General features: G+C 67.0%; 56 protein-coding genes (2 of these 56 cut by a window edge). 37 read left to right on the forward strand and 19 right to left on the reverse strand.

The features are described from left to right. Positions 1-710, forward strand: the 3' portion of a protein-coding gene (locus tag ACTJJM_RS02905) for an enolase (protein WP_099560428.1). Its footprint begins 16 nt before the window's first position; only the last 710 of its 726 coding nucleotides appear in the window; the start codon falls outside the window, past its left edge; it ends in the stop codon at positions 708-710. 72 nt (positions 711-782) lie between these two features. Here the strand turns inward: ACTJJM_RS02905 and ACTJJM_RS02910 are convergent, their stop codons facing one another. Beyond that, the gene (locus ACTJJM_RS02910; RefSeq protein ID WP_010483333.1) at positions 783-1,229 is read right to left on the reverse strand and encodes a copper chaperone PCu(A)C; all 447 of its coding nucleotides are present in this window, start codon (positions 1,227-1,229) and stop codon (positions 783-785) included. A 34-nt stretch (positions 1,230-1,263) separates the two neighbouring features. Here ACTJJM_RS02910 and ACTJJM_RS02915 point away from each other — a divergent pair, with 34 nt between their 5' ends. The 4 genes from ACTJJM_RS02915 to ACTJJM_RS02930 all read left to right on the forward strand — a co-directional run bounded on the left by ACTJJM_RS02915 (position 1,264) and on the right by ACTJJM_RS02930 (position 5,004). Next, entirely contained in the window at positions 1,264-2,040 is a 777-nt protein-coding gene (locus ACTJJM_RS02915; protein ID WP_010483336.1) for an enoyl-CoA hydratase/isomerase family protein, read from the forward strand. An 87-nt stretch (positions 2,041-2,127) separates the two neighbouring features. Further along, a complete protein-coding gene (gene tesB, locus ACTJJM_RS02920) occupies positions 2,128-3,048 on the forward strand; it encodes an acyl-CoA thioesterase II (protein WP_005408551.1) in 921 nt (306 codons plus the stop codon). 4 nt (positions 3,049-3,052) lie between these two features. Further along, positions 3,053-3,562, forward strand: a complete 510-nt coding sequence (locus ACTJJM_RS02925; RefSeq protein ID WP_043396735.1) for a pathogenicity-like protein — start codon at positions 3,053-3,055, stop codon at positions 3,560-3,562. A 224-nt stretch (positions 3,563-3,786) separates the two neighbouring features. After that, complete coding sequence (locus tag ACTJJM_RS02930) at positions 3,787-5,004, forward strand: RNA polymerase sigma factor (RefSeq protein WP_043396739.1); 1,218 nt, start codon at positions 3,787-3,789, stop codon at positions 5,002-5,004. 51 nt (positions 5,005-5,055) lie between these two features. Here the strand turns inward: ACTJJM_RS02930 and ACTJJM_RS02935 are convergent, their stop codons facing one another. Further along, positions 5,056-5,616 carry an EF-hand domain-containing protein gene (locus ACTJJM_RS02935; protein ID WP_440865133.1) on the reverse strand — a complete coding sequence of 187 codons (561 nt, stop codon included), beginning with the start codon at positions 5,614-5,616 and terminating at the stop codon, positions 5,056-5,058. Positions 5,617-5,772: 156 nt separating this feature from the next. Between ACTJJM_RS02935 and ACTJJM_RS02940 the strand changes: the two genes are divergently transcribed. Together ACTJJM_RS02940 and ACTJJM_RS02945 are read left to right on the forward strand one after the other, a co-directional pair. Further along, complete coding sequence (locus tag ACTJJM_RS02940; RefSeq protein WP_049434612.1) at positions 5,773-6,528, forward strand: arginyltransferase; 756 nt, start codon at positions 5,773-5,775, stop codon at positions 6,526-6,528. Positions 6,529-6,566: 38 nt separating this feature from the next. Continuing rightward, complete coding sequence (locus ACTJJM_RS02945) at positions 6,567-7,781, forward strand: endonuclease/exonuclease/phosphatase family protein (RefSeq protein WP_313123425.1); 1,215 nt, start codon at positions 6,567-6,569, stop codon at positions 7,779-7,781. Positions 7,782-7,886: 105 nt separating this feature from the next. On the opposite strand, the gene purT is transcribed toward ACTJJM_RS02945, so the two are convergent. Then, complete coding sequence (purT, locus tag ACTJJM_RS02950) at positions 7,887-9,074, reverse strand: formate-dependent phosphoribosylglycinamide formyltransferase (protein WP_143994855.1); 1,188 nt, start codon at positions 9,072-9,074, stop codon at positions 7,887-7,889. A 137-nt stretch (positions 9,075-9,211) separates the two neighbouring features. On the opposite strand from purT, the gene ACTJJM_RS02955 reads away from it, so the two are divergent. From ACTJJM_RS02955 to ACTJJM_RS02975, 5 genes are read left to right on the forward strand one after another with little or no spacing between them, the layout of a single operon-like run. Then, positions 9,212-10,093 (forward strand): SPFH domain-containing protein, encoded by an 882-nt coding sequence (locus ACTJJM_RS02955; RefSeq protein WP_043396748.1) that lies wholly within the window; start codon positions 9,212-9,214, stop codon positions 10,091-10,093. Positions 10,094-10,138: 45 nt separating this feature from the next. After that, entirely contained in the window at positions 10,139-10,318 is a 180-nt protein-coding gene (locus ACTJJM_RS02960; protein ID WP_010483358.1) for a hypothetical protein, read from the forward strand. Continuing rightward, positions 10,315-10,494, forward strand: a complete 180-nt coding sequence (locus tag ACTJJM_RS02965; RefSeq protein ID WP_010483360.1) for a DUF4177 domain-containing protein — start codon at positions 10,315-10,317, stop codon at positions 10,492-10,494. Before ACTJJM_RS02960 ends, ACTJJM_RS02965 begins: the two co-directional genes overlap by 4 nt. Positions 10,495-10,497: 3 nt before the next feature. Beyond that, a complete protein-coding gene (locus ACTJJM_RS02970) occupies positions 10,498-11,091 on the forward strand; it encodes a PH domain-containing protein (RefSeq protein WP_043396750.1) in 594 nt (197 codons plus the stop codon). Between the two features lie 9 nt (positions 11,092-11,100). Beyond that, entirely contained in the window at positions 11,101-11,910 is an 810-nt protein-coding gene (locus ACTJJM_RS02975) for a M15 family metallopeptidase (protein ID WP_010483364.1), read from the forward strand. A 159-nt stretch (positions 11,911-12,069) separates the two neighbouring features. Here ACTJJM_RS02975 and ACTJJM_RS02980 read toward each other — a convergent pair whose 3' ends face one another. The 4 genes from ACTJJM_RS02980 to ACTJJM_RS02995 all read right to left on the reverse strand — a co-directional run bounded on the left by ACTJJM_RS02980 (position 12,070) and on the right by ACTJJM_RS02995 (position 15,697). Beyond that, entirely contained in the window at positions 12,070-12,441 is a 372-nt protein-coding gene (locus ACTJJM_RS02980; protein ID WP_043396757.1) for a DUF423 domain-containing protein, read from the reverse strand. 104 nt (positions 12,442-12,545) lie between these two features. Beyond that, positions 12,546-13,619: an SRPBCC family protein gene (locus tag ACTJJM_RS02985; protein WP_021203110.1), complete on the reverse strand. Its 1,074-nt coding sequence runs from the start codon at positions 13,617-13,619 to the stop codon at positions 12,546-12,548. Between the two features lie 234 nt (positions 13,620-13,853). Next, the gene (locus ACTJJM_RS02990; protein WP_005408537.1) at positions 13,854-14,495 is read right to left on the reverse strand and encodes a response regulator; all 642 of its coding nucleotides are present in this window, start codon (positions 14,493-14,495) and stop codon (positions 13,854-13,856) included. Continuing rightward, positions 14,495-15,697, reverse strand: a complete 1,203-nt coding sequence (locus ACTJJM_RS02995) for a sensor histidine kinase (RefSeq protein ID WP_010483369.1) — start codon at positions 15,695-15,697, stop codon at positions 14,495-14,497. Before ACTJJM_RS02995 ends, ACTJJM_RS02990 begins: the two co-directional genes overlap by 1 nt. 153 nt (positions 15,698-15,850) lie before the next feature. Between ACTJJM_RS02995 and ACTJJM_RS03000 the strand changes: the two genes are divergently transcribed. The 5 genes from ACTJJM_RS03000 to ACTJJM_RS03020 are packed head-to-tail and all read left to right on the forward strand — an operon-like array spanning position 15,851 to position 18,877. Next, entirely contained in the window at positions 15,851-16,447 is a 597-nt protein-coding gene (locus ACTJJM_RS03000) for a GNAT family N-acetyltransferase (protein WP_010483371.1), read from the forward strand. Then, positions 16,393-17,238, forward strand: a complete 846-nt coding sequence (gene minC / locus ACTJJM_RS03005; protein WP_049455603.1) for a septum site-determining protein MinC — start codon at positions 16,393-16,395, stop codon at positions 17,236-17,238. The genes ACTJJM_RS03000 and minC overlap by 55 nt, the downstream gene beginning before the upstream one ends. A 37-nt stretch (positions 17,239-17,275) precedes the next feature. Continuing rightward, positions 17,276-18,085, forward strand: coding sequence for a septum site-determining protein MinD (gene minD / locus ACTJJM_RS03010; RefSeq protein WP_010483375.1), 810 nt, complete (start codon positions 17,276-17,278; stop codon positions 18,083-18,085). Positions 18,086-18,087: 2 nt separating this feature from the next. Continuing rightward, positions 18,088-18,348 (forward strand): cell division topological specificity factor MinE, encoded by a 261-nt coding sequence (gene minE, locus ACTJJM_RS03015; protein ID WP_004148073.1) that lies wholly within the window; start codon positions 18,088-18,090, stop codon positions 18,346-18,348. 46 nt (positions 18,349-18,394) lie between these two features. Further along, positions 18,395-18,877 carry a hypothetical protein gene (locus tag ACTJJM_RS03020; RefSeq protein ID WP_057502711.1) on the forward strand — a complete coding sequence of 161 codons (483 nt, stop codon included), beginning with the start codon at positions 18,395-18,397 and terminating at the stop codon, positions 18,875-18,877. 120 nt (positions 18,878-18,997) lie between these two features. On the opposite strand, the gene ACTJJM_RS03025 is transcribed toward ACTJJM_RS03020, so the two are convergent. From ACTJJM_RS03025 to ACTJJM_RS03035, 3 genes are all read right to left on the reverse strand, one after another. Next, complete coding sequence (locus ACTJJM_RS03025; RefSeq protein WP_029550672.1) at positions 18,998-20,227, reverse strand: DUF819 family protein; 1,230 nt, start codon at positions 20,225-20,227, stop codon at positions 18,998-19,000. 142 nt (positions 20,228-20,369) lie between these two features. Then, positions 20,370-22,448 carry an alpha/beta hydrolase family protein gene (locus ACTJJM_RS03030; RefSeq protein ID WP_010483385.1) on the reverse strand — a complete coding sequence of 693 codons (2,079 nt, stop codon included), beginning with the start codon at positions 22,446-22,448 and terminating at the stop codon, positions 20,370-20,372. Between the two features lie 233 nt (positions 22,449-22,681). Further along, entirely contained in the window at positions 22,682-24,646 is a 1,965-nt protein-coding gene (locus ACTJJM_RS03035; RefSeq protein ID WP_010483387.1) for an OPT family oligopeptide transporter, read from the reverse strand. A 200-nt stretch (positions 24,647-24,846) separates the two neighbouring features. Here ACTJJM_RS03035 and ACTJJM_RS03040 point away from each other — a divergent pair, with 200 nt between their 5' ends. Then, a complete protein-coding gene (locus ACTJJM_RS03040) occupies positions 24,847-26,019 on the forward strand; it encodes a heparan-alpha-glucosaminide N-acetyltransferase domain-containing protein (protein ID WP_099560420.1) in 1,173 nt (390 codons plus the stop codon). Between the two features lie 7 nt (positions 26,020-26,026). Continuing rightward, the gene (locus ACTJJM_RS03045) at positions 26,027-27,781 is read left to right on the forward strand and encodes a peptide MFS transporter (RefSeq protein WP_019336990.1); all 1,755 of its coding nucleotides are present in this window, start codon (positions 26,027-26,029) and stop codon (positions 27,779-27,781) included. A gap of 57 nt (positions 27,782-27,838) precedes the next feature. Here the strand turns inward: ACTJJM_RS03045 and ACTJJM_RS03050 are convergent, their stop codons facing one another. Then, on the reverse strand, positions 27,839-29,821 hold the full coding sequence (locus ACTJJM_RS03050) for an alpha/beta hydrolase family protein (protein ID WP_191850865.1): 1,983 nt from the start codon (positions 29,819-29,821) through the stop codon (positions 27,839-27,841). A gap of 167 nt (positions 29,822-29,988) precedes the next feature. Then, positions 29,989-30,624 (reverse strand): LysE/ArgO family amino acid transporter, encoded by a 636-nt coding sequence (locus tag ACTJJM_RS03055; RefSeq protein WP_005408523.1) that lies wholly within the window; start codon positions 30,622-30,624, stop codon positions 29,989-29,991. A gap of 138 nt (positions 30,625-30,762) precedes the next feature. Here ACTJJM_RS03055 and ACTJJM_RS03060 point away from each other — a divergent pair, with 138 nt between their 5' ends. The 13 genes from ACTJJM_RS03060 (at position 30,763) to ACTJJM_RS03120 (ending at position 45,016) form a co-directional block, all read left to right on the forward strand. Beyond that, entirely contained in the window at positions 30,763-31,668 is a 906-nt protein-coding gene (locus tag ACTJJM_RS03060) for a LysR family transcriptional regulator ArgP (protein WP_006424060.1), read from the forward strand. 169 nt (positions 31,669-31,837) lie between these two features. Continuing rightward, positions 31,838-32,284: a GNAT family N-acetyltransferase gene (locus ACTJJM_RS03065; RefSeq protein WP_010483402.1), complete on the forward strand. Its 447-nt coding sequence runs from the start codon at positions 31,838-31,840 to the stop codon at positions 32,282-32,284. 193 nt (positions 32,285-32,477) lie between these two features. Further along, on the forward strand, positions 32,478-34,172 hold the full coding sequence (mqo, locus tag ACTJJM_RS03070; RefSeq protein ID WP_019336986.1) for a malate dehydrogenase (quinone): 1,695 nt from the start codon (positions 32,478-32,480) through the stop codon (positions 34,170-34,172). A gap of 262 nt (positions 34,173-34,434) precedes the next feature. Further along, on the forward strand, positions 34,435-36,627 hold the full coding sequence (locus tag ACTJJM_RS03075; protein ID WP_440865134.1) for a TonB-dependent siderophore receptor: 2,193 nt from the start codon (positions 34,435-34,437) through the stop codon (positions 36,625-36,627). A gap of 156 nt (positions 36,628-36,783) precedes the next feature. Further along, the gene (gene mdcA / locus ACTJJM_RS03080; protein WP_440865135.1) at positions 36,784-38,427 is read left to right on the forward strand and encodes a malonate decarboxylase subunit alpha; all 1,644 of its coding nucleotides are present in this window, start codon (positions 36,784-36,786) and stop codon (positions 38,425-38,427) included. Positions 38,428-38,437: 10 nt separating this feature from the next. Continuing rightward, positions 38,438-38,758: a malonate decarboxylase acyl carrier protein gene (gene mdcC, locus ACTJJM_RS03085; RefSeq protein ID WP_440865136.1), complete on the forward strand. Its 321-nt coding sequence runs from the start codon at positions 38,438-38,440 to the stop codon at positions 38,756-38,758. Next, positions 38,755-39,663 (forward strand): biotin-independent malonate decarboxylase subunit beta, encoded by a 909-nt coding sequence (locus ACTJJM_RS03090; RefSeq protein ID WP_440865137.1) that lies wholly within the window; start codon positions 38,755-38,757, stop codon positions 39,661-39,663. The genes mdcC and ACTJJM_RS03090 overlap by 4 nt, the downstream gene beginning before the upstream one ends. A gap of 2 nt (positions 39,664-39,665) precedes the next feature. Further along, positions 39,666-40,370, forward strand: coding sequence for a biotin-independent malonate decarboxylase subunit gamma (gene mdcE, locus ACTJJM_RS03095; protein ID WP_049413545.1), 705 nt, complete (start codon positions 39,666-39,668; stop codon positions 40,368-40,370). Further along, on the forward strand, positions 40,363-41,004 hold the full coding sequence (gene mdcG / locus ACTJJM_RS03100) for a malonate decarboxylase holo-[acyl-carrier-protein] synthase (RefSeq protein WP_053442662.1): 642 nt from the start codon (positions 40,363-40,365) through the stop codon (positions 41,002-41,004). The genes mdcE and mdcG overlap by 8 nt, the downstream gene beginning before the upstream one ends. Next, positions 41,001-41,858: a triphosphoribosyl-dephospho-CoA synthase MdcB gene (gene mdcB, locus ACTJJM_RS03105; RefSeq protein ID WP_164190757.1), complete on the forward strand. Its 858-nt coding sequence runs from the start codon at positions 41,001-41,003 to the stop codon at positions 41,856-41,858. Before mdcG ends, mdcB begins: the two co-directional genes overlap by 4 nt. Then, a complete protein-coding gene (gene mdcH / locus ACTJJM_RS03110; protein ID WP_100448004.1) occupies positions 41,855-42,775 on the forward strand; it encodes a malonate decarboxylase subunit epsilon in 921 nt (306 codons plus the stop codon). Before mdcB ends, mdcH begins: the two co-directional genes overlap by 4 nt. Positions 42,776-42,872: 97 nt before the next feature. Beyond that, entirely contained in the window at positions 42,873-44,240 is a 1,368-nt protein-coding gene (locus ACTJJM_RS03115; RefSeq protein WP_313269222.1) for an SLC13 family permease, read from the forward strand. A 56-nt stretch (positions 44,241-44,296) separates the two neighbouring features. Further along, entirely contained in the window at positions 44,297-45,016 is a 720-nt protein-coding gene (locus ACTJJM_RS03120; RefSeq protein WP_019336976.1) for a GntR family transcriptional regulator, read from the forward strand. Positions 45,017-45,126: 110 nt separating this feature from the next. On the opposite strand, the gene ACTJJM_RS03125 is transcribed toward ACTJJM_RS03120, so the two are convergent. Beyond that, entirely contained in the window at positions 45,127-45,459 is a 333-nt protein-coding gene (locus tag ACTJJM_RS03125) for a hypothetical protein (protein ID WP_049413512.1), read from the reverse strand. A 151-nt stretch (positions 45,460-45,610) separates the two neighbouring features. Here ACTJJM_RS03125 and ACTJJM_RS03130 point away from each other — a divergent pair, with 151 nt between their 5' ends. Continuing rightward, on the forward strand, positions 45,611-46,558 hold the full coding sequence (locus tag ACTJJM_RS03130; RefSeq protein ID WP_440865138.1) for a nucleoside hydrolase: 948 nt from the start codon (positions 45,611-45,613) through the stop codon (positions 46,556-46,558). Positions 46,559-46,562: 4 nt separating this feature from the next. Here the strand turns inward: ACTJJM_RS03130 and ACTJJM_RS03135 are convergent, their stop codons facing one another. From ACTJJM_RS03135 to ACTJJM_RS03160, 6 genes are all read right to left on the reverse strand, one after another. Further along, positions 46,563-47,822, reverse strand: coding sequence for an MFS transporter (locus ACTJJM_RS03135; RefSeq protein WP_440865139.1), 1,260 nt, complete (start codon positions 47,820-47,822; stop codon positions 46,563-46,565). Positions 47,823-47,900: 78 nt separating this feature from the next. Further along, complete coding sequence (locus ACTJJM_RS03140; protein ID WP_019336972.1) at positions 47,901-48,914, reverse strand: hypothetical protein; 1,014 nt, start codon at positions 48,912-48,914, stop codon at positions 47,901-47,903. An 83-nt stretch (positions 48,915-48,997) separates the two neighbouring features. Then, positions 48,998-50,311, reverse strand: a complete 1,314-nt coding sequence (locus ACTJJM_RS03145; protein WP_440865140.1) for a sensor histidine kinase — start codon at positions 50,309-50,311, stop codon at positions 48,998-49,000. Then, entirely contained in the window at positions 50,308-51,048 is a 741-nt protein-coding gene (locus tag ACTJJM_RS03150; RefSeq protein WP_010483437.1) for a response regulator, read from the reverse strand. The genes ACTJJM_RS03145 and ACTJJM_RS03150 overlap by 4 nt, the downstream gene beginning before the upstream one ends. Positions 51,049-51,105: 57 nt before the next feature. Continuing rightward, positions 51,106-51,651, reverse strand: a complete 546-nt coding sequence (locus ACTJJM_RS03155) for a redoxin family protein (RefSeq protein WP_019336971.1) — start codon at positions 51,649-51,651, stop codon at positions 51,106-51,108. 3 nt (positions 51,652-51,654) lie between these two features. Continuing rightward, positions 51,655-52,449: an alpha/beta fold hydrolase gene (locus tag ACTJJM_RS03160; RefSeq protein ID WP_010483441.1), complete on the reverse strand. Its 795-nt coding sequence runs from the start codon at positions 52,447-52,449 to the stop codon at positions 51,655-51,657. A gap of 294 nt (positions 52,450-52,743) precedes the next feature. Between ACTJJM_RS03160 and ACTJJM_RS03165 the strand changes: the two genes are divergently transcribed. From ACTJJM_RS03165 to ACTJJM_RS03180, 4 genes are all read left to right on the forward strand, one after another. After that, a complete protein-coding gene (locus tag ACTJJM_RS03165; RefSeq protein ID WP_010483443.1) occupies positions 52,744-53,388 on the forward strand; it encodes an HvfX family Cu-binding RiPP maturation protein in 645 nt (214 codons plus the stop codon). A gap of 99 nt (positions 53,389-53,487) precedes the next feature. Then, positions 53,488-53,964: an HvfA family oxazolone/thioamide-modified RiPP metallophore gene (locus tag ACTJJM_RS03170; RefSeq protein WP_010483445.1), complete on the forward strand. Its 477-nt coding sequence runs from the start codon at positions 53,488-53,490 to the stop codon at positions 53,962-53,964. 55 nt (positions 53,965-54,019) lie between these two features. Next, entirely contained in the window at positions 54,020-54,865 is an 846-nt protein-coding gene (locus ACTJJM_RS03175; RefSeq protein WP_010483448.1) for an HvfB family MNIO-type RiPP peptide maturase, read from the forward strand. Further along, positions 54,858-55,384, forward strand: partial view of an HvfC family RiPP maturation protein gene (locus ACTJJM_RS03180; protein ID WP_329766766.1) — the 5' portion only. Its footprint extends 208 nt past the window's final position; only the first 527 of its 735 coding nucleotides appear in the window; the start codon lies at positions 54,858-54,860; the stop codon falls past the right edge of the window. Before ACTJJM_RS03175 ends, ACTJJM_RS03180 begins: the two co-directional genes overlap by 8 nt.

The following is a 55,384-nucleotide window of genomic DNA, read 5'->3' on the forward strand; positions in this document are numbered from 1 at the left end:
AACTGAGCGACCTGCTGCCCGGCATGGTCCCCTTCCCCACCGACGTCTTCCCCGCTGACCAGGCGTGGCTCGCCCAGCATCTGCTGCCGCTGCTGAAGATCGACCTGGGCGTGCTGCGCCCGGAACTGGCCGGCCAGGTGGCAACGATGCTGTGCCCGATCGAGCCGTATGACGGCTGCATCGGCGAGACCACCGAAGAACACCACAACGATTTCACCGGCACCAACTGGATCGCCTTCGAACTGACCGCCGGCAACGAGATGCGCTTTCTCGGCAACGAGGGCTATTTCATCGGCGACGCGGTGCAGGACAAGCACGCGCAGGAACACATCGCACAGATGCGCGAGAGCTACGCCAAGGCCCGCGACTACCATGCCGCGCACGGCCGTCTCGCCTGCTACTCGCGCTACGGCAACGGTGAGGCCAGCGAGCGCGATTACCTGGATACGCTGGGGGGACCGATAGGCTTCGGCAACTGGACCGAGACCGCGGAGATTCCCGCGGCATTCGAACTGGGCTTCACCGACGCTGCCGATGACCCCAACGCTGCGGACGATGCTGAAACGGTGATCATCACCCGCAATGGCAACACGTTCTTCGCCGTGGCCGACGTGGCCGGCTACAACTGGTGCGCCACCGGTGCCGATGCGATCGTGATGCTGTACGAGCCGGAAAGCCGCACGGTGCTGTTCTCGTACGACTGGACGTAAGCCCCCGCAGTAGTGCCGGCTGCTGGCCGGCATTTCCTGTGCTGCCGGCCAGCGCCCGGCACTACCATCCCGCTACGGCGCAGCCTTGCGCACGGTCAGCGCCGCACTCGCTTCGCCACCGCCTTCCAGCTGCAGCCGCAGCGGCAGCGCCTGGCCTTCCTTCAACGGGCCCTTGCCCTGCATCAGCATCAGGTGCAGGCCACCGGGCTTGAGCTCGGCACGCGCGCCCGGTGCCAGTGGCAGGCGCTCGATCGCGCGCATCCGGCTGACCCCATCGACGATGGTGGTTTCGTGCAGCGACACATCGCCAAACACCGCACTGCTTGCGCCGGTGATCACCACCGCCTTGCTGCAGCCGTTGTGGATCACGCCGTAGCCGGCGGTCATCGGCATCGCCGGATTCGGTGGCAACCGCGCCCAGCCCTGCTCCACCGTGACGCAGGCCGGTTCCGCCGCCGAAACCGATGCTGCGGCCGCACACAGAACCAACAGTACGCCAACGAATGGTTTGGTTATCATCGTCCAGCTTCCTTCTTCGCAACGAGACCGCAGCATGACGACGCTCATCGAGGTGATCAACCATGGCCCAATTCGCGAACTGCGCCTGGCGCGGCCGCCGGTCAACGCACTGGACACCGAACTGTGCCGGCAGTTGATCCATGCCATCGAGCTGGCCATGGCCGAAGACGCGCACGGCATCGTGCTGTCGGGCAGCGAGCGCATCTTCACCGGCGGCATGGACGTGCCGCACCTGCTCTCGCATGGAGATGACAAGCACAAGTTGCTGGACACCTGGAACGCCTTCTTTGGCGCCGTGCGCACGCTGGCCGAGAGCCGCATTCCGGTGGTCGCGGCGATCACCGGCCACGCCCCGGCGGGTGGCTGCGTGCTGGCCCTGTGCTGCGACTACCGCGTCATGGCGCGCAGCGCCGATCCGTCGCGACCGTATGCCATCGGCCTGAACGAAGTGCAGGTCGGCCTGATCGCACCGGAGGGCATCCAGCGCCTGCTGCGCCGTGCGGTGGGCGTGCACCGCGCCGGTGTCCTGCTGACCACCGGTTCGCTGGTGCCGGCCGAACAGGCGCTGCAGATCGGCCTGGTCGACGAACTGGCCGAAGGTGACCTGGTGGTCGCGCGTGCCGTGGCCTGGCTGCAGAACCTGCTCAAGCAGCCGCGCCAGCCGATGCTGCTGACCCGCGCCATCGCCCGCGCGGATCTGCACGTGGCGCTGCAGCCGGACCTGATCCAGCTCGACCGCTTCGTCGAGGCCTGGTTTGCGCCGGACGCACAGAACGCCCTGCAGGCGCTCGTGGCCCGCCTCGGCAAATAGCGGTTGCCTCGCCCGGGGTCAGATCCCTTTCGCCGGGCGAAAGGGAACTGACCCCTGACCGGTATAATCAGGCCCTCTTTCACTGCCGTGGCCGCCCCCTTGAACGACACGCCCGAACCCGTCGTCTCCGAGCTGATCGACCTGCTCACCCTGGAGCGGCTGGAGGACAACCTGTTCCGCGGGCAGAGCCGCGACATCGGCACCAAGTACGTGTTCGGCGGGCAGGTGCTGGGCCAGGCGCTGGCCGCGGCCCAGGCCACGGTCGACAACGGCCGCCACGTGCACTCACTGCACGCCTACTTCCTGCGCGCCGGCAACATCGACCACCCGATCGTCTACGACGTGGACCGCACCCGCGACGGCGGCAGCTTCTCGGTACGCCGGGTCACTGCGATCCAGCACGGCAAGGTGATCTTCTTCTGCGCGGCCTCGTTCCAGCAGGCCGAGACCGGCGCCGAGCACCAGCACAAGATGCCCGAAGTGCCGCAGCCGGAAGACATCGAACCGAACCGTCCGCTACCGGCCGAAGTGCTGGAGCGGCTGCCGATCAAGGTGCAGCGCTGGCTGTCGCGCGGCGGCCCGTTCGAGTTCCGCCATGTCTACCCGCGTGACGAACTGAACCCGCCCAAGCGTCCGCCCTACCACCAGGTGTGGCTGCGCCTGAGCGAGCCGGTCGGCGACGCCCCGGAACTGCACCAGGCGCTGCTGGCCTATGCCTCCGATTTCCACCTGCTGGGAACGGCAACCTTCCCGCACGGCATCAGCTATTACCACCCGCACGTGCAGATGGCCTCGCTCGACCACGCGATCTGGTTCCATCGCCCGTTCCGCGCCGACGACTGGCTGCTGTACTCCCTGGACAGCCCCAGCGCGCAGGATTCGCGCGGCCTGGCCCGCGGCCAGTTCTTCACCCGCAACGGCGTGCTGGTGGCCAGTACCGCGCAGGAGGGCCTGATCCGCGTGGTTCCCGACCAGGCCGCGGCCGCCGCCGTGCCGGCCAAGGAGTAAACCGATGCGCCAGATCTTCAGCAGCCAGCGCGTGGAAACCGTCGAAGGCGTAGCCGACCTGCTGCGCGAGCACGGCATCGACGTCAAGGTGACCAACGGGCGCTCGTACAAGACCCGCCGCCGCGGTCAGTTCAGCTATACCGACCTTGGCAACGCCAACGCCTACCCGGCAGTCTGGATCGTGCGCGCCGACGATCAGCCGCGCGCACGCGAAATCCTGCGCGAGGCCCGCCTGCTCGACACCACCCGCCGCGACCACCCAACCGCCGAGTTCGCCTTCCGCGACACCGCCGAAACGAGCGGCAGCGGCCGCGGCTGGGCCTGGCGCATCCGCATCGCCCTGCTGGTGGTGATCGCCGGCGTGGCGCTGGTGATCGGCCTGCGCCATCGCGGCGCCCCGGCACCTGCCGCACCGGCTCCTGCCGCGCAGGCCCAGCCGCAGCAGGCGCAACCGGCCCCTCAGGCCGCGCCGGAAGAGGAAGAAATCCGGGTCCGTATCCAGCCCTCCAAGTAAGAGGTGGTAGCGCCGGGCCATGCCCGGCGAGCACAGCGGCCTGGCAGCAGGGCCGCGACTTCACCGTAACCCGTCAGGATTGGAGCCCCCTTGTTGTTCAAGGGGGTGCGCCAACGGCGCGGGGATGAGGTGGAATGCGCGGACCGCAGATGCATCAGCATCTGCGGTCACATTGGGCGCGCAGCTCCGTCATGGGACACAATCCCAGCAGGAGAGCCGCCGCCATGACGACGTTCGCCGCATCGATCGACCAGACCCTGGAACGCGAACTGCCCGCTGCCGCCAGCGGTTGCCAGCACGCCTACGGCCGCATCGTGCTGGCCTGCCAGAACACGGTCACCGCCATCGCGCTGGCCATCACCCGCGACCGCCAGGCCAGCGAGGACATTGCCCAGGAAGCCTTTGTGAAGGGCTGGCAGCAGCTGCACCAGCTGCGCAGCGCGACCAGCTTCCTGCCGTGGCTGCGGCAGATCACCCGCAACCTGGCCCGCGACTGGCTGCGCGCCCAGCGTGGCCGTCCACTGACCGGCGAGGCGGCCGAGGTGGCGATGGGGATGGCCGCAGATCCGTCGCCGGGCGCCGCCGATCGCCTGCAGCGGGTGGAGGAAGAAATCGCCGCCGAGGACATCATCTCCACCCTACCCGCCGACAGCCGCGAAGTGCTGTTGCTGTACTACCGCGAAGGCCAGCGCTCGCAGCAGGTGGCCGACCTGCTCGGTCTCAGCGACGCGGCGGTGCGCAAGCGCCTGTCGCGCGCCCGCACCCTGGTGCGCGACGGCCTGCTGCAGCGCTTCGGTGAGTTCGCACGCAGCAGCGCGCCGAGCGCTGCATTCGCCACCGCCGTGGTGTCGATGGTCCTGGTGGCCGCACCCGGCACCGCCAGTGCCGCGATCCTGCTCAGCACCGGCGTCGGCGTGGGCGGCAGCAAGCTGGGCCTGGGCGGCGTCAGTGCCGCAGGCGGCGCAGCCATGGGTTCACTGACGGCCGCCGCCAGCCAGCTGCACCTGATACCCGCCAGCAACTGGGCCGCCGTTGCCGGGGGCGTCGTCGGTGGCATCATCGGCAGCTATCTGGGGGGCCGCTTCCTGCTGCGCTTCGCAGACACCCCGCAGGAACGGGCGGCCGTGCGACGGTTCGTGCACCTCAATACGTTCACTGCGATGGTCGTCTGCACCAGCCTGTTGGTTTCGCTGATGCTGCAGGTGCCGCTGTGGCTGCAACTTGCCATTCTCGTCATCGGCCTGGGTACGGTGAACTACCAGTGCCTGGTGCCGCTGCAGCGCGTGATGGCCCCCATGATCGCGCGTGATTCGGCGCGGCGCGGCCGCAGCGGAACCAACTGGCAATACGAATCCGTCTACGGGCGCACCGGCATCATCGGCGCGAACGTCTTCGTGATCGCCCTGGTGGTGTATGCATTGATGCGCAGCGGAAACGTATAACGGACAACGCCGGCAGTCTGCCGGCGTTGTCGTCATTCACTGCGTCGACCCTCAGCGCTGCGGCGCCGGTGCGCCACCGTCGCGCGGACCGCCATGGCGCGGGCCACCGTGCATCGGGCCCTTGGCGGCGTCGAACTCGGCCTTGCTCAGCTGGCCGTCCTTGTTGGTGTCGGCGGCAGCGAACCAGGTATCACGATGCTGCTTCATGCGCAGCTCGCGGTCGGCCTTGTCCAGATAGCCGTCCTTGTTCAGATCAATCTGGTCGAAGCGCGCGGCCAGGCGCGGATCGGCCTTGGCTTCCTCGCGGCTGATGCGGCCGTCCTTGTTGACGTCCAGCTTGGCCCAGCGCTCACCGCCGTGGCCACGGCGGCCATGCTTCCAGCGCGGCAGCTCATCGCGCGAGAGCTTGCCGTCCTTGTTCTTGTCCAGCTCGTCGAACTTCGCGGCCAGGCGCGGGTTGGCAGCGGCTTCGCCGCGGTCGATGACGCCGTCGCCGTTGGTGTCCAGCTTGGCCGGACGCTGCGCGGGCGTGGCCGGGGTGTCGGCAGCGAGCGCGATACCGGAAGCGGAGGTGCCGAGCAGCAGGGCCAGTAGCAGGGGGGTACGGATCATGAGGTCACTCCTGGGGATGGGAACAGCGTCGGGGTGATCACTTCACCCTCGGGGGACAACAACGCCCGGGCGCGACATCGGTTGACGCCGCTGCCGGTGCCATTCATCCGGCGGACAGTCGCCGCCACTGCGACAACCTGGGGCTATGCTGTGCCCATGGCGATGCATGGCGACAGAGACGACGAACTGCGACTTTTCCAGACCGGCGAGCACCCCTGCGGGTACTGGTCGGACCGGGTGGCACGCGACCTGGTGCTGGACCCGAACGACCGCCGCCTCGGTGCGCTCTATCCGCTGGCACTGAGCTGGGGCTTCCGCCGCAGCGGCGATCTGGTCTACCGGCCCCATTGCGCGCACTGCCAGGCCTGCGTGGCGGTGCGGATCCCGGTGGCGCGCTTCGCTCCGGACCGCAGCCAGCGCCGTTGTGCCGCCCGCAATGACGACCTGGAGGTGCGGATCACCGCCGCCACCGCCCGCGACGACCTGTTCGCGCTGTATCACCGCTACCTCACCCACCGCCACGCCAACGGCGGCATGGACGACCACGGCCCGCACGAATTCGAGCAGTTCCTGATCGGCAGCTGGTCGCACACCCGTTTCATGGAAATGCGCCTGCCCGGCCACGACGGCCAGCCCAGCCAACTGCTGGGGGTGGCGGTGACCGACGTCACCGAGCACGGCCTGTCGGCGGTCTACACGTTCTTCGACCCGGACCACGCCGCGCGCGGGCTGGGCACCTTCGCGATCCTGCAGCAGATTGAATGGGCGCGCCGCGAGGGCCTGCCACACGTGTACCTGGGCTACTGGATCCGCGGCCACCAGAAGATGGACTACAAGCGCCGCTTCCATCCGCTGGAGGCGTACGACGGCCGCCGCTGGCACGATTTCGACAACGAACTGGACGGGCGCTGACAAACCGCTGACACCAGGCCAGGTGCACAATACGGCCCATGAACATGACCCGCCGCCATCCCCTGATCCTCGCCCTGGCCCTGCTCTGCGGCGCCACCGCCCCTGCCTTCGCCACGTCCCCCGCGATGACCGAAAAGCCGTCCACTGCGCTGCGCCTGGCTACCTACAACACCTCGCTGTACTCCGACGACGCCGGTGGCCTGATCAAGGAACTGGAAGGGGACAGCGAGCACGCACGCAAGATCGCCGCGGTACTGCAGCAGGTGCGCCCGGATCTGGTGCTGCTGAACGAATTCGATTTCGACGACGCCCATCGCGCCGCCGACCTGTTCCAGAAGCGCTACCTGGAAGTCGCCCAGCCCGGCGGCGGCAAGCCGCTGCACTTCGCCTACCGCTATCTGGCCCCGGTCAATACCGGCGTGCCCAGTGGCCTGGACCTGGACAACAACGGCGTGGTCGGCGGCGAAGGCCGCAGCCGCGGCAACGATGCGTGGGGCTACGGCCTGCACCCGGGCCAGTACGGCATGCTGGTGCTGTCGCGTTACCCGATCGATGAAGCCAAGGTACGCAGCTTCCAGCTGCTGAAATGGAGTGCGATGCCGGGTGCCATCCGCCCGGTCGATCCGCGTACCGGCCAGAGCTTCTACAACGACCAGGTGTGGTCGCAGCTGCGCCTGTCGTCGAAGTCGCATTGGGACGTGCCGGTGAAGACCCCGGCCGGCGTGGTGCATGCGCTGGTCTCGCACCCGACCCCGCCGGTGTTCGACGGCCCGGAGAAGCGCAACGCGGCGCGCAACCACGACGAGCTGCGCCTGTGGCAGGAGTACCTTTCCAAGGGTGACAAGCCGTGGCTGTGTGACGACAAGGGCCAGTGCGGTGGCCTGGCGCAGGACGCACGCTTCGTGATCCTCGGCGACCTGAACAACGACCCGGTCGATGGCGATGGCCGCCATGAGGCGATCGTCGAGCTGATCGAGAACGCCCGCGTGCTGCGCTACCCCACCCCGCGCAGCGTCGGCGGTGAGCAGACCAGCCTGGCCTATGCGGCCAAGGGCATCGAGCGCAAGGGCGCACCGTTCCACGCCACCGGCGACTTCGGCCCGAAGTCCGGCACCATGCGCCTGGACTACGTACTGCCCTCGACCGGTTTCGAGTACATCGGCAGCGGCATCTTCTGGCCGGCCAATGAAAGCCCGGAGGCGAAGATCGCCGACGGCAGCGACCACCACCTGGTGTGGGTGGACGTGAAATAACCCGGTAGCGCCGGGCCATGCCCGGCGGCCTTTCAAAAAGGGGACGGAGGGGATTAAGTCGTTTGTGGCACAAACGACTTAATCCCCTCCGTCCCCTTTTTTGCTTTACGGGCGCAGTTCGACGCCGATGGCGTCGGCGGCATCACGCGCGATGGCGCGTGCTTCGTCAATGGTTTCCGCGCGCGCCAGGGTCACGCCCACGCGGCGATGGCCGTGCACGCTCGGCTTGCCGAACAGGCGCACGGCGGTGTCCGGCATCTGCAGGGCGGCGGCGACGTTGTTGAAGTACGGCACGCCCTCGCCGTGCGCCAGCAGCGCGCACGAGGCCGACGGGCCGCTCTGGCGGATCACCGGAATCGGCAGGCCGAGGATGGCGCGCGCGTGCAGCGCGAACTCGCTCAGCTCCTGCGATACCAGCGTCACCAGGCCGGTGTCGTGCGGGCGCGGCGACACTTCGCTGAACCACACTTCGTCGCCCTTCACGAACAGCTCCACGCCGAACAGGCCCCAGCCGCCGAGGTCGTCGGTGATCGCGCGCGAAATCTCTTCGGCACGCGCCAGTGCCGCGCTCGACATCGGCTGCGGCTGCCAGCTTTCGCGATAGTCGCCGTCCTTCTGCAGGTGGCCGATCGGTGCGCAGAACGAGGTGCCGCCGGCGTGGCGCACGGTCAGCAGGGTGATCTCGTAATCAAAATCGATGAAACCTTCGACGATGCAGCGGCCAGCACCGGCACGGCCACCGGTCTGCGCATACTCCCAGGCGGGTGCGATATCTGCCTCGCTGCGCAAGGTGCTCTGGCCCTTGCCCGAGGACGACATCACCGGCTTGACCACGCACGGCAGGCCGATGGCGGCCACGGCAGCACGGTACTCGGCCTCGGTATCGACGAAGCGGTACGGCGAGGTCGGCAGGCCCAGGGTTTCGGCGGCCAGGCGGCGGATGCCTTCGCGGTCCATGGTCAGGCGTGCAGCACGCGCGGTCGGGATCACCCGCAGGCCCTGCTCCTGTTCCAGCTGGACCAGGGTCTCGGTGTGGATGGCCTCGATCTCCGGCACTACCAGGTGCGGCTGCTCCTGGGCGATCAGCGCGCGCAGGGCCATCGCGTCCAGCATGTCGATCACGTGCGAGCGGTGTGCGACCTGCATCGCCGGCGCGTCGGCGTAACGGTCGGCGGCGATCACCTCCACACCCAGCCGCTGCAGCTCGATGGCCACCTCCTTGCCGAGTTCGCCCGAGCCCAGCAGCAGCACGCGGGTGGCGGAGGGGGACAACGGAGTTCCAAGCTTGGCCATGGCAGTTCCAGCAGCGATGTGAAGGCGGGTGGGCATTCTAGCTGGCCGGGCACCCGGGCCATGGCATCCGACGAACGGTAGTCGACAAGTGATATCACTTTGATATCTTCACTTCGAACCCTCAAGGACGTACCGCCATGAAAGAGAAGTCGCTTGCCTCCCTCAACGGCCTCGGCACCCTGGCCGGATCCCTGCTGGCTGCGCTGGCCGGCGGCGCGCTGTTCGTGCTGGGGGTGGCGGCCAAGGCCAGCACCGGCTCGCCCAACCTGCTGCTGATGCTGGCCGGCGTGCTGGTGGTCGCTGCCGCGGTCTTCATCCTGGCCGGCCTGTACACCATCCAGCCCAATCAGGCGGCCGTGCTGAGCCTGTTCGGCAAGTACGTCGGCACCGTCAAGGACAACGGCCTGCGCTGGAACAACCCCTTCTACGCCAAGCGCCGGGTCAGCCAGCGCGTGCGCAACTTCGAGAGCGGCAAGCTGAAGGTCAACGAGCTGGACGGCAGCCCGATCGAGATCGCCGCAGTGATCGTCTGGCAGGTGGTCGACGCCTCCGAAGCGGTCTACAACGTGGACGACTACGAGAGCTTCGTGCACATCCAGTCCGAATCCGCGCTGCGCGCGATGGCCACCAGCTATCCCTACGACCAGCACGAGGACGGCCAGCTGGCCCTGCGAAGCCATGCCAACGAGATCTCCCAGCACCTGAAGAACGAGCTGGCCGAGCGCCTGGCCGATGCGGGTGTGCAGGTGATCGACGCGCGCATCAGCCACCTGGCCTACGCCGCTGAAATCGCCCAGGCGATGCTGCAGCGGCAGCAGGCCAACGCGGTGATCGCCGCGCGCACGCGCATCGTGGCCGGTGCGGTCGGCATGGTCGAGATGGCCCTGGCCGAACTGCAGAAGAACGGGGTGGTTGAGCTGGACGAGGAGCGCAAGGCGCACATGGTCAGCAACCTGCTGACCGTGCTGTGCTCTGACCGCGGCACCCAGCCGATCGTCAATGCCGGTTCGCTGTATTGAGCCACACTCGCAACGGGGCGCCCCACCGCCCCGCCAGGAGCCCCCATGAGTGAGAAGAAAGCCTATCCGCTGCGCATCAACGCCGAGGTCCTGGCCGCGGCGCAGCGCTGGGCCGACGACGAGCTGCGCAGCCTCAACGCGCAGATCGAATACGTGCTGCGCGACGCCCTGCGCAGGGCAGGACGCCTGCCGAAACCCACGCCATCGCCGGAGGACAAGGAATGAGCACGCGCTGGAGTTACCAGACCATCGAAGTGAAGACCACGATGATGGGCACCCTGAAGGCCGAGGACATCCAGAGTGAACTGACCCGCCAGGGCCAGCTTGGCTGGGAACTGGTCAACGTCATCATCCCGGCCCCGATGCGCCCGGCGATGCTGGTGTTCAAGAAGGAGGCCTGAACCATGGGCGGCAGCGACCCCAAACCCTTTGACGTGGCCGAGAGCTCGCCGCTGCGCGTGCTCTGGATCGTGCTGCCGCTGCTGGCTGCCTTCGTGGCCTGCCTGTACGCACAGCTGTACAAGGCACCGGCAGGCGCCCCCTGGATCGAAGTGACGCTGTCGCCGCCCTGGTTCCGGATGGGCGGCAGTGCGGCATGGAGCCTGATCGTCATCGCTGTACTCGCTGTCGGGCTGGGAGCCGCATTCTTCCGCCGCCGCGTGGCGCTGGCCGGCAACGTGCTGGACGTGCACTCGACGATGTATCGGCGGCGCGTGCCGGTGGCGCAGCTGCGGCTGGACCAGGCCGAGGTGGTCGACCTGCAGCGTGACCGCCGCTACGGCATCCGTGTCAAAACCAATGGCTATTCAATGCCAGGCTTCTACTCGGGCCACTTCCGCCTGCAGGGCGGCGGCAAGGGCTTCGCCCTGGTCACCGACCGTGCGCGCGTCCTCGCCCTGCCGGTCAGTGATGGCAGCACGCTGCTGCTCAGCGTGGACCGGCCGCAGGCTCTACTCGATGCACTGCGCAAGGTGGCCGCGTCGGCGCCACGGCAGTAAGCTGCGGCGATGCAACGACGCGCCCCCCTGCTGATCAATACCGAGGCCATCGAGCTGTGGCCCGCCCACCTGCTGCGTGCACGCAGCAACCTGGATGCACGCCTGCTGTCGCAGGCGCACTGGGTGCTGCGGCGCAAGCGCGATGGCCGCTACCTGGCGGCGGTACTGGCGCAGGGTGTGCACGCCATGGTGCCGCGCCTGCCACGCGAGCCCGGGGTCGAGGAAGCACTGGCGCTGCTGGATGCCGCGGCAGCGCGGCCCTTCGCCGCCGGGCTGGAAGAACAATGGCTGCCGCTGGCCGGGTTGCAGCAGCGCCTGCAGCAGCTTGGCCTGGATGCACAGCGCTACGCAGACGGCAGCGGCTTGCCGCTGGAATCCGAACCGTGCCTGCTGCACTTCGCCGGTCGCGACCGCTTCGCCCGCCCATTGTGGCTGCGCCGTGGCGCCGCGCAGGGCTGGCGGCGGATGCAACTGCACGCGGCACAGGACGGAATTGCGCTGGACGCGATCTCCGGCTTCCGCAGCCATGCCTACCAGCTGGGCATCTTCGAACGGAAGCTGGCGCGCGGCTTGAGCGTGGCAGAGATCCTGAAGGTGAATGCCGCACCGGGGTTCAGCGAACACCACAGCGGCCACGCGCTGGACATCGGCACGCCGGGCGACGCGCCGGCCGAAGAATCGTTCGAAGCCACCGACGCGTTCGCGTGGCTGCAGGCCCATGCCGGTGAACACGGCTTCCATCTGAGCTACCCCCGCGACAACCCGCACGGAATCGTCTACGAACCGTGGCACTGGTGCTGGAAGCCGGCCAACGGCTGAGCCCCTCGTGGCGAAAGCCTGGGGCAATCAGTGCATGGCCGCAGGATGGAACAAGAGAGCAAAGACAAAAGCGGGTCGCTTCGCTCGAAGCCGAGCATGGCTCGGCTCTACAGAAGCTGACGGCGCAGCGGTGTCGTGCTTGGCCGATCTCCGCTGCCGTCACCGCCTCAACGCATTGATCCCCAGCAACACCCATCCGGCCATCATGCTGGTGCCGCCAATCGGTGCCATCCGCGTCGGCCACTGCCACAACGCGCCGCCCACCAGGCTGCCGGAAAACAGCAGCACTCCCAGCAGCAGCACGTACAGCGCCAGGTGCGCGATCGCTCCCTGCGCGCGCGGTCCGAGCGCCACCAGTACCGCACCATGCGCGAACGCATACAGCGCCGCCATGTTCAGATGCTGCTGCGCCAGCGGGTCGGCCACACCGTGCGAGGCGTAGGCCGACAGGCCGATCGAGACGGCGGCCAGCAGCGCACCCAGGCAGGCCAGCAGCGAAGGCTTACGTGCGCGACGTTCGAGATTGAACATGTGGGCTCCTTGCGCAGCGCCCTTGCCGGGCGCCAGATGAAAAAAAAACGCGCCGCAATGAGCGGCGCGTTTTCGTGTCCAACACTACATGGGTCAGCCGAAGCTTACTTGACGGCCCAGTAGATGTCGTAGGTACCTTCCGGGGTGAACGACTTGTCGATGCCGTCCTTCCAGGTTTCGTACGGACGGTCGATCACTTCGTTGCCGGAAGTCACAGCCCAGGCACGCAGACCGTTGCGGGCCACGTCCAGACCCGCCATGTGGCCGGTGTAGGCGGCATGCGCCGAACGGTGCGGAGCCACATGCACGTACTTGACCGGAGCGCCACCGTCGATCTTGACGGTCAGCTCTTCAGCGGTGGCACCTTCAGCACCCTTCTTCTTCACCGGCTGGGCGATGTCGAAGGCGTACTTTTCCTGACCGAAGTCGGTGGTGATGATGCGGAACGGACCGGCGGCTTCAAGGCCATTGGCCTCCATCACGCGCTTGATCCACTCCTGGTTGTCCTTGATGGACTTGGTGATCGTGTCCTGACCACGGTCCACGTTACCGGCGTTGACGACCAGCAGGTCTTCAGCCGGCACGTCGACGATGCCCAGATCGGTCAGCGGGGCTTCCGGGGTGCGGTAGTCCACGTTCGGGACGGTGGCCAGCATGTTGGCCATGCGCGACAGACCCATCTTGATGTCGTCGCCGATCTGGCGGCTGACATACAGGCCTGCATAACGGCCGAACAGGTCAAAGCCGTACTTCACCGAGTAGTCCTGGGTGATCTTGACGTTGCGGCCACCCTTGCCGGTCGGCTCCAGCGTGAAGGTGGTGATCTTGTCGTGACCCTTGGTGGCGTCATCGATGGCGATCGCAACACGCTTGTTCTCTTCGGCTTCGGTGATCTTCCAGGAACCGGTGCCCAGGTCCTTGGAGGTGAAGTCGAGAGTGGCACCGACGCCGGAGGCCGGGCCGGACAGCTTCAGTTCAACGGCGGGATCGCGCAGTACCAGCGGGTTCCAGTCCTTGAAGCGGCGCAGGCTGCTGACCGTGTCGTACACGATCGTCATCTTGCGGTTGGTCTCGATGCTTTCGGTGATGTGACGCTCGCCCGGCAGACATACGCCAATGATGACGAACAGGCCAGCCACGATCCCCAAGGCGATCAGGAACTCGATAATACGGGTCATTCAGAGAGTCTCCGGGGCCGATCCCACGGCCGGGTTGATTGAAGCGAAGCGCCAATCCTAGCAGGCTTCGCGGGCATTGTTTATCGGGATTGGCGCACCGGTTTCCCTGCCGGCTGCGTATTTGTATGGACAAAGAATTCGAAGCGTACCGCATACCGATACCCGTGAAGTAGGGGGCAACCCCACCCGAGGGCCATGCCTGGACCTCAAGTCATTGTCCTGAAAAGGTTTTCCTCAGACCAGCTGAAGCTCGAACGCCTTCAGTACGGCACGCGTACGGTCGCGCACGCCCAGCTTGGACAGGATGTTGGACACGTGGTTCTTGATGGTGCCTTCGGCCACACCCAGCGAATTGGCGATCTCCTTGTTGGAGAAGCCACTGGCCATCAGGCGCAGGATCTCGGTCTCGCGGTCGGTCAACGGGTCCGGCCGGTCCAGGCTGACGAACTCGTTGCGCATGTGCTCCAGGCCGGACAGCAGGCGCTGGGTCACGGCCGGCTGCACCAGCGAACCGCCTTCGGCCACGGTGCGGATGGCACCGACCAGCTGCGCCAGGGTCACGTCCTTGAGCAGGTAGCCCTTGGCACCGGCCTTGAGCCCGGCCAGCACCAGCTGGTCGTCGTCGAAGGTGGTGAGGATGATGGTCGGCGGCAGCTGCTCCTGGCGCGACAGCACCTGCAGCGCCTCCAGCCCGGACATCACCGGCATGCGCATGTCCATCAGCACCACGTCGGGACGCACCTGCGGTATCAGCTCGACCGCCTGCCGGCCATCGCCGGCCTCGGCCACCACCTCGATACCGTCGTCGAGCGCCAGCAGGGAGCGGATTCCCTGCCGCACCAGGGTTTGGTCGTCGACCAGGCAGACGCGAATCATCAACGCACTCCTTCAGGAACCTTGGTAAGGGTGGCCACCAGCACCGTTGCCGGCACCGTCGCCCGCAACCGGAAGCCTTCACCGGGGCGGGTTTCGACCTGCAGCTGGCCACCACATTGTTGCAGGCGCTCGCGCATGCCGCGCAAGCCATTGCCCACATTGACCATATCCGCGCCGACACCGTCGTCGCGGGCCTCCACCACCACCCGGTCGGGGGCTTCACGGTACACCTTGATCCACAGGTGGCGGGCGCCGGCGTGGCGCACCGCGTTGGTGATGATCTCCTGGGTGCAGCGCAGCAGCACGTGGGCCCTCTGCGGGTCCTCCACGTTCAGCGGATCCTCGATGTCCAGCTGGATGTCCAGCGAAGGCACATTCTCGGTCAGCGGGCGCAGTGCCGCGGCCAGATCGATGGCGCCGGTCTCACGCAGCTGGCTGACCACCTCGCGCACGTTGCCCAGCAACAGCTTGGCCAGGGCGTGCGAGCGCTTCACATGGTCCAGCGCCTGGCCCTCGGCCAGGTGGCCGGCCACTTCCAGGTTCAGGGTCAGCGCAGTCAGCTGATGCCCCAGAAGATCGTGCAGCTCACGCGAAATGCGGGTTCGCTCATTGACCCGGGCGCTTTCGGCCAGCAGGGCGCGGGTGGCGCGCAGCTCCGAATTGAGCCTTCGCTGCTCGTCGCGGGCCTGGGTCTGCTGTCGCGCGACAAGGCTGGTCACGAAGATGAACATGGAAAAGCCGCCATACAGCAGCGATTGCATCACGGCTTCGAACAGCGGGAAGTGCAGCAGCATGTAATAGACCGGGGCCACCGCCAGCTGGCTGACCAGCAGCCACAGCACGCACAGGCGCGCCGACAGCATCCACGGAATGACGCCGGCAGCCACCATCATCAGGATGCTGCCAAGGCCGGAACCACTGAGGTAGCTGACGCCCAGCGCCGAAACCGTCAGCAGCAGCAGCAGGCCGCGGTCCAGCCAGGTGGTGTGACTGTCGCTGTCGCTGCGCAGGAGGCGGGTCAGCCAGTAGTACGCGGCGCCGAAGGACAGGTAGGCGACGAACAGCAGGATCGCCCAGCTGCCCATATCGCTGCGGCTGTGCAGGTTCTCGAACTGCGAGTACGCCAGTGGCAGGCCGACCATGACCCAGGTAAACAGGCCGGCCAGACGGAGGACGCGGGTATGGCTGAGGACTCCCAACATGCCAGCACTCTACGGGCCCGGCCTGCGTCGCGCACTCCCACGGAAGTCATGCATCTGCGGCCCCCTGTTCATGCCGCAGCCCACCCCGGGCATGCAATAATCGTGCGCAGGGTCCAATTTGACGGACCAACCGCGTTACCCCACGGAGTCACAATGTCGATTGTCATCCGCGACGTGCGCGAGCACGAGCTCGATTCCGTCCTGGCTTTGAACAACAACGCTGGCCTGGCCATCCTTCCCCTGGATGCGGCCCGCCTGCGCCTGTTCTACGAAACCGCTGAGTATTTCCGCGTCGCCGAGCGCGACGGCAACCTGGCCGGTTTCCTGATCGGCTTCGGCAGCGACAGCCAGCACGACAGCAGCAACTTCGCCTGGTTCAAGCAGCAGCTGGACACCCCGTTCTTCTATATCGACCGCATCGTGGTCGCCAGCCGCCGTCGTGGCGGTGGCGTCGGCCGTGCGTTCTATGCCGACGCGCAGAGCTTCGCCGAGCTGCGCTACCCGCAGATGACCTGCGAAGTCTTCCTCGACCATGGCGCCGATGCCGCCCTGCTCTTCCACGGCAGCTTCGGCTTCCGCGAGCTGGGCCAGAACACCATGCCGCAGGTCGATGTGCGCGCCAGCATGCTGGCCAAGGAACTGTGCAGCTACCCGTGGGTCCAGGAGACCTACGGCGGCAAGCTGCCGGATGTGGCATGGACACGTGCCCGGCAGCTGCCGGCACAGGCACAGCGGCCGACGGGGACCTGAGCGTGGCGGTGAATTTCGATTACGAACAGGCCGGTGAACTGAAGATCGGCCAGGTGGGCGTCGCCAACCTGCGCATCCGCACCCTTGATGTCGAGCGCCTTGTGCAGGAAATGCGTGAACGCGTCACCCGTGCGCCGAAACTGTTCGGCCGCGCGGCGGTGATCCTCGACTTCGGCGGCCTGAGCCAGGTGCCGGACGTGGCTACCGCGCAGGCGCTGGTCGATGGCCTGCGCAGTGCCGGCGTGCTGCCGGTGGCGTTGGCCTATGGCACCAGCGCGGTCGACCTGCTCTCGCAGCAGCTCGGGCTGCCCCTGCTGGCCAAATTCCGCGCCCAGTACGAGCGTGCCGAGGCCGAGCCGGCTCCGCCGCCGTCCGCGCCTGAACCGCGTCGCGCGGCCCGTGCCGAACCGAAGCCGGCGCCGGCCACGCCGGTGGCCAAGGTCGCCGACGCAGCCGCACCGCAACCCGGCCGCATGCAGCTGGGCAACGTGCGTTCGGGCCAGCAGCTGTACGCTGAGAACTGCGACCTGACCGTGATGGCCACCGTCGGTGCCGGCGCCGAAGTCATCGCCGACGGCAGCATCCATATCTACGGCACCCTGCGCGGCCGCGCGCTGGCAGGGGCCCAGGGCAACACCGCGGCACGCATTTTCTGCCGTGATTTCCATGCGGAACTGGTGGCCATTGCAGGCCACTACAAGGTACTGGACGATGTCCCGGACAACCTGCGCGGCAAAGCCGTGCAGGTGTGGCTGGAACAGGACCAGATCAAGATCGCTGCGCTGGACTGACGCAGCTCCAAACTCATGCAGAACCAGGAGAAGTCCTTTGGCTGAAATCATCGTAGTCACCTCCGGCAAGGGCGGCGTCGGCAAGACCACTTCCAGCGCGAGCCTGGCCTGCGGCCTGGCACGGCGCGGCAAGAAGGTGGCGGTGATCGACTTCGACGTCGGCCTGCGCAACCTCGACCTGATCATGGGCTGCGAACGCCGCGTGGTGTACGACTTCGTCAACGTCGTGCACGGCGAAGCGACCCTCAAGCAGGCCCTGATCAAGGACAAGCGCTTCGAGAACCTGTACGTGCTGGCCGCCTCGCAGACCCGCGACAAAGACGCACTGACCCAGGAAGGCGTGGGCAAGGTCCTGAAGGACCTGGCCGCCGACGGTTTCGATTACATCATCTGCGATTCCCCGGCCGGCATCGAGAAGGGCGCCTTCCTGGCGATGTACTTCGCCGACCGCGCCGTGGTGGTGGTAAACCCGGAAGTGTCGTCGGTGCGCGACTCGGACCGCATCATCGGCCTGCTCGATTCGAAGACCCACAAGGCCGAGTCCGGCCAGGACGTGCCGGCCTTCCTGCTGCTGACCCGCTACACCCCGCTGCGCGTGGAAAGTGGCGAGATGCTCAGCATCGCCGACGTCGAGGAAGTGCTCGGCCTGAAGGCGATTGGCGTGATCCCCGAGTCGGGTGACGTGCTCAACGCCTCCAACAAGGGCGAGCCGGTCATCCTGGATGTCGAGTCCGCTGCCGGCCAGGCCTACGACGACGCCGTCGCGCGCATCCTCGGCGAAGAACGCCCGATGCGCTTCACCAACGTCGAGAAGAAGGGCTTCTTCAGCAAGCTGTTCGGAGGGTAAGCATGGGCCTGTTTGATTTCCTCAAAGCGAAGAAGACCACCGCCGAAACCGCCAAGAACCGCCTGCAGATCATCATCGCGCAGGAACGCAGCAACCGTGGCGGCCCCGATTACCTGCCGCTGCTGCAGCGTGAGCTGCTGGAAGTGATCAAGAAGTACGTGAACATCGACGTCGATGCGGTGAAGGTCGACCTGGTGAAGGATGGCCAGCACGACGTGCTGGACATCTCCGTGGCGCTGCCTGAAGGCCCGGACAAACCCTGATCTCCTGCCCCGCCCGTGCCTGCATGGGCGGGGCTGCCCGAACCGCATGACCGATACGACAACCGCCGTGGACATCACCTGCGTGGGCGACATCGCCTTCGCCGATGCGCAGCGCCTGCTCGCCGCGCATGGCCTGCGGCTGCACCACGTCGCGGCCGGTGAAGCGATTCCCGGCAGCTACTGGGGCGAGCCCGAGGCCGGCATCATCGCCAGCAACGTATACGTGCGCGACGACACTCCCGTGCATTCGATGCTGCACGAAGCCTGCCACCTGATCGTGCTGCCGCCGGAGCGGCGTGCGCGGGTGCATACCGACGCCACCGACTCGGTGGCCGAGGAAGATGCCACCTGCTACCTGCAGATCGTGCTGGCCGGGCAGCTGCCGGGTGTTGGCACTGCGCGGCTGATGGCCGACATGGATGCCTGGGGGTATACGTATCGGCTGGGATCCACCAAGGCGTGGTTTGAACAGGACGCCGAGGATGCGCGGGCGTGGTTGATCGAACGCGGGTTGCTGCAGGCGGCGTAACCGCCATCCACGCATGGCGTGGATCTACTGTAGAGCCGAGCCCATGCTCGGCTGCTCTTCGCTGTCACGAGCGCGAATGCAAAGCCAGAAGCAGCCGAGCATGGGCTCGGCTCTACAGGATCACCCCTGCCCGGCCAGCGCGCGCAGGGTAATGCCGACGATGTAGGCCAGGTACGTGCCGGTCGCATAGCCCATCGTGCCCAGCAGCACGCCCACCGGCGCCAGCGCCGGATGGAACGCGGCCGCCACTACCGGCGCCGAGGCCGGGCCACCGATGTTCGATTGCGAACCGATCGCGAAATAGAAGAACGGCACCTTCAGCAGCTTGCCCAGGCACCACAGCAGCACGATGTGCACGGCAATCCAGATCAGGCCGAGCAGGAACAGCCACGGGCGATCCAGCAGCGCCAGCAGATCCATCTGCATGCCTATGCAGGCGATCAGGAAATACAGCAGCAGCGAGCCCAGCCGCGAGGCGCCCGCCCCTTCCAGGGTACGTGCACGGGTGAAGCTCAGGCTCAGGCCCAGCGAGGTCGACAGCACCACCACCCACACGAACGGCGCATCCAGGCTGAACTGCGAAGCCCAGCTGACGTTGGCCTTGAACCACGCCGCCAGCGGCGCGCCGATGGCGTGCGACAGGCCCACGCCACCGAAGGCCACCGCCACGATCAGCATCAGGTCGGTAAGGCTGGGAATGCGCTCGTGCTCGGCCTGGAAGCGCGCGATGCGCTCCTTCAGTTCATCGATGGCCGAAGTATCGGCGCCGCTGCGTGCATCAATCTTCGCTGCGCGCCCGGCCAGGAAGATCAGTGCCGCCATCCATACATAGCCCACGCCGACATCGACCACCGCGAACTGGCCGAAGGTGGTTGCATTGACGTCGAACACTTCGCGCATCGCCAGCATGTTGGCACCGCCGCCGATCCAGCTGCCCGCCAGGGCGGCCATGCCGGCCCAGGTGTCACCGGCCACGGTTTCCGGATGCACCGCGCGCATCAACAGGAACGCCACCACCGCGCCGAGCATGATGCTGGCCGACGCGCCCAGGTACATCAGCACCAGCTTCGGGCCCAGCCGCAGGATGCCCTTGATGTCCACCGCCAGCGTCAGCAGGATCAGCGCCGCCGGCAGCAGGATGTCGCGTGCGATCGGGTTGTAGAGCTTGGTGTTCTGGCCATCGATGAGGCCGACGGTATTGTAGATGCCGGGAATCAGGTAGCACAGCAGCAGCGCCGGCACGAACGTGTAGAAGCGCTTCCACAGGCCCTGCTCGCGCGAGGCGGTCCAGAACACGGCGCCGAGGGTGGCGGCGATCAAGCCGAAGACGACGATGTCGTTCTGGATCATACGGGTGCTCTTGTAGAGCCGAGCCATGCTCGGCTGCTGTTGGCGAAGGTGTGCCGACCAACGGTCGGCACCCACCGGCGGGAACATCGGCACCCACCGTCGAAAACAAAAAGCGCCGCCCCGAAGGGCGGCGCTGCAACCATCAGTTGCCGATGTGCTGCTTCAGCCAGGCATTGACGGTGTCATGCCACAGGATGCTGTTGTTCGGCTTCAACACCCAGTGGTTCTCGTCCGGGAAGTACAGGAACTTCGATTCGATGCCCTGGCGCTGTGCAGCGGTGAACGCAGCCAGGCCCTGCTCGACCGGAATGCGGAAGTCCTGCTGGCCGTGGATGACCAGGATCGGCTTCTTCCAGTCCGCCACGTGGTTGACCGGGTTGAACTTCTCGTAGTTCGCGGCCTTCTGGTACGGGGTACCGCCCTGCTCCCACTCGGTGAACCACAGCTCTTCGGTGGCGTAGCCCATCATGCGCTGGTCGAACACGCCGTCATGGTTGACCAGGCACTTGAACGGGCTGTTCCAGTTGCCGGCGATCCAGTTGACCATGAAGCCACCGTAGCTCGCGCCCAGCGCACAGGCCTTGTCACCGTTGAGGAAGGAATACTTCTTCAGCGCCGCGTCCCAGCCCTTCTGCAGGTCTTCCAGCGGGCGGTCGCCCCAGTGCTGGCTGATCGCATCGGTGAAGGCCTGGCCATAGCCGGTGGAACCGTGGAAATCGATCATCACCACCGCGTAGCCCTGGCCCGCGTAGGTCTGCGGGTTCCAGCGGTAGCTCCAGCCGTTGCCGAAGCTGCCCTGCGGACCGCCGTGGATCAGGAACGCGACCGGGTACGACTTGCCTTCCTGGTAGTTGTGCGGCTTGACCACGTAGCCGTGCACGGTGTCGTTGTTCCAGCCCTTGAACTCGAACTGTTCGTAGTCACCGAAGGTCACGTCCTTCAGTACGTCGCCAGCAGCCGGGGTCAGCGCGCGCAGTTCGCCGATGGCTTCGCCCGCGGCCGGCAGCAGGCCGACCAGTACCTGGTCGTTGCTCTTCAGGCTGTTGCGGGTGATGGCCACGCTGTTGCCGGCCACGTCGACAGCAGTAACGCTGCCATCGCCAATCAGCTTGGTGGCCTTGCCGCTGGCCACGTCGATCTGGAACAGCGGGTGTTCGCCGAGGTCATCGGCAGTGGTGTAGATGCTGGCACCGTCGGCGGACAGGGCGATGCCGCCAGCCGAACGATCCCACTGCGGGGCGATCTCGCGCGTCTTGCCGCTGGCAACGTCCATCGCCATCAGGCCAAAGCGATCGGCTTCGAAGCCCGGGCGCTTCATCGCACGGTAGAACAGGGTTTTGCCGTCGGCGCTGAACACCGGGCCGGCATCCCAGGCCGGGTTGGACGCGGTCAGGTTGACCGGTGCCTGCTTGCCCGCGGCGTCGAAGCGGTACAGGTCGAAGTTGGTCGACCACGGCTCCTGCTTGCCGGCCACACGGATGCTGGCCACCACGCTGGCACCATCCGGCGACCACGCGAAATCATCGTTGCCACCGAACGGCTTGGACGGCGCGTCGCCATCGATGGTCGCGCTCAGTGCAGAAGCGCCCTTGACCGCGCCGGCCTTGGCCGACGGCAGCGGCGCCACGAACAGGGTATTGCGGCGGCCGTCGTTCCAGGTATCCCAGTGGCGCACGAACAGCGAATCGAAGACCTTGCCGCTGGCCTTGGCGCCGGCCACGTCCTTCAGCTTCTTCTCGGTGCACGCCAGATCCGAGGCGCAAGCCTGGAACACGCCAGCGCTGAACAACACGCGGTCGTCCTGCGGCGACACGTGGTAGCTGTCCACGTCCACCGGGAAGTCGGTCAACTGGCGCGGAGCACCGCCGCTGATCGGCTGCGCGTACAGCTGCTGGCTGCCGTTCTTGGCGCTGAGGAAGTACACGGTCTGGCCATCGGCCGACAGTGAAGCGGAATTGACACTCCAGCCAGCCGGGGTGATCTGCTTCGGCGGCGCCGCATCGCGGGTGCGCAGGTTGCGTGCGAACAGCGCGGTGGAGGCCTTCAGGTTGGCGTCGACGCTGCGCTTGGCGAACACCACGGTGCCGCCGTCAGCGGTCAGTACCGGCGCGGAGACGCGGTCCATGGCCACCATGTCGCGGACTTCCAGGCCACGGGCAGCGGCAACGCTGGGCAGGGCGGCCAGCAGGCTCAGTGGCAGCAGGGCATGACGCAGTTTCATCGGGGTCTCCGCAGGACGGCAAAAAACCGATGTTAGGCCCGTGCGGCCGGGGCTGCCAAGGCCATCGGTCATGACTGCGGGCGGGCAATCGCCAGAAACAGCAAACCGCGCCGTAGCGCGGTTTGTGGGGACACGGGGGTCGGATCCGATTCCGGCGGAATCGGCTCTGACCCCAGACGCTGTCAGCGTGGGGTCAGAGCCCTTCCCTCCGGGAAGGGATCCGCCCCCCTGCATTACGCCTTGGCGTACTTGCCAGTGCGGTAGATCAGCCAGCCGACCAGGAACAGCACGGCCAGGCCGATCCACTGTGCGCCCGGCAGGTGGAACGGCACGGCCAGCACGTCTGCGCGGCTGCTGACCACGATCGGAATCGCGATGGCGATGCCCATCAGTGCCTCGCCGGTGATCAGGCCGGCAGCGAACAGCACGCCCGGCTTGTGCACGCGGTCGCGGCCTTCTTCGTCATCGGCGCGCACCTTGTGGAAGCGCTCCACCAGGTGGGCAATCAGGCCACCGAGGAAGATCGGCACCATCAGTTCCAGCGGCAGGTAGATACCGATGGCGGCGGCCAGCACCGGCACGCGGAAGCGTGCGTTGCGCGACTTCAGCCAGCTGTCGAAGGCGATGATGGCGGCGCCGACCACGGCACCGATGCCGATGAAGGTCCACGGCAGTTCGCCACCGAACAGGCCCTTGGCCACCGAGGCCATCAGGTTGGCCTGCGGTGCAGCCAGCGCGTTCGGGTGCAGCTCGGACTTCACGCCGATGCCGTAGGCGGTAGCCAGCAGGTTCAGCACCGGGGCCATGATCAGTGCGCACGAGAACGCACCGATGCCCAGCATCAACTGCTGCTTCCACGGGGTGGCGCCGACGATGTAGCCGGCCTTGAGGTCCTGCAGGTTGTCACCGCCGACCGCCGCAGCGCAGCACACCACCGCGCCGATCATGATCGCAGCCACCGCACCCAGCGGCGCACCGCCGGCACCGACCGGCTTGAGGCCATCGGCGCCCAGCAGCACCACCAGCACGGCCGAGGCGAACAGGATGGTGGAGATGGTGATGCCCGAGACCGGGTTGTTGGACGAACCGATCAGGCCGGCCAGGTAGGCCGAGACCGACACGAACAGGAAGCCGGCGACGATCATGATGAGGGTCATCGGGATCGACACGTGCCACTGGCCGACGATGGCCTGGTACAGGGCCAGCAGCGGCAGCACGAAGACCACCAGGGCCACCAGCATCCACTTCATCGGCAGGTCGCGCTCGGTGTGCGCCAGCACCGGGCCGCCGCTCTTGCGGGCGGCTGCAAAGCCGCTCTTGACGCCGTTGAGCAGCGACTTGCGCAGCGAGATCAGGGTCCAGATGCCACCGATCAGCATCGCGCCGACGCCCAGGTAGCGCATCTTCGCGCCCCAGATGGCGAACGCGGCTTCGGTGGACGAAGCGGTGGCGACCGACGCGGCCAGTGCCGGATCGGTGTTCATGAAGAACGCCTGGTAGATCGGAATGGCGATGTGCCAGGTCAGGATCGAGCCGGACACCACCACGATGCCGACGTTGAGGCCGACGATGTAGCCCACGCCCAGCAGTGCCGGCGACAGGTTGGTGCCGATGAAGGCGGTGACCTTGGAGCTGCCGACGTAGGCCGAAGTGGCCCAGGCATCGGGAATCAGGCGCATGCCGCTTTCCGCGGCCAGCTTGACGAAGGCACCGATCACCGCCGACAGGCCGAGGATCTTCAGGCCCGGGCCCGGATTCTCACCGGCCTTGAGCACTTCGGCCGCAGCCTTGCCCTCCGGGAACGGAAGCGGGTCTTCGACGATCATCGAACGGCGCAGCGGCACCGAGAACAGCACGCCCAGCAGGCCACCCAGGCCGGCGATGCCCAGCACCCACCAGTACTTGAAGTCCGGCCAGTAGCCCATGATCACCAACGCCGGGATGGTGAAGATCACACCGGCGGCGATAGACGAACCGGCCGAGGCGCCGGTCTGCACGATGTTGTTCTCGAGGATGGAGCCACCACCCAGCAGGCGCAGCACGCCCATGGAAATCACCGCGGCGGGAATGGCGGTGGCGATGGTCAGGCCTGCGAACAGACCGAGGTAGGCGTTTGCGGCCGACAGCACCACCGCCAGCACGATGGCCAGGGCCACTGCGCGGAAGGTGAGCTGCTTGGGCGCAGCGTCGTGGTTCATGGAAGCCCCTGCTGGCAAAAAATCCCTGCCACGCTAGCGTTCAGGACAGATCAAGTCCAGCGTGCCAAAGGATGGGGGCGTGTGCTGCAGCGCAATGGGCCAGTACGTGGACCGGCAATCGACCGACCCGGCAAAGTCCGGTTGGGCACACAGCAAATGATATGTTATATCTTAATGCTACCTTGTTGTTACTGCATCGCATGCCCCCTTCCCCCTCCCCTCGCCTGGCCTCCATCGACCAGCTGCGCGGCACCGTGATGCTGTTGATGTTGCTGGACCACGTGCGCGAGACCTTCTTCCTGCAGCACCAGGTGAGCGACCCGATGGACGCGGCGACGGTCTCCCCTGCGCTGTTCGCCTGCCGTCTGCTGGCCCACCTGTGCGCGCCCGTGTTCGTCCTGTTGACCGGTCTTTCGGCCTGGCTGTACGGCCAGCGCCAGGCGGATCCGCGCCGGGCCACGTCCGCCTTCCTGCTCAAGCGCGGCCTGTTCCTGGTCGTGCTGGAACTGACCCTGGTGAACTTCGCCTGGACCTTCCAGCTGCCACCGGACACGCTGTACCTGCAGGTGATCTGGGCCATCGGCCTGAGCATGATCGCGCTGGGCGGCCTGTTGTGGCTGCCCCGTCCCGTCCTGCTGGTGGCCGCGGTCGCGGTGGTGGCCGGGCACAACCTGTTCGACAGCGTACGGCTGCAGGGCAATGGCCTGCTGCCGGTGCTGTGGAAAGTGCTGCATCAGCGCGACTGGATCGAGGCCGGTGCGCTGCGCCTGCGCACGTCCTATCCGCTGCTGCCCTGGATCGGGGTGATTGCGCTGGGCTACCTGATGGGGCCGTGGTTCGGTCGCGAGCGCGCGCCAGAGCAGCGCCAGCGATGGCTGCTGTGGGCAGGCATCGGCGCACTGGCCCTGTTCGCACTGCTGCGATTCGCCAACCAGTACGGGGATGCACCGTGGCAGTACCAAAGCAGCACGCTGCGCACATGGATGAGCGTGTTCAACATCACCAAGTACCCGCCGTCGCTGCAGTTCCTGCTGTTGACCCTGGGCGTGGGGCTGTTGCTGCTGCGCCTGTACGAATGGCCGCCACTGGCGCGCGCACTGCGCCCGCTGGCCGATATCGGCGCCGCGCCGATGTTCTTCTACCTGCTGCACCTGTATGTGCTGAAGGGGCTGTACCTGGCCGCGCTGGCGATCGGGGGACCGACGCACGGTGACCTGTACGCCCTGGATTCGGTGGCCGGCCTGCTGCTGGTGGCCTGTGCGCTGGCGGTGGTGCTGTACCCGCCGACGCGGGCCTTCGCGCGGTTCAAGGCGCGAAGGCGTGACCTGGCTTGGCTGCGCTACCCGGTGCGTGCCTGCGGCACGCGCCTATAATTCCGCGATGAATTCCACCGCTATCGCTTCCGACGATTTCCTGGGCCACCCCAAGGGCGTCTACGTCTGCTTCTTCACCGAAATGTGGGAGCGCTTCTCCTTCTACGGCATGAAGGCGCTGCTGCTGCTGTACCTGACCAAATACCACCTGTTCGGCGACAAGGCCGGCCTGGACCTGCTCGGTGCCTACGGCGGCCTGGTGTACTGCATCCCGGTATTCGGCGGCATGCTGGCCGACCGCTGGCTGGGCATGCGCCGGGCGGTGCTGTTCGGCGGTATCCTGCTGGTGCTCGGCCACCTTGGCATGGCCTTCGAAGGCCACGCCGCGTACCGGGTGAACGGCGAAGTGGTGCGCGACACCTCGGCACTGGCGGTGACCTACCTGTCGCTGGCACTGATCATCATGGGCGTCGGCTTCCTCAAGCCGAACATCTCCACCATCGTCGGCAAGCTGTACGCCAAGGACGATCCGCGCCGCGATTCGGGCTTCTCGCTGTTCTACGCCGGCATCAACCTCGGCGCGCTGTTCTCCTCGCTGGTGTGCGGCTTCCTCGGCGAGGCCTATGGCTGGAAGTACGGTTTCGGAGCAGCCGGTATCGGCATGCTGGCCGGCCTGGCGATGTTCCTGTGGGGCCAGAAGTACCTGCAGGGCCATGCCGAACCGCCGCAACCGGCGGCACTGAAGCAGAAGGTGCTGGGCCTGCCGCGCGAATGGCTCATCTATCTGTGCGCGGTGCTCGGTGTGCTGCCGGTGGCGTGGCTGATGTGGGCCGCCGGCAATGGCGCATTCGCGCTGGGCGGTGAAATCAGCCTGGCGCTGATGCTGATGCTGGTGGTGCTGGGCGGCGTGCTGGTCTGGTTCGCCTGGTTCACCGGCAGCAAGTGCACGCCGGTGCAGCGCCAGCAGATGATCGCGCTGATGGTGCTGATCTTCATGGCGCTGGTGTTCTTCACGATGTACGAGCAGTCCTACGGCTCGTGGGTGACCTTCACCGACCGCCTGCTGACCAAGGACATCGTGCCCTCGCTGGTGATCACCGGCGGTACCCCGCTGCCATGGTCGATCATCTCGCTGCTGCTGGCACCGCTGGGCTTCGTGGTCAGCGCGCGCCTGTCCGAGCGGCGCCCCGGTTCGGCTGCGCCGCGCACGTTCTTCGCCGCCATCGTCGTGCTGATGCTGGTGCTGCTGGTGCGCGACTGCCTGGTGATCCCGCAGACCGCCGGCTCGCTGACCTATCTGGGCGGCCTGTTCCTGGTGCTGCTGGCACCGGCCTTCGCCGCACTGTGGACGTGGATGGACCGCCGCGGCTGGGAACCGGGCAAGCCGGTCAAATCGGCCTGGGGTCTGGTGATCGGCGCGCTGTCGTTCGTGCCGCTGGCACTGGCCGCACAGCAGGTCGGCGCTACCGGCGAGATGGCCAGTGTGTGGTGGCTGGTGCTGGCCTACTTCCTGCTGGCCAGTGGCGAGATGTGCTTGTCGCCGGTCGGCCTGTCGGCGGTCACCCAGTTGGCCGTGCCGCGGGTGATGAGCCTGATGATGGGCACCTGGTTCCTGGCCACCGCCTTCTCGGAAACGCTGGCCGCGCTGTTCGGCAAGCTGGCCGCGATCGAGGTGCCAGAAGGCGAATCGCTGGACATGGTGGCCGCCGCCGGCGCCTATGCGCACCTGTTCTGGCTGCTGATGTGGATCGGCCTGGGCTGTGCGCTGGCCGCCTTCATTGCCGCGCCGCTGCTGAAGAAGATGATGCACGGGGTCAAGTAAGCCCGCTGCAGGCAAAATCCGGGGCGGCGGATCGATCATCCGCCGCCCCCGGCTTGTTCAGGGCGCGCTGCTCTTTTCCGCAGGCGCGGCCTGCGCGGCCACCTGTCCCCCCAGGCTGCGCGAGAGGAAGGCCAGCAACCTGCTGTAGTACGTGCGTTGATTGGCAGGAGAATAGAAACCATGCCCTTCGTTCTTGACGAACAGGGTTTCCACCGGCGAGCCGGCCTTCTTCAACGCAGCTTCCATGCGTTCACTGTGCACGATCGGCGCACGCTGGTCCTGGCCCCCCGCGGCCAGGAATACCGGCACCCGCACCTGCGCGGCCAGATTCACCGGGGAACGCTCTGCCAGATCCTTGGGCGACCCCAGCCAGTTGCGCAGATAGGCCAGGCCTGACTCATCACTCTGGATGTCTCCACGGGCGTACATCAACGGCAGGTCGTAGATGCCGACGTAGCCTGCCGCGCACTGGTAGAGGCCCGGTTCGCGCACCGCCCCCATCATTGCCGCATAGGCACCGTAACTGGCCCCGTAGATGCAGATGCGGTTCTTGTCGGCCACGCCCTGTTCGATCGCCCAGCGCGTGGCATCGGTGACGTCATCCTGCATCGACAGTCCCCATTGCTTGCGCGCGGCCTGCATGTGGGCCCGGCCATAACCGGAAGAGCCGCGGAAATTCACCTGCAATACCGCGTAACCTGCCGCCGCCAGCATCTGCGCCTCGGCGTCATAGGCGCCGTCGTCGGCAACACCGATCGGACCTCCGTGCGGCACCACCACCATCGGCAGCGCACGGGCCTCGCGGCCGTGCGGGACGGTAAGGAAGCCATGCAGCGGACGCCCATCGCGCGCCTTCAGGCTGATCGGACGCACCTCCGCCGCCAGCGCGGGGTCGATCCAGTCGCTGCGGCTTATCAGGTGCCGTGCACTCTTGCCAACCGTGTCATAGAGATAGAAATCGCCCGGATTGCTGCCTGACCAGGTTTCCACCAGCACCGTCCTGCCATCGCGCGTGCTGGAGGTGATGTAGGCCGCTCCGCCCAGGCCCGCTTCGAGGCTGCGGTAAAGGCGGGCTTCGTTCGAGGCGTCATCGAAGAATGCCGTTCGCGGCGCACTGCCAAGGAACAGTGCCCCGACCGGCACGCGGCTGCCGGGGCGCCGGATGATGCGCGCCGGGTCGGCGCTCTCATCGCGCAGCACGGTGCGTCGTTCATTGCTCTGGGGGTCCCAGCTGACAATGGCATCGGGTCCGTCTGCCTGCTCGACCTGCAGGTACGCCAGGCGACCGTCGGCCGAGAAGCCGAGGGGCAGCTCGATGCGCTTGCTCAGGGATTCATCGTTGAGCAGGATCCAGTCGCTGTTGCTGCCTGTGCGGTAGTAGAGCTTCTGCGTGCCATCGGTAACGACAGCGCGCGCGAAACGCACCTCACCCTGCTCATCGATCGTGAAGTCCGCATCGGGGATGGGAGCCCGTGCCACCGCGTTGCGGCGACCGGTGATCACATCCATGCGCTCGACCTGGGCATGCGAACTGCCGACCAGCGGGATCACCGTCACCAGTGCGTTGCGATCGTCATCCTTGAGTTCGTCGCTGAGGTACGCGGCCACCAGGCCTGCCGGTTTGACCTTGATGTTGGTGCCCAGGCTCTGGTCGGCAACCCGGTAACCCACCAGCAGCTCGCCGCCCTTGCCGTTGGCATTGATACCGAACAGTTCGCCGGTCGGCGTCGGCCGGTCCAGCACGCCGAACTTCTGTGCCATGCCCACCAGCAGTCGCTCGTTGCTGACCCAGTCGAAGGTGTGGGCGTGATCGTTGCGGGGCGGGCGGAAGCTGCCGACCATCTTCATGTCGGCAATGCGATAGATCGCCAAGGCGGTTCCCGCCTCCAGCGGAACCGTCGCGGCGATGTACTCGCCCCCCGGCGAAATCTTGATGTCGGTAAACGACTCCTGCCGCAGATAGCGATCCAGGTCCAGCGCTGCGGCCGATGCCCCACCCACAACCGCTCCCAACAGTACAGCCAGCACAATCCTGCGCATCCTTCCCCCATGGAAAACCGGACACCCTGTCCGGATGCACGATTCTAGGCACGTGACCGATTGCCGCGCCACATCGGCAGAAAAAACGACGGCACCGTTGCCGGTGCCGTCGTTACCACTACCTTGGAGAGAGAGTCAGGACGTGGGTTCGGGGGGCGTGCGCCGGGTCAGTGGACCCCGCGCACCGCCAACGTGAGGGCCAGGATGCTGAGGATCACGGCAATGGTGCCGTCGAGCACGCGCCAGGTACTGGGCTTGGTGAACAGCGGCGCCAGCAGGCGTGCACCCAGGCCCTGCGCGGTCAACCACAGGCAGCTGGCGGTGACCACGCCAGCGGCGAAGGCCATGCGGGCGTTGCCGAAGTTCTCGGCGATCGAACCGATCACCATCATGTCCAGCCAGAAGTGCGGGTTGATCAGCGAGAAGCCGACCGCGGCCATCAGCACCGCGCGGCGGCTGCCGTCGTCACTGTCGGCCTCGCCCATGCCACCGCCACCGGCGATCGCACGGCGTGCCGACTTCATTGCGTACCAGGCCAGGAACGCGACACCCGTCCACAGCACGGCGGTGGTCAGCCACGGCAGTGCCGAGGTGAGCGTGCGCAGGCCGGCCACGCTGGCGAAGATGAAGATCGCATCGATGGCCGCACAGGTGGCAACCACCGGCACGATGTGCTTGCGCAGGATGCCCTGACGCAGAATGAAGGCGCTCTGGGCCCCGACCACGGCGAACAGGCCGATGCCGGTAGCTGCACCAGAGAACCAGGCACCGAGGCCGGTGCTGGCGGAGATGACCGAGAACATGGGATTCACTGCCTTTACTTGCTTGGGGGAACGGTGCCTCGCGAAGGCGGACAGCACCGGAACGGGCGCCATTGTCGCGCCGCAACATGAAAAAGACGAGCTAAACTTCCTAAACCAACATTAGCGGAACTTAATTCGATGCGTATCGACCATGCCCAGCTGCGCGCCCTGGCCGCGGTGATCCGCGAAGGCAGCTTCGACCGCGCCGCACAGTCGTTGAATGTCACGCCCTCGGCCATCTCGCAGCGGGTCAAGGCGCTGGAGGACCGGGTCGGCCGCCTGCTGGTCAAGCGCGGCACTCCGGCCACCGCCACCGCCGAGGGCCAGGTGCTGGTGCAGCTGGCCGAGCAGACCGCCCTGCTCGAACACGATGCCCTGCACCGTATGGGCCTGGCCGACGAGGACCTGCCCCAGGCAAGCATCCCGGTGGCGGTGAACCACGACAGCCTGGAGACCTGGTTCCCGCAGGCCGCCTCGCAGTTCGCGCAGAGCACCGGCACCACGCTGGACCTGCGCGTGGAAGACCAGGACCACACCGTCGAACTGCTGCGCCAGGGCACGGTGCTGGGCGCGGTGACCACCCTGGATGAGCCGGTGCAGGGCTGCCAGATCCACGCGCTGGGCAGCATCCGCTACGCGGCGACCTGTACCCCCGAGTTCCGCGAGCGCCATTTCGCCAAGGGCGTAACCGCGCAGGCGCTGGCGCAGGCCCCGGTGCTGGTATTCAACCGCAAGGACGAAATGCAGTCGCGCTTCGCCCGGCGCATGGCGGGCGACGACCTGCCCAGCACCGCGCCGACCTGGTGGATTCCGTCCACCCGCGCCTTCGTGCAGGCCAACCTGGGCGGCATGGGCTGGACCATGAACCCCCTGCCCTTGGTCAAGCGGCATCTGGACGCCGGGCGACTGGTCTACGTGCGCCAGCGCGCGTGGGAAGACGTGCCGCTGTACTGGCAGCATTGGAAGGGCGACGTGCAGACCATGGCCCTGCTGACCCGCGCGGTGCTGGACGCCTCCTCCGCGCTGATCCGGCGCAAGCGCTGAAAAGGGGACGGAGGGGATTAAGTCGTTCAAGAACCAAACGACATATCGGGCAAAGACGACTTAATCCCCTCCGTCCCCTTTTTGCTCCATCCAATCTCCACGCAACCTCCACACCGGGTCCATGCGTGATGCGGATACTGATCGGCCGATCACTGCAAGGATGCCCTGCATGCCTGTATTCGTCCGCGATGCGCGCCCCGAAGATGCCGCCGCCTGCATCGACCTGCGCGGGCGCACCCGCGAGAACGCCTTCAGTGCCGCCCAACTGGCGGAACTGGGCATCACCGAGGACAGCTGGGCGGCCGGCATCGCCCAAGGCGATTCGATCGGCCGCGTCGCCTGGGAGGGCGAGCGCATGGCCGGTTACTGCTTCGCCGACCGCGACAGCGGCGAGGTGCTGGTGCTGGCCCTGCTGCCGGACTACGAAGGCCGCGGCATCGGCCGCCAACTGCTGCAGGACGTGGTGAGCCTGACCCGCGATGCCGGCCACCGGCGGCTGTTCCTGGCCTGCTCGGCCGACCCGCGATCGCGCTCGCACGGCTTCTACCGCCGCCTGGGCTGGCGCCCGACCGGCGAGTTCGACGACGCCGGAGACGAGATTCTGGAGCTGGTCTGATTGAAGGCGTCGCCAGGCATGACCTGGCGCTATGGGTGACGGGGCCACGAAAGGTCGGATGCTGCGTTGCATCAAAAAAGGACCGGAACCGGTTAGAATCGCGCCAGGATGTTGCAAGGCGTTGTTTCTTCACGCCCTTTCCCTGCCCCACGCGCATCCTGACCTCCTCCCCTCCGCCAACGATCCCGCCCCCATGAAGAAATTTGGCAAGGCCCTGCTCGCCCTGCTCGTGCTGCTGTTGCTGGCCGCCGCGCTGTTCCTGTACTGGCCGCTGACCCAGCGCTCGGTGCCCGCCGCCAGCAACGACAAGCCCGTCGACGTTGTGCTGGTCGGCGCCGGCATCATGAGCATCACCCTGGCCACCTACCTGCAGGAACTGCAGCCGGACTGGAACATCCAGGTCTACGAACGCCTCGACGGCGTCGCCGGTGAAAGCTCCGATGGCTGGAACAACGCCGGCACCGGCCACTCGGCGTTCGCCGAACTGAACTACACCCCGGAACTGCCCGACGGCAGCATCGAGACCAAGCGCGCGGTCGGCATCGCCGAATCGTTCGAGGTCTCGCGCCAGTTCTGGTCGCACCAGGTCAAGCAAGGCCGACTGAGCCAGCCCAGCGACTTCATCAACCCGACCCCGCACATGAGCTTCGTCTGGGGCGATGACAACATCGCCTACCTGCACAAGCGCCAGCAGGCCCTGGTGAAGAATCCGCTGTTCTACGGCATGCAGTACTCGGAAGATCCGGCGCAGATCAAGCAGTGGGCCCCGCTGCTGATGGAAGGCCGTGACCCGAAGCAGAAGGTTGCCGCGACCTGGATGCCGCTCGGCACCGACGTCAACTTCGGCGTGATCACCCGCCAGCTGACCACCGGCCTGCAGCGCAGCCCGAACTTCAACCTGCACCTCAACCATGAAGTGAGCGCGCTGCGGCAGAACGCCGACAAGAGCTGGAACGTGACGGTGAAGGACCTCAAGGCCGGCACCGAATCCACCACCCACGCCCGCTTCGTGTTCATCGGTGCCGGTGGCGCCGCACTCAAGCTGCTGCAGATGTCCGGCATTCCGGAATCGAAGGACTACGCCGGCTTCCCGGTCGGTGGCCAGTTCCTCGCCTTCCAGGGCCAGGACGTGACCTCGCGCCATGGCGTGAAGGCCTACGGCATGGCCGAGACCGGTTCGCCGCCGATGTCGGTGCCGCACCTGGATGCGCGCAAGCTGGACGGCAAGCCGGTGGTGCTGTTCGGGCCGTTCGCGCTGTACAGCACCAAGTTCCTCAAGCACGGCTCGTGGTGGGACCTGTATTCCTCGGTCACCCACAACAACGTCGGCCCGATGCTGGAAGTGGGCAAGGACAACCTGGACCTGGTGCAGTACCTGATGGGCCAGGCACGCCTGAACGATGCCGACCGCCAGGCCGAGCTGGTCAAGTACTTCCCCAACGCCAAGCCGGGTGACTGGAAGCTGGTCACCGCCGGCCAGCGCGTGCAGATCATCAAGCGTGATCCGCTGAAGGGCCCGGTGCTGCAGTTCGGTACCGAGATCGTGACCGACAAGGACCACACCCTCGCGGCCCTGCTCGGCGCCTCGCCGGGTGCGTCGACCTCGCCGCCGATCATGCTGGACCTGATGGCCAAGGCCTTCCCGGACCAGATGAAGGCCGGCTGGGAAACCCGCCTGCGCGAAATCGTGCCGTCGTACGGGCGCAAGCTCAACGACAGTGCCGCGCTGGTCAACGAGATCCGCACGCTGACCAGCCAGACCCTGCACCTTCCCTACCTGGAAGTGCCGGTGGATGCCAACGCGGCAGCACCTGCACCGGCCGCAATTCCGGCTCCGGCTCCGGTCAAGGAAAAGCGCAACGCCAACGAGGAACTGCAGGCGCTGTAAGCCCGCCGTTTCCTTTCGACGCACACGGACGGCCACCTTTGGGTGGCCGTTCGTTTTTGGGGCGGCTCTACAGAAGGCGATGCCTGGTGCCGGAAAGCCGATGCACGATGACGCGAATTGTAATGTTGTTAAGAATTATTTACATTTGCGTCCTACGCAGTGACCGCGCCCCTCCCAGATGGACCTGATGTGCCCGAAGCCGCCGCCCCGGGTACTGGACGACTGCTGCCGCCCTTCCCCGCTTCCAAGCCTCGAGCCCACCATGTCCCTGACCCTGCGTAACCGCCTGCCCCGCCGCGCGCTGCTGCCGGCTGCCCTGCTTTCGTCGCTGTCCCTGCTGGCCGCGCCCAGCGCGTTCGCCGCCGCCGATGGCGCCGCCGATGCCAAGACCCTGGACCGGGTCAGCGTCCGTGCCGAGCAGTCCGCTCCGCCATCCAGCACCACCCGCCTGCCGATCACGCTGCAGGAAACCCCGCAGTCAGCCACTGCGATCAGCCTCAAGCGCCTGCAGGACGAATCGCTGTTCAGCATCAACGATGTGATGCGCAACGTCACCGGCGTCAGCGTGTCCTTCTATGACACCCAGCGCCCGCTGTACTACGCGCGTGGCTTTGCCATCACCGACTTCCAGGTCGATGGCATTCCCACCTACAGCGGCTCCACCAACCAGGAATACGACACCGCCTTCTACGACCGCATCGAAGTGATCCGCGGCGCCAACGGCCTGCTCAGTGGCGCCGGCGTGCCGTCGGCCACGGTCAACCTGCTGCGCAAGCGCCCGGGCAAGGAGTTCGATGCCTCGTTCGCGGTCAGCGCCGGCAGTTGGGACTACCGCCGAATGGAAGCCGACGTGACCGCACCGCTGACCGCCGACGGCCGTTTCCGCAGCCGCGTGGTCGCCGCCTACACCGATCGGGGCCTGTATTACGACCGCTACGACGAGAACAAGATGGCCGGCATGGCGGTGCTGGAAGGCGACGTCACCGACAGCACCACGATCACCCTCGGTTACCAGAGCCAGGATAACAACCCCACCGGTTCAACCTGGGGCACCGTGCCGTTCTTCGACAACCAGGGCAACTTCGCCCACCTGCCGCGTTCGACCAACCTGTCGCCGAAGTGGAGCTACTGGAAGCGCGAGAGCAACACCGCGTTCGCCAACCTGGAACAGCGCTTCGGTGACAACTGGCTGCTGAAGATCAACACCGCCTACACCCGTGGCAACGTGCAGAACGTGCGCCTGTACGGCACCGGCAACCCGGACCCGGTGACCGGCTCGGGCATCTTCCTGCGCGCGGCCGCCGGCGATTCCAAGGACACCCGTCGCAATGTCGATGCCTACCTGTCCGGCAGCTTCGACCTGTTCGGTCGCGAGCACGACCTCACCGTTGGCGCGCAGTGGTCGGACCTGGAAGGCACGACGAATACCCTCGCGCTGAACTACCCGACCGACTGGGCGCGCTGTGGCAGCGAACGCTGCTACTACATCCCCAATGTGTACAGCTGGAACGGCGACATCTCCGAAGTGACCTACCGCCGCACCGGCGCGCGCCGCGTGGCCAGGACCACGCAGAGTGGTGTCTACCTGGCCACCCGTCTGCGCCTGGCCGATCCGCTGTCGCTGATTGCAGGCGCGCGCCTGAGCCGCTGGGAAACCCTCAGCCGCTCGTACAACGCCGCAGGCGCCTACACCGGCACCAGCGGTGCGTACAAGGTGAGCGATGAAGTCACCCCCTACGTGGGCCTGGTCTACGACATCACCCCGAACGTGTCGGCCTATGCCAGCTACACCGAGATCTTCAACCCGCAGAACTTCAAGGACCGCAACGAGAACCTGCTGGCACCGGTGCAGGGCTCGAACCTGGAAGCAGGCATCAAGACCCAGTGGCTGGATGGCCGCCTGACCGCCAATGCCGCCGTGTTCGAGGCCAAGCAGGACAACTACGCGGTGCGCGACATGGGCGTGCCGGAGGGTTCGCTCAGCGATGGCACCTCCGCCTACGTCGGCGTCAACGGCACCAAGGCGCGCGGCTGGGAGATGGACGTCAACGGCGAGATCCTGCCGGGCTGGACGGTCAATGCCGGCTACACCCACGTCAAGGTCACCCGCGCGGCTACCGACCTGCTGTACGCCAATCCGCCGAAGGATCTGTTGCAGCTCAACACCCAGCTGCAGCTGCGCGGCGCCCTGGAACGCCTGAGCGTTGGCGGCGGCCTGCAGTGGCAGAGCAAGGTGCAGGGCTACAACATCGCCTACCCGCTGGGCGGCACGGTCACGGTGAACCAGCCGGCCTACATGCTGGTGCACTTCAATGCCAACTACCGCATCAGCGACAGCTGGACCGCAACGCTGAGCGTGCGCAACGCACTGGACAAGACCTACTGGGCGAATCTGGACTACAACAACTACGGCGAACCGCGCTTCGTGTCGGCCAGCCTGCGCTGGAAGTTCTGAGCCACCCGCAAACCGGTGGGTGCTGACGGTTGGTCGGCACACCGCAATCCTGGATGGGCCCGCCTTCGCGCGGGCCCTTCTTTTTGCTGCACTGCAGGTTGCACCCCTCGTCGTAATTATGCCGTAATTACATCGACACCAATCGGAAGCCGGTCGATGAACCCGAGCTGGGATACGTTGGAACGCAGCCGCCAGGCCCGCCTGGAACGTGCCGCGCCGTGGGCCCGGGGACGCGAGGTCGCCGCCACCGATGTGGGCGAGCTGCTGCACGCACTGCTGGAGCCAGGCGACAAAGTCTGCCTGGAGGGCAACAACCAGAAGCAGGCCGACTTCCTCGCCCAGGCCCTGGCCGACCTCGACCCGGCACGGGTGCACGACCTGCACATGGTGCAGTCGGTGCTGTCGCTGCCCTCGCACCTGGATGTATTCGAGCGTGGTATCGCTTCGAAACTGGACTTCTCGTTCTCTGGCCCGCAGTCGGTGCGGTTGGCCAACCTGGTGGCTGAAGGGCGCATCCAGATCGGTGCCATCCACACCTACCTGGAACTGTTCGGCCGCTACTTCATCGACCTGACCCCGCGCGTGGCCCTGGTCGCCGCGCAGGCCGCAGACCGCCACGGCAACCTCTACACCGGCCCGAACACCGAAGACACGCCGGTGATCGTCGAAGCCACCGCCTTCGGTGGCGGCATCGTCATTGCCCAGGTCAACGAAATCGTCGACACCCTCCCCCGCGTCGACATTCCCGCTGACTGGGTCAACTTCGTGGTGCAGGCACCGAAGCCGAACCATATCGAACCGCTGTTCACCCGCGACCCGGCGCAGATCTCCGAGATCCAGGTGTTGATGGCGATGATGGCCATCAAGGGCATCTACGCCGAGTACGGCGTGAACCGCCTCAACCATGGCATCGGCTTCGATACGGCGGCCATCGAACTGCTGCTCCCCACCTACGCCGAATCGCTCGGCCTGAAGGGAAAGATCTGCCAGCACTGGGCACTGAACCCACACCCGGCACTGATTCCTGCCATTGAATCGGGCTTCGTGAAGTCAGTGCACTCGTTCGGTTCGGAACTGGGCATGGAGAAGTACATCGCCGCGCGAGGCGATGTGTTCTTCACCGGTGCCGATGGCTCGATGCGCTCGAATCGTGCGTTCTCGCAGACCGCCGGCCTGTATGCCTGCGACATGTTCATCGGTTCCACATTGCAGATCGACCTGCAGGGCAACAGCTCCACCGCCACCCGCGACCGCATCGCCGGCTTCGGTGGCGCACCAAACATGGGCTCGGATGCGCGCGGTCGCCGCCACGCCAGCGATGCCTGGATCAAGGCCGGCCAGCAGGCAGCACGCCCGGGCGAAATGCCGCGCGGGCGCAAGCTGGTGGTGCAGATGGTGGAAACCTTCCGCGAGCACATGGCGCCGGCCTTCGTCGAACGCCTCGATGCGTGGGAACTGGCCGAACGTGCGGACATGCCGCTGCCGCCGGTGATGATCTATGGCGACGACGTCAGCCATGTGCTGACCGAGGAAGGCATCGCCAACCTGCTGTTGTGCCGCACCCCTGAGGAGCGCGAACAGGCGATCCGTGGCGTGGCCGGCTATACCGCCGTGGGCATGGGCCGCGACCGCGCGATGGTGGAAAACCTGCGCGACCGCGGCGTGATCCGCCGTCCCGACGACCTGAGCATCTCTGTGCGCGATGCCAGCCGTGACCTGCTGGCGGCGCGTTCGGTGAAGGACCTGGTGCGCTGGTCCGGCGGACTGTACGACCCGCCCAAGCGCTTCCGCAACTGGTAAGGGGCTGAGCATGGAAACCCTCGACTATCGATTCGAAGGACACACTGCGGTGCAGTTTCCGCGCGATGCGGTGCTGGTCGGCGTGCTGGCCTCGGGCAACCTGGAAATCCTGCTGGAGCCGGCCGCACTGGACGGCGCAATGACGGTGCGCATCATTACCGCCGCGCAGGGCTTCGGGAACGTGTGGCAAGCGGTGATCAGCGACTTCGCAGAGCGTCATCCGCTGCGCGATGTACGCATCTCGATCAACGATGCGGGTGCAACTCCGGCGGTGGTCAGCCTGCGACTGGACCAGGCCGTGGAAACCCTGCTGGCCGGAGGCACGCCATGAGCCACGTGCAACGCCACAGCTATTACGAAGCCGATGCACGCGAACGCATCGGCGGCCTGGTCGATGCCGGTTCGTTCCGCGAATTCCTCGGCCCCGCACGGCGCGTGATGAGCCCGCACCTGGCCCAGCTCGACCAGCCGGCTGCCTTCGACGATGGCATCGTCGTCGGCGAAGCCACGCTGCAGGGAAGACGCGTGCTGCTGGCCGCACAGCAGGGTGAATTCATGGGCGGCGGCGTGGGCGAGGTGCATGGCGCCAAGTTGACCGGGCTGCTGCGCCGTGCGGCGGCGACCCGCCCTGACGGTGTGCTGCTCCTGCTCGACACCGGCGGCGTGCGCCTGCACGAAGCCAATGCAGGGCTCATCGCCATTTCCGAGATCATGCGCGCCACCCTGGACGCGCGTGCAGCGGGCGTGCCGGTGATCGCGCTGATCGGCAGCGGTAACGGCGCCTTCGGCGGCATGGGCATCGTGGCCCGCTGCTGCAGCACGGTCATCATGTCCGAAGAAGGACGCCTGTCGCTGTCCGGGCCGGAAGTGATCGAGACCGTGCGTGGCGTGGAAGAGTTCGATTCCCGCGACCGCGCACTGGTCTGGCGCGTGACCGGTGGCAAGCACCGCTACCTGATCGACCAGGCACAGGTGCTGGTACCCGATGCCATCGAGGCCTTCGCGCATGCGGCATTCGATGCGCTGCAGCCCGATACCCGCAGCATCGATCCAGTGACTGCACTGGCCGCGCTGCAGGAACGCCATGTGGCATTGAAGGCGCGCGTGCAGGCCTGGAGCGATTGCCGCGATGGCCTGGAGATCTGGGCGCGGCTGGGCATTCCCCACCCCGAACGCCTGCCACTGCTCGACACCGATGAGTTCCTTATCGCCACCGCCGACCGGAGCCTGCCATGAGCATGCAACTGCAGAGCCTGCTCGATGCCCTGTTCCCGCAGGGGCATGCGATTGCGGTGAACGATTCGGTGCTGACCGGCAGCGCTACCACCGAGGACGGCGAGGTGACCGTGATCGGTACCGCCGACAAACTCGAAGTCGGCGTGGACCACGCACTGGCACTGGCCGGGATGGTGCTGGCCAGCACCCGCGCACATCCTCAGCGGCCGATCGTGATGCTGGTGGATACCGCCGGCCAGCGCCTGGCGCGGCGCGACGAACTGCTTGGCATCAATGGTTACTTTGCGCATCTCGCGCAGACGCTCGATCTGGCACGCCGCCGTGGTGCGCAACTGGTCACGCTGGTCTACGGTGAATCCGTCAGTGGCGGCTTCCTCTCATTCGGTCTGATGGCCGACCACATCCACGCCCTGCCCGATGCACAGGTGCGGGTGATGGACCTGCGCGCGATGGCACGGGTGACCAAGCAGCCGCTGGAGAAGCTGCAGTCGCTCAGCCAGACCTCACCGGTGTTCGCACCGGGCGTGGAAAACTATGTAGCGATGGGTGCGGTGGACTCGATCTGGAACGGCAACCTGGCCGCCCACCTGCTGCAGGCACTGCGCACGCCCGCCGATGGCGACCGCCGCGCCGTGCGCGGAGCCGAACGTGGCGGGCGCATGCTGGCCGCACGCGTGGCTGCTGCCGTGAGCCAGGGCGATGCCTGAGCGGCTGCCCCGCCATACGCTGGTCTGGCTGTCAGCGCACGCCGGCTGGCAGGCGGACATTGCCGCGCATGAGTCGCGCTTGGCCGATTGGTTTTCGCAGGGCCGGCCGGCCATTGTCGCGCGACGTGCCGCCGATGATGCGGACCCCCGCCTGCGTCTGGGCGTGCCGCTACCGCCCGTCGAGGGCAAACTGCGCCTGGCCCTGCGCGTACCAGCACACGATGTGCTGCGCACCGCGCCGCCGCCGACACTTCAGACGGTGCTGGAAGGCGACGTTCCACAGGACTGGCAGCGGCCCCTTGAAGTGCTGCAGAACATCGCTGGGGCGCGCGTAATCGGTGCCTTCGCGTGGCAGCACCTCACTGGCCTGCGCTATGTGCACGCGCGCTCGGACGTCGATCTGCTGTGGCCGATCGACAGCACCGCGCAGGCCGATGCCCTGGCTGCACGGCTACAGGCATGGGAAGCCGAACACGACCGGCGGGTCGATGGCGAGCTGTGCCTGGGCGGCGATGCCGCCGTGAACTGGCGCGAGTACGCCGGACGCAGCCGCGAGGTACTGGTCAAGCGCCTCGATGGTGCCGCACTGGAACCACGCGAGGCATTGTTCGCCTCCGCCGGGGTGAGCGCATGAACGCCGTCGCGCAACCGGCGGTGAGGCCGGCAGCTGCCGTGGACACCGCGCGTCTGGGGCGCCTCGCCGTCGCCAGCCTGCATGCGGAGCTGGCGCTGGCGCCCAAGCCCGGACTGGTCACGCCCTTCGACACCGGCAGCCATCACGACATGGACGCCGGCACGTTCCTGCGCAGCCTGTTCGCGCTGCGCCACTATTTCACCGCCGTGGCATACCTCGGTGCAGCCGGGGCGGACTTCGACGCCTTGCGCCGGTGTGGCATCGCCGCCGAAACCGCGATGCTGCGCGCGACCGCCGGCATCAATACCCACCGTGGCGCGGTCTTCAGTCTCGGCCTGCTGGTGGCGGCCGCCGCGGCCTGTCGCTCCCACCTGGGCCATGCCGCCACGGGTGAGCAAGTCTGCCAGGAAGTGCGCCGTTGGGCTGCCGAGCTCGCCGGCGCACCTCTGGATGCGAACAGCCCTGGCCAGCGCGCGCGCGCGCGGCACGGCGTGCAAGGTGTGCGCGAACAAGCGGCCACCGGCTACCCGCTGCTGCGCGACGTGGCACTGCCTACCCTGCGCCACGCACTGGCCAGCGGCCTGCCACGCGAGGCCGCGATGTGCCAGACCCTGATGCAGCTGATCGCGTGCGTGGATGACCTCAACCTGCTGCACCGTGGCGGCGCCGACGGCCTGCGCTGGGCCCAGCGGCAGGCGCGCCGTTTTCTGCGGGACGGCGGTACCTTCGTACCCGGCTGGCAGGCACGCCTGCACGGCATCGGTGAGCGCTTCGTCGCACGCCGCCTGAGCCCTGGTGGCAGTGCTGATCTGCTTGCCTGCAGCTGGTTCCTGCTGCAGCAGGAGGGCGTATGAGCCTTGCCCTGCTCTGCCCCGGGCAAGGCGCGCAGCACGCCGCGATGTTCGAGCGCGTGCGCGATCTGCCTGCCGCGCACAACGTACTTGAGGCTGCCAGCGCAGTGCTTGGACGCGATGTGTTCGCGGCGGCCGCTGACGAATCGCGCTTCGGCAATGCGCTCGCACAGCCCCTGCTGTGTGCAGCCAGCCTCGCGCACTGGCAGGGACTTCGCGAAGCAGTGCCAGCGCCGGTGCTGGTGGCCGGCTACAGCATCGGTGAACTGGCGGCGCATGTGGTTGCCGGCAGCGTTGATGCGAGCACCTGCCTGAGCCTGGCCGCGCAGCGCGCGCGGCTGATGGATGCCGCCAGCCCTGCCGATGCAGGCATGCAGGCCGTGCTGGGGCTGGAGCGCCATACCCTGCAGCCGCTGTGTGATGCACACGGCGCACATGTGGCCATCGCCAACGGCCGCGATCACTTCATCGTCGGCGGCACGCAGGCCGCTCTGCAGGCGCTGGCCGATGACGCTCGCGCGCAGGGTGCGGAGATCCGCCCGCTGCCGGTGCATGTGCCCGCGCATACGCCGCTGCTCCGCTCTGCTGTCGCAGCGTTCGCCGCCGCACTCGATGCCTCGGCGCTGCAGGGCCCACGCCTGCCGCTGCTGGCCGGCATCGATGCGCGTCCGGTGCGGGATCGCGCAACGGCGGTCCACACGCTGTCGTTGCAACTGGCGCAGACCATCGAGTGGGCGCAGGTGATGCGCCAGGCCTACGAGCGCGGTGCGCGGGTGTTCCTGCAGCTGGGCCCGGGCAATGCCTTGGCCCGCATGGTCGCGTCCGATTATCCGTGCTGCGAGGTGCGCGCGGTGGAGGAATTCCAGAGCCTTGACGGCGCGGCGGGCTGGGTCCGCAACGCGCTGGAGCGGCTGCAGTAACGGGTTCGAGCAGTACGCAACACGCAGTACGTCGCCTTACCCCGGGATGGCGGGTCTCCATCCGCGCTGTACGTGAGTCACGTGTCTGGGAGGGCGCATGAGTCCACAAATCGCAACGATCATCGGCCTGGTGATCATGTTCATCATCGCCACCGCTCTACCGATCAACATGGGTGCCGTCGCCTTCGCGCTGGCCTTCATCATCGGTGGGCTGTGGGTCGACATGGGCGGCAAGGAGGTCCTGGCCGGCTTTCCCGGCGATCTGTTCCTGACCCTGGTTGGCATCACCTACCTGTTCGCCATCGCGCAGAAGAACGGTACCATCGACCTGCTGGTGCACTGGGCGGTGAAAGCGGTACGCGGCCATATCGTGGCCATTCCGTGGGTGATGTTCGTCATCACCGCGGTCCTCACCGCCTTCGGCGCGCTCGGTCCGGCCGCGGTGGCGATCATCGGGCCGGTCGCGCTGCGCTTTGCCAAGCAATACAACATCAACCCGCTGATGATGGGCCTGCTGGTCATCCACGGTGCGCAGGCCGGCGGCTTCTCGCCCATCAGCGTGTACGGCAGCATCACCAACGGCGTGGTGCAGAAGGCCGGGCTGGAAGTGACCGAGATGGCGGTGTTCCTGACCAGCCTGGGCTTCAACTTCATGATGGCCACGATCTGCTTCTTCGCTTTCGGTGGCGTCGCCCTGCTGCGGCGTGGCTCGATCACCGCAGCAGGAACGATCGGCACTGCCGAACTGGCGATGGCCGGTGGCCCGCAGGCGTCGTCGCGCCAGTTCGCGATCGAAGGCCATGGCGCGCTGGTCGCAGCAGGCGGCGGCACGCTCAGCAATGATCCGGCGGCACTGGACGCGGTGGGCCTGACCCGCGAGCGGTTGTTCACCCTGATCGGCCTGCTCGGCCTGGGCGTGGCCGCGTTGATCTACAACCTCAACGTCGGCCTGGTCTCGATCACCGTGGCGGTGGCGCTGGCGCTGTTGTCGCCACAAAGCCAGAAGGGTGCGGTCGATGGCATCAGCTGGTCCACCGTGCTGCTGATCTGCGGCGTGGTGACCTACATCGGCGTGCTGGAACATGCCGGCGCGGTGGACTTCATCGGCAACGGCGTGTCCGACATCGGCATTCCGCTGCTGGGCGCGCTGCTGGTCTGCTACGTCGGCGGCATCGTCTCCGCATTCGCCTCCTCGGCGGCGGTACTGGGCGCCACGATTCCGCTGGCGGTGCCGTTTCTGATGCAGGGCCACCTCAGCGCCGCCGGCGTGATCTGCGCGCTGGCGGTGTCGTCCACCATCGTCGATGTCAGCCCGTTCTCCACCAATGGCGCACTGGTGGTGGCCTCGGCCGCGAAGGAAGAGCGCGAGACCCTGTTCCGCCGCTTCCTGGTGTACAGCGGTCTGGTGGTCGCGCTGGGGCCGCTGCTGGCCTGGCTGGTGTTCGTGGTGCCCGGCTGGATGTAACCGTCGAACGGTCGTGCCGGCCACTGGTCGGCACGACCTGGCGTTACACTCTGCGCATGGCTATTGCCCCTGCCCCGCGGTCACCGAAGAAGCGCGCACCTCTGTACGAAGAGGTGGCCGAACACGTGCGCGAACGCATCTATGACTATCGCCTGCCGCCGGGCGAGTGGATCGACGAGCCCGCGCTGTGCGAAGAACTGGGCATCAGCCGCACACCGCTGCGCGAGGCCCTGAAGCTGCTGGCCGCTGAAGGCCTGGTGCAGATCGATGCGGGTCGTGGCAGCAGGGTCACGCGACTGACGCTGGAAGACCTCAACCAGCTGTTTCCGGTGATGGCGATGCTGGAAGGCCGCTGCGCGCACGAGGCGGTGAAGCACATCGACGATGCCGGTGTGCAGCAGCTGGAAGACCTGCATGCAGCAATGGAGACGGCAGCGGCCGAAGGCAACATCGCCGAGTACTACCGCAACAACTACCTCATCCACGAAACCGTGCAGCACTATGCCGGCAACCCGTGGCTGATCCGCATCACCCACGACCTGCACCGCATCCTGAAGATGCACCGTGGCCGCCAGCTGCTGACTCCGGGCCGTACCGCGCAGTCGCTGGCCGAGCACCGCGAACTGATGGAGTGTTTCCGCAGGCGCGATGCCGCCGCCGCCGAACGCACCATGGAGCGCCACCTGCTCAGCCAGGGCCAGGCGCTGGCCGCCTATGTCGCGGCAGGCGGGTTGTTGAATGTGCCGGCGCCGCTGCCGACCGAAGGCGGCGGCTGAGCGGGCCGTCGTCGCTTTTGTAGAGTCGAGCCATGCTCGACTGCTTTTCGACCAGGCACCGCGGCGTTGGAGCGAAGTGCAGTCGAGCAAGGCTCGACTCTACAGAGACCTCAATCGCTGCAGCTGCCACCACCACCGTCACTGCTGCCGCCGTCGCTTCCACAGTCGGAACTGCTGTGGTTGTGCTGGCTGTAGTTGTCGCCGGAATACCCGCCCGAGTAATCGTAGGCACCGCCGAGACCGTTGTCCCCCCGGCTTCCCGAGCCATCGGCCGTGGCCACCGCCATGCACAGGATTGCGCCCACCAGCGGCAGCAGCCAGATCAGCAGCAACTGCACCGTCCGGCCGCCCGCCGACAGGCCATCACGCTTGACGATCACCACGGTAGCCACCACGTTCAGGCCCAGCACCAGCAGGACCAGCAGAAGGGCAACGATCAGCATGCGGCGACTCCGTGCCTGGACTGGGGGCATTATGGCCCGCCGCGCCGGCATTGGCCCTGCCTGTCATGAAGATGGGACAATGTAGGGCGCGCCGGCCTGTCTCCGGGCCGCCGGCGCCCCCCGCACCACACGGAAGAAGAAGAACAACAACATGCTGAAAGTCATTTTCGATACCGACCCGGGCGTCGACGACGCCCTGGCCCTGCTGTACCTGCACAAGCACGCCCAGATCGACCTGATCGGCGTCACCACCACCTTCGGCAATGCCTCGGTGGAGTCGACCACGCACAATGCGCTGTACCTGAAGCAGGCCTGGGGCTTTGCCGCCCCGGTCGCGCGCGGTGCCGGTGGCCCGCTGCAGCCGGAAGCCACCCCGGAAGCCTGGCCGGTGCACATCCACGGCCACAACGGCCTGGGCAACCACCCGGTGCCGGCCGAACTGGACCTGACCGCCGACGCGCGCCCCGCCCACCAGCTGATCATCGACCTGGTCCGCGCCCATCCGGGCGAGGTGACCCTGGTCGCCGTGGGCCGCATGACCAACCTGGCCCTGGCCCTGCAGCAGGCACCGGACATCGCCGGCCTGGTGCGCGGCGTGGTGCTGATGGGCGGCGCCTTCCACGTCAACGGCAACATCACCCCGACCGCCGAGGCCAACATCTGGGGCGATGCCGAAGCAGCCGATGTGGTGTTCACCACCGATTGGCCGGTCACCGCGATCGGCTTGGACGTGACCACCCGCGTGGAAATGGACCGTGACGGCCTGGATAAGCTGGCCGCACTCGGCGGCGCCGACGCCGAGCTGGTCCGTGCACTGTCGCAGGACTACGTGGACTTCTACCTGCAGGCCGGCCACAAGGGCATGGTCGTGCACGACTGCTGCGCCTGCATTGCCCTGACCCGTCCGGAGCTGTTCCAGTTCGAGCGTGCCAGCGTGCGCGTGGCCACCGACGGCGTTGCCCGTGGCATGACCATTCCGAAGCCGGAAGGCATGGGCTTCGGCCCCAGCGTGTGGGATGGCCACGTGCTGCAGTCCGTCGCCATCGGCGTGGATGCGGCCGCGGTACTGGCCGACATCGAGCAGACCCTGAAGGTCTGATCGGCTAGCGTCTGGCCCTGCCTGGGACGGTCTCGGGCAGGGTCCACAGCACCGGAAGCACCAGCACTGCCACCAGCGCGATCATCGCGCCCGGTGCCGCCGCCCAGCCGCTGCGTTCCACCCACCATTGCGCCAGCCAAGGCGTCGCGCCGCCGAACACCGCGGTGGCCATGGTCACACCCAGTGCCAACCCGCTGACCCGGCCTTCGCCCGGGAACTGCTCGGCCGTGGCCGGGGCCGCGACCGCACTGACACCACCGGCCACGCAGGCCAGCAGCACGGCGGCCAGCGCGATGCCCAGCGCCGTCGCCTGCGCCATCCACGCGAACAGGGACAGCGGCAGCAGCGCTGCCAGCACGGTCAGGCCCAGCAGCACCGGCCGTCGTCCGACGCGGTCGGACAATGCGCCGCACAGTGGCGTGATCGCGATCACCGCCACTGCCGCAATCGTCGACAGCCACAGCGCATCGGCTTCGTCATGACCCTGCGCATGCAGGAACGACGGCACGTAGGTGATGCCCACGTAGTAGGTGATCGAGCCCAGCGCCGAGATCGCGAAGGTGCGCGCCACTGCTGCGGGATGGTTGCGGAGCACATGCCGCAGCGGCGTGGCGGGAATGCTGCCCTCGCGCTGCTGGCGCTCGAACTCAGGCGATTCACGCATGCCCGACCGCGCAACCAGGATCACCAGTGCCAGCGCGGCACCGAAGAAGAACGGAATGCGCCAGCCCCAGCTGTCCAGCTGCGCGGTGGGCAGCAGCGCGACCGTGAGCGCGGAAATCGCCACCGCCAGCAGCGCCCCCACTTCGCTGGCTGCCGACGCCAGCGAGGTCACCAGGCCTCGTCGCCGCACGGGTGCGCTTTCCAGCAGGTAGGCCACCACGCCGGTGTATTCGCCGCCCACCGAAAACGCCATCACGCAGCGCAGTACCAGCAGCAGCGCGCCCGCCGTGGTGCCTGCGGTGGCCGCGGTTGGCAGCAGCGCAGTGGCCAGCATTGCCGCCGCCATCAACGCCATCGAAGCCAGCAGCATCCAGCGCCGGCCCAGGCGGTCGCCCAGGTGGCCGAAGCACAGCGCGCCCAGTGGACGCATCAGGTAGGACACCGCGAAGCCGGCAAGCGTGACGAGCAGCGCCTGCTCGCCACCACCGAAGAACACCCGCGACAACACCGTGGCGAAGTACAGGTACAGGGTGAAGTCGTACCACTCCACCACCGTGGACAGGCCGGCCACCCACATCGAGCGCTGCCGCGCCGCGGTCATTGCTTGTTCGCCTTCAACAGCCTCGTTCCCGTGGGTGCAGGTTCCTGGCAGGGTGTCACGACCCGGGTGAAATGCCGGTCATCGGCCATCCATCGGCTGCATGTACTGCGTCTCGTGCCCGGTGAAGCGCTCACCATCAAAGCCAAAGCAGAACCGCCCTTCCTCGAACGCGCGATAGACAAGCAACGCGCCATCCAGGCAGAACTGCTGCCGGTCTACGCCCGTTTCCAGGGTTCCGTAGCGGATGGCGTCTCCGCCCTTCTCCGCTGGCCCGGTGAAGGCATCGATCGGCAATGGCGTGGCGCGTCCGGTGCGGGTGTCGACCAGCACCACCGAGCGCTGGAAGAACCCGGGGCGATCATCGACCTGCACCAGCAGGTAGTGCTGGTTGAAGTTGGGCTTTTCGTTCCTGAGGGCTTCCTCGATGCGCGCCACGTGCTGCGCATCGCAGAAATCGATCGGGCTGTAGCGATAGCTGCATCCGTCGTGGTCGTAGGGCAGGTTCATGCCGGAATAGCTCACGCCTGCCTGGTCGCCCAGGTCGTCTCCCGGTTCCGGCGTGCTGCACAGCAGCCACGAGCGCTGTGCATCCTCGGGATCGGCCATCAATTTCGGCTCGCGTCCCGCCTCGTAGGCCGCACCACCCGGGAAATCCTGCCCGAACTGATGGCGGACAATCGAGCGTGCCCTCTCCAGCGGCAGGCCGATCTTCGCACCACGGAATGAAACGAACGTCATCGTCGGAAGGATCACCTCCTCCACCGGCAATCCTTTCCATTGCCCCCGCACGCAGAACGTGGCGATCTCGTTTTCCTCATCCACCTTGCAGGGTGTCGACGCGTCCTCGGCCAGCCAGGGATGGGCCGGACGCCCAGTCTGATGATCGATGTACCAGCCGTCCAGCGCGCAGGTCGGCAAGGCATCGAGGAGCGGAGAGAGGTCTGTTGCCGTGGCCGGGGCGGCAAGCGATGTGCCCGCTGCGGGTGTCCCGGTCAGCGCATCCGGTGTGCGCTGACATGCGGCCAGCACGAGTAGACCGACCAGCAGCGCGACGTGGCGCGCACGCTGGATTGAATGCTGCGTTCCCTGCATTGCGTGTTTCCTGGTTTCGACACCCGCTAGATGATCGCCGATCCCGAGGCCATGCAGGTGCGTGGATGTATTGACCCCGCCAGTTACCCCGGCAGCTGCAATTCGGCCCGCAGGCCACCGCCCTCACGGTTGTGCAGCCGCAGCGAGCCGCCCAGCGACTGCGCCAGCTGCACGGCGATGGCCAGACCCAGCCCGGTGCCGCCGGTATCGCGGTTGCGTGAGCTTTCCAGCCGATGGAACGGTGCCAGCACCGCCTGCAGCTGGTCCTCCGGGATGCCGGGGCCGCGGTCGGACACGCTGATCCACGGCCGGCCTGCTGCATCGCGCCCCGCCTCGATCTCGGCACTACCGGCGTAGCGCAACGCGTTGTCGACCAGGTTGCCGACCACCCGCCGCAGCGGCTGCGGCCAGGTCTGCACGGTCAGGCCTGTGGGTGCGCCACCACTGACCGCCTTGCCCATGTCTTCATAGTCGCCCACCACGCTGGCCAGGAACGCGCCAAGATCCATCGCCACTGGCGCGCCACTGGCCACGTGGCTGCTGCGCGCGTAGGCCACGCCTTCGCGCACCAGTTGCCCCAGGTGGTCCAGGTCATCCAGCAGGCGCTGCTGGGTGGCATCTTCGGGCCGGGTTTCCACGCGCAGCTTCATGCGCGTGATCGGCGTCTGCAGATCGTGCGAGATGGCCGCCAGAATCTGCAGCCGCTCGCTGACATGGCCACGGATCCGCGCCTGCAGTGCATTGAGCGCGGCTGCGGCCGTGCCCACTTCGGCGGGGCCGTCTTCGGGCAGCATCGGTGCGTCCTTGCCAGGCTGCAGTTGCTCGACGGCGTGCGAGAGCTGCCGCAGCGGGCGCAATGCCAGCCGCACCGCCAGCCAGGCGCATACCAGCAGCAGGGCCAGCTGCACCAGCAGCACGGCCGGCAGCCAGCGCGCCAGCGGCAGGCCCGACGGTGTGACTTCGATGGTCAACGGTGAACCGTCGTGCAGGCGCAGCTCCACTTCAAAACGTTCCGGCAGCCGTGCCACCTGCCGCGCCTGCAGCGGATAGCGGTGTTCCAGACTGTCATCGATGATGGCGGTGACCTGGCGCGCACGATCGGTTTCCAACGCCGGGCCGGCCTGTGCCGGGCGCAACAGGTAACGGTACGTGCGCCGCTCCAACCGCGGCACCCAGGCCTGGCGCTGGTCGGCCGGCAGGTGTTCCAGCAGGGCCACGCTCACTGCTGCATCCTCGTCCAGGTTGCGCAGCATCATGCTGCGGGTGGACTGGTAGCGTTCGTAGAACAACAGGCCGAAGGACAGCGCATGGGCCAGGATCAAACCGCCCAGCAGCACCAGCAGCAGGCGCGCCGACAGCGTGCGCGGCCACGGCAGGCGGCGCGCGCGGGCGTTCATTCCTCCGGCCCCAGCAGCTGCACCGGCACGCTGAACACGTAGCCTTCGCTGCGCACGGTCTTGATGTAGGTGGGCTCACGCGCGTCATCGCCCAGGCGCTGGCGCACGCGGCTGACCAGGAGATCGATGGAACGATCGAACAGTTCTGCATCACGGCCCTGGGTAAGGCTGAGCAGCTGGTCGCGGCTGAGCACACGGTTGGCGTGGTCGAGAAACACGCGCAGCAGTCGGAATTCCGCACCGCTGAGCGGATAGGCGGTGTCCTGCGCATCCAGCAGATGGCGGGCAGTGGTATCCAAGCGCCAGTCGCCGAAGGCCAACTGGCGGCCGGCTTCACTCACCTGCAGGTTCGGCGGCAGCATCTGCGTGCGCCGGATCACCGCATTGATGCGCGCCAGCAGTTCGCGTGAGGAGAACGGCTTGGTCACGTAGTCATCGGCGCCCATTTCAAGGCCGATGATGCGGTCGGTTTCGTCGTCGCGGGCGGTCAGCAGCACCACCGGCACCGCGCGATGCTTGCCGGCACGCAGGTTGCGGCACAGGCTCAACCCGTCCTCGCCGGGCATCATCACGTCCAGCACCACCAGGTCCACCGCGTGGGTGTCCATCAGCGCGCGCATCGCACGGCCGCCATCGGCCTGGCTGACGCGCAGGCCGTTGCGCTGCAGGTAGTCGGCCAGCATCTGGCGGATCTCGCTGTCATCGTCGACGACAAGGATGTGCGGTACGTGGTTCATTGCGTTCTCGATGAAGACGGAGGTCAAGGCCGCGCGGCGCGGCCATGGTAGCGCGGCTCAGGGGCTGGCCAGCAGGCGCTGGATCTCGCTTTCGGTACGTGCGTAATCGCCTTCACCGTAGTGGCGGTAGACCACCCTGCCCTGCCGGTCGACCAGGTAAAGCGCCGGCCAGAAGCGGTTGCCCCAGGCGTTCCAGATCCGGTACTGGTTGTCCTGCACCACCGGCCAGGTGATATCCAGCCGCGCGATGGCCTTGCGCACATTGCCGGGCAGGCCTTCGTAGGCGAACTCCGGAGTATGCACGCCGATCACCTGCAGGCCCTGCCGCGCGTAACGTGCATGCCACTGGTGCACATGCGGTGCCACGTTGAGGCAGTTGCTGCAGGCGTAGGTCCAGAACTCGACCAGCACCACCTGCCCACGCAGTTGATTCAACGCGAGCGGTGGGCTGTTGTGCCAGGGCCCGCCGCCATCGAACCCGGCAGCAGGAGCGGCCTGCGCCGGATGCGCACCGGCCTCCGGGCTGGGCAAGGCCATCAGCAGCGCCGCCCCACCCAGCAGGCCCAGCAGCAACGGCAGTACATACACACGCAGCGCGCCCATCGTTCAGCCTCCCTGCTCGGCCAGCGGCAGTTCGGCCGGCTTCACGCCTGCGGCTTCCAGAATGCTGTCAGCCACCTGAGCCGGGTGCGAGAGCAGCGACACATGGCTGCTGCCGATCGATTGCAGCTGCGCGCCAATGCGCTTTGCGGTGGCCGCCTGCAGTTGCGGCGACAACATGCGGTCGTCACGGCTGAGCACGTACCAGCTCGGCTTGCTGCGCCACGCGGCCACAGTGACGGACTCACCCAGCGCGCTGGCCTTCAATGGCACCTGCGTGCTGTACAACAGTGCAGCGGTCTTCTTCATCACATCCGGTGCGAAGTCCTGGGCGATGGCGTCGGCTGGCAGGGTCAGGTAGCCGTCCTTCTCCTGCAGGCGCGTCAGGCCCGGGCCGACCGGATAGCCCTCGCCCTGCTGTGCCGATGACTGCCCGGCATCCGGTGCGAATGCGGCCACGTACACCAGCGCCTGCACCTTGGGATCGTTGCCCGCTTCGGTGATGACCGTGCCGCCCCAGCTGTGGCCGACCAGCACGACCTTGCCCGGTGCGGCGGCAATCGCGCGACGGGTGGCGGCCACATCGTCGGCCAGCGAGGTGAGCGGGTTCTGCACGGCCACCGCAGGCAGTTTCCAGTCATGCAGGGTGGTGATGACCTTGTTCCAGCTGGAGCCATCGGCGAAGGCACCGTGGACCAGGATGACGGTGGGCGCGGCGCCGGCATCGGCCTCGGCGGCGAATGCCGGCGTCGCGACGCCGGCAAGGGCGAGGGCAGCGGCGAGCAGGGTGGTGCGGATCATGGGTGGCACTCCGGTGTTGGGAGTGTCCATTTCCGCCTGGGGGTGTATCGGCGCTGTTTCGCTGCGAGGCAGAGTTGTACCGGACTGTAGGGCGGCGGCGGATTTCTACAGTTGGATACATTCGGCCGCTGGGCATGGCCCGGCGAACGCCCGACGCGGCGTCTTTGTATCTGACTGTACGAACCCCCTGACACAGCCACAGTCGCTGACAAAACCCCGGGCAACAGCACACGTTGCCGATACCTGCGTGGCTCGGAATGGCCTCCATCGACCACTGGCCCGCAGGACACTCCCATGATCAGCTCCGCTTCTTCCGTGTATACACCCCGCCTGGACGCCGTCGGCCGCTGGCTCTCGCCATTGGCGCTGCGCGCCCTGCTGGCCTGGGAGTTCTTTGAATCGGGCCGCGAGAAGCTGGGCGGACAGAACTGGTTCGCCGACCTGGAAGGGCGTTTCCCGTTCCCGTTCTCCACCCTGCCTGCGTCACTCAACTGGCAGCTGGCCACCTGGCTGGAACTGGTGGGCGCGGTGATGCTGCTGCTGGGCCTGGCCACGCGCTCGGTGGCCTACATCTTCTGGGTGCTGACCCTTGTTGCCATCGCTGCCGTGCACTGGCCGGACCAATGGAACAGCCTGGGTGAGCTGTGGCAGGGCTACGCAATCACCGACCAGGGCTACGGCAACTTCAAGCTGCCGCTGCTGTTCCTGGCCATGCTGCTGCCGCTGATCCTCAACGGCGGCGGTGCACTCAGCCTGGACCGCCTGCTGGCCGGCCCGCAGCGCGCCGCGGCGGGCAACGACGGCCTCGGCTGGGGCGTGAGCCTGATCGCCCTGCTGCTGCCGGTCGCCGCGCTGCTGCCCGGTATCGGTTTCGGTGGCGCACTACTCGGCGGCGCCCTGCTGCTGGGTTACCGACTGCGCCGTCGCCGCAACGCCTGATCCGCTTAACCCCTTCCCGCGCTTCTTCCCTTCGTTTCCGTCGCCTTCAAGCGGCGTCCATCCCGCACGCCCTGCGTGCCCATCCAAGGAGTCATCACCATGTCCGTCTCGACCAAGAACACCGCTGCTTCCCGTCTGCCGCGCATCGGCGCCATCGGCATCGCCCTGGCCGGTGGCCTGCTGCTGGCCGGCCAGGCGGCCGCGATCCAGCCACTGGCCATCGGTGCCGTGGCCATGAGCGCCGCCGCCGAAGGCAAGTGCGGTGAAGGCAAGTGCGGCGCCAACAAGGCCGCCACTGGCAAGCCTGCCGCCAAGGCCAAGGTGGCCGAAGGCCAGTGTGGCGAAGGCAAGTGCGGCGACGCTTCGTTTGCCCGCACCGACCGTGACCACGACGGCCGGGTCTCGCGTGCCGAGTTCAACGCCGTGGCGGCCAAGCGCGCCGCTGAATTCGACCGCATCGACACCGACCACGACGGCTACATCAGCGAACAGGAGGCGCACGACTACCTGCGCAGTGTCTACACCGCCAACGGCAAACCGATGCCGAAGGGCCTGTTCTCCCGCGTCAACGACTGATCGTTCCCCCCGGCGCCGCCGCCACGGCGGCGCCACTGCCCTGGAGTACCGTCGCATGCGCTTGCCCCTGCCTTCCGCCAGTGCCGGTCTCGGCTTGCGCCGTGGCCTGATCGATGAACTGCTGGCGATGCCGGCCGATGCCATCGACTTCCTCGAAGTGTCGCCGGACAACTGGATCGGAGTTGGCGGTGCCCACGGCGCCGCGCTGCGCCAGCTGAGTGAGCGCCACCGCCTGACCTGCCACGGCCTGTCGCTGTCGCTGGGAGGGCCGGACCCGCTGGACCGCACCCTGCTGACGCAGACCCGCGCGTTCCTCGACCTGCACCAGGTGCAGCTGTACAGCGAACACCTGAGCTACTGCGCCGCCGGCGGCCATGTCTATGACCTGCTGCCGCTGCCGTTCACCACTGAGGCCGTGCATCACGTTGCCGGTCGCATCCGCCAGGTGCAGGACACACTGGGCCGGCGCATCGCCGTGGAGAACATCTCCTACTACGCCGTGCCAGGCGCGGACATGAGCGAGATCGACTTCATCACTGCAGTGCTGGCCGAGGCCGACTGCGACCTGCTGCTGGACGTCAACAATGTCTTCGTCAACGCCTGCAACAACGGCTACGACGCCTTCGATTTCCTGGCACGCGTGCCGGCGCATCGCGTCGCCTCGCTGCACGTGGCCGGCCACTTCGACGAAGACGATGGCTTCAAGATCGACACCCACGGCGCGCCGGTGAAGGGCGTGGTCTGGGCGCTGCTGGGGGAGGCCTATGCGCGTGTCGGCGTGCGCCCCACCCTGCTGGAGCGCGATTTCAACTTCCCGCCTTTGGCCGAGCTGCTGGCCGAGGTGGAGCAGATCCGCCACGCGCAGGCCGATGTGCTGCCGCCCGAGGTGGCCCATGGCTGAGCCGCTGGCCACCCTGCAGCAGCGCTGGGCCGACCATGTACGCGACCCATCGATGCCCGCGCCTGAGGGCATCGATGCACGGCGGATGGCGGTCTACCGCCGCCTCTGCATCGACAGCCTGGACAGCCTGCTGGCAGGCAGCCTGCCGCGCCTGCAGGCGCAACTGGGTGATGCCTGCTGGCGCGACACCGTGGAGCACTACTACGCGCGGCATGCCTGCCATACCCCGCTGTTCCCGCAGATCGCCGGCGAATTCGCCGCGTGGCTGGGCGTGCAGGCAGACCTCGCGCTGCCGGGCTGGGTGGCGGAACTGGCGCATTACGAAAGCACGCAGCAGGCACTGCACATTGAAGCGCGGGACACCGGCCAGCAGCCGTTGCATGCGCCACAGGCAGGCAGCGTGCTGGCGCTGTCTCCACTGGTGCGGGTGCTGGGCTACCAGTGGCCTGTGCATGAGGACGCCGGCCAGAACGGTGCGCCTACCACGATGCCGACGTTGCTGCTGCTGCGACGCCTGGG

The sequence above is a fragment of the Stenotrophomonas sp. 22692 genome (genome assembly GCF_052045015.1).
GTDB classification, from domain to species: domain Bacteria; phylum Pseudomonadota; class Gammaproteobacteria; order Xanthomonadales; family Xanthomonadaceae; genus Stenotrophomonas; species Stenotrophomonas geniculata.

Coding starts and splice junctions, on each gene's coding strand:
- ACTJJM_RS02910 (WP_010483333.1), bottom strand. CDS start 1,229: ATGATAACCAAACCATTCGTTGGCGTACTGTTGGTTCTGTGTGCGGCC.
- ACTJJM_RS02915 (WP_010483336.1), top strand. CDS start 1,264: ATGACGACGCTCATCGAGGTGATCAACCATGGCCCAATTCGCGAACTG.
- ACTJJM_RS02925 (WP_043396735.1), top strand. CDS start 3,053: ATGCGCCAGATCTTCAGCAGCCAGCGCGTGGAAACCGTCGAAGGCGTA.
- ACTJJM_RS02930 (WP_043396739.1), top strand. CDS start 3,787: ATGACGACGTTCGCCGCATCGATCGACCAGACCCTGGAACGCGAACTG.
- ACTJJM_RS02935 (WP_440865133.1), bottom strand. CDS start 5,616: ATGATCCGTACCCCCCTGCTACTGGCCCTGCTGCTCGGCACCTCCGCT.
- ACTJJM_RS02940 (WP_049434612.1), top strand. CDS start 5,773: ATGGCGATGCATGGCGACAGAGACGACGAACTGCGACTTTTCCAGACC.
- ACTJJM_RS02945 (WP_313123425.1), top strand. CDS start 6,567: ATGAACATGACCCGCCGCCATCCCCTGATCCTCGCCCTGGCCCTGCTC.
- purT (WP_143994855.1), bottom strand. CDS start 9,074: ATGGCCAAGCTTGGAACTCCGTTGTCCCCCTCCGCCACCCGCGTGCTG.
- ACTJJM_RS02955 (WP_043396748.1), top strand. CDS start 9,212: ATGAAAGAGAAGTCGCTTGCCTCCCTCAACGGCCTCGGCACCCTGGCC.
- ACTJJM_RS02960 (WP_010483358.1), top strand. CDS start 10,139: ATGAGTGAGAAGAAAGCCTATCCGCTGCGCATCAACGCCGAGGTCCTG.
- ACTJJM_RS02965 (WP_010483360.1), top strand. CDS start 10,315: ATGAGCACGCGCTGGAGTTACCAGACCATCGAAGTGAAGACCACGATG.
- ACTJJM_RS02970 (WP_043396750.1), top strand. CDS start 10,498: ATGGGCGGCAGCGACCCCAAACCCTTTGACGTGGCCGAGAGCTCGCCG.
- ACTJJM_RS02975 (WP_010483364.1), top strand. CDS start 11,101: ATGCAACGACGCGCCCCCCTGCTGATCAATACCGAGGCCATCGAGCTG.
- ACTJJM_RS02980 (WP_043396757.1), bottom strand. CDS start 12,441: ATGTTCAATCTCGAACGTCGCGCACGTAAGCCTTCGCTGCTGGCCTGC.
- ACTJJM_RS02985 (WP_021203110.1), bottom strand. CDS start 13,619: ATGACCCGTATTATCGAGTTCCTGATCGCCTTGGGGATCGTGGCTGGC.
- ACTJJM_RS02990 (WP_005408537.1), bottom strand. CDS start 14,495: ATGATTCGCGTCTGCCTGGTCGACGACCAAACCCTGGTGCGGCAGGGA.
- ACTJJM_RS02995 (WP_010483369.1), bottom strand. CDS start 15,697: ATGTTGGGAGTCCTCAGCCATACCCGCGTCCTCCGTCTGGCCGGCCTG.
- ACTJJM_RS03000 (WP_010483371.1), top strand. CDS start 15,851: ATGTCGATTGTCATCCGCGACGTGCGCGAGCACGAGCTCGATTCCGTC.
- minC (WP_049455603.1), top strand. CDS start 16,393: ATGGACACGTGCCCGGCAGCTGCCGGCACAGGCACAGCGGCCGACGGG.
- minE (WP_004148073.1), top strand. CDS start 18,088: ATGGGCCTGTTTGATTTCCTCAAAGCGAAGAAGACCACCGCCGAAACC.
- ACTJJM_RS03020 (WP_057502711.1), top strand. CDS start 18,395: ATGACCGATACGACAACCGCCGTGGACATCACCTGCGTGGGCGACATC.
- ACTJJM_RS03025 (WP_029550672.1), bottom strand. CDS start 20,227: ATGATCCAGAACGACATCGTCGTCTTCGGCTTGATCGCCGCCACCCTC.
- ACTJJM_RS03030 (WP_010483385.1), bottom strand. CDS start 22,448: ATGAAACTGCGTCATGCCCTGCTGCCACTGAGCCTGCTGGCCGCCCTG.
- ACTJJM_RS03035 (WP_010483387.1), bottom strand. CDS start 24,646: ATGAACCACGACGCTGCGCCCAAGCAGCTCACCTTCCGCGCAGTGGCC.
- ACTJJM_RS03040 (WP_099560420.1), top strand. CDS start 24,847: ATGCCCCCTTCCCCCTCCCCTCGCCTGGCCTCCATCGACCAGCTGCGC.
- ACTJJM_RS03045 (WP_019336990.1), top strand. CDS start 26,027: ATGAATTCCACCGCTATCGCTTCCGACGATTTCCTGGGCCACCCCAAG.
- ACTJJM_RS03050 (WP_191850865.1), bottom strand. CDS start 29,821: ATGCGCAGGATTGTGCTGGCTGTACTGTTGGGAGCGGTTGTGGGTGGG.
- ACTJJM_RS03055 (WP_005408523.1), bottom strand. CDS start 30,624: ATGTTCTCGGTCATCTCCGCCAGCACCGGCCTCGGTGCCTGGTTCTCT.
- ACTJJM_RS03060 (WP_006424060.1), top strand. CDS start 30,763: ATGCGTATCGACCATGCCCAGCTGCGCGCCCTGGCCGCGGTGATCCGC.
- ACTJJM_RS03065 (WP_010483402.1), top strand. CDS start 31,838: ATGCCTGTATTCGTCCGCGATGCGCGCCCCGAAGATGCCGCCGCCTGC.
- mqo (WP_019336986.1), top strand. CDS start 32,478: ATGAAGAAATTTGGCAAGGCCCTGCTCGCCCTGCTCGTGCTGCTGTTG.
- ACTJJM_RS03075 (WP_440865134.1), top strand. CDS start 34,435: ATGTCCCTGACCCTGCGTAACCGCCTGCCCCGCCGCGCGCTGCTGCCG.
- mdcA (WP_440865135.1), top strand. CDS start 36,784: ATGAACCCGAGCTGGGATACGTTGGAACGCAGCCGCCAGGCCCGCCTG.
- mdcC (WP_440865136.1), top strand. CDS start 38,438: ATGGAAACCCTCGACTATCGATTCGAAGGACACACTGCGGTGCAGTTT.
- ACTJJM_RS03090 (WP_440865137.1), top strand. CDS start 38,755: ATGAGCCACGTGCAACGCCACAGCTATTACGAAGCCGATGCACGCGAA.
- mdcE (WP_049413545.1), top strand. CDS start 39,666: ATGCAACTGCAGAGCCTGCTCGATGCCCTGTTCCCGCAGGGGCATGCG.
- mdcG (WP_053442662.1), top strand. CDS start 40,363: ATGCCTGAGCGGCTGCCCCGCCATACGCTGGTCTGGCTGTCAGCGCAC.
- mdcB (WP_164190757.1), top strand. CDS start 41,001: ATGAACGCCGTCGCGCAACCGGCGGTGAGGCCGGCAGCTGCCGTGGAC.
- mdcH (WP_100448004.1), top strand. CDS start 41,855: ATGAGCCTTGCCCTGCTCTGCCCCGGGCAAGGCGCGCAGCACGCCGCG.
- ACTJJM_RS03115 (WP_313269222.1), top strand. CDS start 42,873: ATGAGTCCACAAATCGCAACGATCATCGGCCTGGTGATCATGTTCATC.
- ACTJJM_RS03120 (WP_019336976.1), top strand. CDS start 44,297: ATGGCTATTGCCCCTGCCCCGCGGTCACCGAAGAAGCGCGCACCTCTG.
- ACTJJM_RS03125 (WP_049413512.1), bottom strand. CDS start 45,459: ATGCTGATCGTTGCCCTTCTGCTGGTCCTGCTGGTGCTGGGCCTGAAC.
- ACTJJM_RS03130 (WP_440865138.1), top strand. CDS start 45,611: ATGCTGAAAGTCATTTTCGATACCGACCCGGGCGTCGACGACGCCCTG.
- ACTJJM_RS03135 (WP_440865139.1), bottom strand. CDS start 47,822: ATGACCGCGGCGCGGCAGCGCTCGATGTGGGTGGCCGGCCTGTCCACG.
- ACTJJM_RS03140 (WP_019336972.1), bottom strand. CDS start 48,914: ATGCAGGGAACGCAGCATTCAATCCAGCGTGCGCGCCACGTCGCGCTG.
- ACTJJM_RS03145 (WP_440865140.1), bottom strand. CDS start 50,311: ATGAACGCCCGCGCGCGCCGCCTGCCGTGGCCGCGCACGCTGTCGGCG.
- ACTJJM_RS03150 (WP_010483437.1), bottom strand. CDS start 51,048: ATGAACCACGTACCGCACATCCTTGTCGTCGACGATGACAGCGAGATC.
- ACTJJM_RS03155 (WP_019336971.1), bottom strand. CDS start 51,651: ATGGGCGCGCTGCGTGTGTATGTACTGCCGTTGCTGCTGGGCCTGCTG.
- ACTJJM_RS03160 (WP_010483441.1), bottom strand. CDS start 52,449: ATGATCCGCACCACCCTGCTCGCCGCTGCCCTCGCCCTTGCCGGCGTC.
- ACTJJM_RS03165 (WP_010483443.1), top strand. CDS start 52,744: ATGATCAGCTCCGCTTCTTCCGTGTATACACCCCGCCTGGACGCCGTC.
- ACTJJM_RS03170 (WP_010483445.1), top strand. CDS start 53,488: ATGTCCGTCTCGACCAAGAACACCGCTGCTTCCCGTCTGCCGCGCATC.
- ACTJJM_RS03175 (WP_010483448.1), top strand. CDS start 54,020: ATGCGCTTGCCCCTGCCTTCCGCCAGTGCCGGTCTCGGCTTGCGCCGT.